This is a genomic window from Amycolatopsis sp. lyj-108 (assembly GCF_046549005.1).
Lineage (GTDB): Bacteria > Actinomycetota > Actinomycetes > Mycobacteriales > Pseudonocardiaceae > Amycolatopsis.
The window spans coordinates 57,190-114,860 of the sequence record NZ_JAJPWQ010000018.1 but is presented as its reverse complement, the minus strand read 5'-3'; the positions used below and the strand labels follow the sequence as shown (position 1 = coordinate 114,860).

Genomic DNA, 57,671 nt, shown 5'->3' with positions numbered 1-57,671 from the left:
CAGTTCCAGCGCTTCGGCCCGATGCCGCCGGGACTGGCCGAGGCCGCCCGCGACGGCCGAAGCACGCGCCTTGCCCATGATCAGCTCCAGCCGCTTCTCCGCGTCGGAGGCGCCGGACCGATCGAACGCGGTGAGCGCGGCGTCCCAAAGTCTCGCCGCTTCCGCCTGCGCGAAACGGCTTTCGGCCCGCTCGGCGGCGGCCCGCGCGTAGTGTGCGGCGCGGTCCGCGTGCTCCTCGGACAGCACGAAATGGTGCGCCAAGGCATCGACGTCGTCAGGGCGCAGACCTTCCAGCGCCTCGGCGATCTCGCCGTGCTCGCGGGCACGCCGCGAACGAGAGAGATCGTGGTAGAGCGTGTCCCGCACGAGCGCGTGCGCGAACCGGAATCGACGCGGCGCCGGCTCGGTCAGGAATCCTTGCCGGACAGCGCTTTCGACCGCGTCGAGCGTGGCTTCCCCGGCCAGTGTCTCGAGTACGTCCAGGTCGACGTCCGTACCGATCACCGCGGCCCGGCGCACCACGGTCCTCGCCGCGTCCGGTAGCGCTTCCAGCCGGTGCCGGACGACGTCGCGGACCCCCGGCGGCACCGCGTCCAGCGCGGCCGGGCCCTCGTCGGCCAGCAGACGGGCGAGTTCACGGACGAAGAACGCGTTCCCGCCGCTGCGCCGGTGGATCACCGCGGCGGTCCGCGAGTCGACTTCTTCTCCGGTCGTGACCCGGACCAGGTCGGCGATTTCGGTCTCGGGAAGGCCGCCGAGGTAGACGCGCACCGGCTCGTGGCGCGCGGCCCTGCCGAGGAAATCCGTCAGCCGCGCGGGCGGGTCGGTGCCTCGATGGGTCGCGACGACCAGCACCGGCTCGGCGAGCACCGCGGTCAGCAACGCGAGCGTCTCCTCGCCCGCCCAGTGCAGGTCGTCGAGGACGAGCAGCAGCGGCTTGGCGGCGGCCAGGTAGGACGCGACCGCCCGATGCCATCGCCAGCGCGCGGCGACGGGATCTTCGGACACCGGTTCCGCCTTCGGCGCGGGGCCGTATCCGGCGTCGGCTAGTGTCGCCAGGATCCGGGTCCACGCGTAGGCGGGCGGCACACCCTCGTCGTCCGGGTTGCTCCCCCAGGCCCTGGCCCAGCCGCGTGCGGCGAGCCGGGCGGAGAACGCCTCGGCGAGCGCGGTCTTCCCCACCCCGGCGTCGCCCGACACGAGCACCAGCCGCGACCGGGCCGCGGCTTCCTCGAGCCTGGTCAGCTCCGCGTCGCGGCCGACCAGCGGCCGTTCGGCGATCTTGGGCACGGACGGCGTCAGCCGCGGTGCTTGCGCCAGGATGTCGGCTTCCAGTTCCCGCAGGCCGGCGCCGGGATCGATGCCGAGTTCGTCGGCGAGCAGCTTGCGCGCGGTGCGCAACACCGTGAGCGCGTCACCCTGCCGCCCGGCGCGGTAGAGCGCCAGGGCCAGCAGCCGGGAACCGTTCTCCCGCAACGGGTATTCGCGCACTCGTGGTTCCAGCTCGGGGATCACCTCGGCGGCCCGGCCGAGCGAGAGGAGCGCTTCGGCACGCAATTCTCCTGCCAGCAGCCGGAGTTCGGTCAAGCGGGAGACCTCGCCACGCGCCCAGCCTTCGTGGGCGAACTCGGCATACGCCGTCCCGCGCCACAACGCGAGCGCCGTGTCCACTTGCGACAGTGCCGCGTCCGCCCGCCGTGCGTCGAGCAGTTCGCGGGCGGCGGCGACGGCGGCCTCGAAGTCCCAGGCGTCGACGGACTCCGCACGCAGCGCGTAACCGCGGGCGACCGTGACGAGCAGCCGAGCGGGCTCCCGGGGCGCGCGATCCGGCTCCAGCGCGCGGCGAAGGGCGCCGACGAACGTCTGGACGGCGCCGACCGCGCCCTCGGGCGGGCGCTCCCACAGGTCGTCGACCAGGCGTTCCACCGGCACGACGCGGCCGCGGGCGATCAGCAGCCTGGCCAGCACCGCCCGGTGTCGCGGCCCCTTGAGCCCGACGGCACCCCGCGCGTCCTCGGCCACGAGCGGGCCGAGCACCCCGAACCGCATCGTCACCTCCTGTTTCACCGACGGTGATCATCGTGCCCCGGCCGCTCGGTCGTCGCTGACCGGGTGCTGATTCGCGCCGGGGACGCTGGCGGTCATCACGGAACGACCAGGAAGGCATCCATGCGCATCACCGGATTCGACTACCAGCGGGTGCCCGTGGCGGACGGCGTGGCACTCGACGTCGCCGTCGCCGGGACCGGCAGCCCGATCGTGCTCCTGCACGGCTTCCCCGAGACCCACCTCATGTGGCGGCACGTGGCGGCCGATCTGGCGGCGGACCACACCGTTCTCTGCCCTGACCTGCGAGGATACGGCGAAAGCGACAAACCCGAAGACACCGGCGAGACCTACTCGAAGCGCACGATGGCGGCCGACGTCGTCGCCGTCGCGAAGGCGTTCGGCCATGACCGGTTCGCCCTCGCCGGGCACGACCGGGGCGCGCTGGTGGCCCTGCGGGCGGGGCTCGACCACCCCGGCAAGGTGAGCCACCTCGCGATCCTCGACGTGCTGCCCACGCTGGACATGTGGGACGTCCTGCACGGCGCCGGCGCCGCGGTCGGCTTCCACCTCTATCTGATGGCGCAGCCGCCGGGGCTGCCCGAACAGCTGATCGGCGCCGCGCCCGACGCGTTCTTCGGTCACTTCCTCGACGCGTGGACACAGCGCGGCGACGCGATCCCGGCCGACGTCCGGGCCGCGTACCTCACGGCCTCGCGGAACGCGGTGACCTCGATCGTCGCCGACTACCGCGCGTCGGCGGGCATCGACGTCGAGCACGACAAGGCCGATCGCACGGCGGGCAACCGGCTCGCCATGCCGCTCACCGTGCTCCAACAGGACTGGGGTGCCGCGCTCGGCTACGACGCCGTCGCGCTCTGGCGGGCGTGGGCGACGGACCTCGACCACCGGACGGTCACGTCGGGCCACTTCATGGCCGAGGAATCACCGTCGGAGGTGGTGAAGGCACTGCGAGACCTGCTCGCACGCTAGGCCTTCTCGAACGCGGCTTCGGCCGGGGTGAGCGGGTCGTGAGTGGCGATTCGGGTTAGAACACGAATCGCCACTCACGACCTCCGGCACCTCTACTTGCGCGTCGGAGACGGTCCGTCGGCCTGAGCCGAACGGCTCAACCCTCGCCCCCACCGGCGGCAATCGATAGCCGTTAAGGTTTGGCCATCACCCAAACGGGTATCGGTTGTCGGCATGCTCTACGAGGGGCCCGACATGACACCCACTGCCAAACGCGCGCACACCGTCGCCCGCGATCTCCTGTCTCTCACCAGATCGGGTGAAGCCGACCGGCTCGCCACCGCGCTGGTGTCCATCGCGTCGTCCCCCCGGCGGAAACCGGCGCTCGGCGAAGTCGTCGGACGACTGGTCGACACGTTCTCCTTGGCCACCAAGGATCGACGTCGTTCGCTGCGGATCGGTGAACCGTTCACCTTGCGCCTGCGGGATTCCGCGGGACGGACGGTGCGGCCCGACAGACTCGACCCCGCCGTGGCGGCGATCGTCCGCGCCATCGCCGCCAGTGTCCGCGACGACCGGGACACCTGTGCCGACCAGATCGACGAGGCCTGCGACAACGCCGATCTCGGCCAGCGGATCCGGGTTCTCGCGCACTGCCTGGTCTGGACGTCGGACCTGCTGAGCACCGACACCACGGCCTATCCCCCGGTGCTGTCCTGCTTCAAGGTATCGCCCCGGCACTGTCCACAGTAGACATTGCGCGGTTCGGATGACTTCCGGCCCGTCGTGTGGACAACCCCCGCACGGAACGGCAAGCTGGACCATCGCGCACGAAGTCCCAGTCCCCGATGACGGGCGCACCTTCGCGGCCACTTCCCCTGAACCAGGAGTGCAGACTTGGACGAGGTAGCGCCCTCGACGGTACCCGCGGACTCCCGCGCCGCCGCCACGGCGGGCCGATTGCCCAATCCGGACAGCAGATTGGTCCGGGCGGCCGTCGCCGGTGATCCGGACGCGGTCCGGGAACTGCTCCGTTTCCTGTCCCCGCACGTGTTCCGCTATTGCGCGGGCAAGGTCGGGAGCGCCGGAACGGGGGCCTGCGACGCACAGGACTGCGCGCAGGAGGTGTTGCAGGCGGTGCTGATCGCCTTGCCCCGCTACCGGTATCGCCCGGACCGGTTCCTCGCGTTCGTGCTCGGGATCGCCGGGCACAAGGTCGCCGACCTCCATCGGCGCCGATCCCGCGAACCGGTCGCCTCGGTCTCGGAGATCGCCGACGGGCTGACGTACTGGGTCCGCCGCGATCCGGACGAGATCGAACGGCTGGAGCATCGGTTGCAAGCCGGGACCCTGCTGGCGAGATTGCCGATGCCGCACCGGGAGGTGGTCGCCCTCCGGTTCGTGTTCGGCCTTTCGGCCGAGGAGACGGCCGAACGGCTCGGCCTTCCGAGCGCCGGAGCGGTCCGCGCGGCCCAGTTCCGCGCGCTCGCCCGATTGAGGGTGCTGCTCACCGAGCGGAACGCCCGCTACGCGAGCGATGTCCCGATCATCGGACAAATCCCCGCACCGGAGCTCGTCCCGGTATAGAACAGTCCACTTCGGACACTCGATTCCTTGTACGCCGCTTGTACGAGCGTCTTGCATCCTGTCCCCCTATCAGGGGAACCACTGGAGGACAGAGATGAAGATCCGATCGAGGATCGCCAGAGGTGCCGTCGGCACGATCGCGCTGGCCGGGGCGATCATGCTCGGCGGCGCGGGCGAGGCGCTGGCGGCGACGGGCACGGTGAACACCGACTCCGGGGTGGCGGTGACCGTGCGGTCGAGCCCGAGCACCGGCGCGAGTTCGGTCGGCACCGTCGCGAGCGGCACCGCCGTCACGATCGACTGCCAGATCAACGGCTCGACGGTGACCGGCAAGTACGGCACCACCGACATCTGGGACTACGTGCCGTCCAAGGGCGGCTACATCAGCGACGCCTACGTCTACACCGGCTCCGACGGCCGGGTCGCGCCGGACTGCGCCGGCAGCACCCTCTCCTGCTCCACCGCGGGCACCGGCAACCCGAGGACCTGTGCCGAAGCCGTCGCTTGGGCGAAGGCGCACGTGCACACCAACAACGATCCCAACTACTACCGCTGGTGCGACCGGATCAACTCGTGGGCCTACGGCTGGACCGCGAGCGGCTCGGAAACGGCCTACGTGCACTGGACCCAGATCCCGGGTTCGTACAAGCACCCCGGTGACACCCAGGTTCCCGCGGGCGGGCTCGCCTTCTTCAGCAACGGCGGCACCGGGCACACGATGATCTCCATCGGTGGCGGCAAGTTCCTGTCGAACGACATCCACGGCCCCGGCAGCTTCACCGAAACCACGATCTCGGAGATCAAGAACGCCTGGAACTACACCTATCTCGGCTGGTCGCAGCCTTGGTTCAAGATCAACCACTGATCGCGCGAGTGGCCTCGAAACGCTGCCGGACGAAGGGGTCCTCGTCCGGCAGCGTCTCTTCCGCACGCCAGGAGAAACTCGCGGCGGTCAGCTCGGAGAAGATCCACCGGCGCCGGACGCCGTCGGTGTCGGCCTCGATCTCGAAGCCGTCCTCCGTCCGCTTGCCGAGGAACGGGATCACCCAGCCGTTGCCGGGACCGAGCCAGGTCGACCGGAACGCGTCGATCTTCTCGTCGTAGAAGCGCAGGCTCATCCCCCACTCCCCGTCCACGCCGCCGACCCTGCTCGCCCGCGCCGGACTGATCCACACGTCGGCCAGCGCGCGGCCGTCGAGCGCCCAGCCGAAGTGCCATTCGCCGTCGACGGTCCGCACACTGCCGTCCTCCGCGTAGTTGTGCACGACCAGGTCCCAGCTGCCGATCAGCGGCTCGAACACGCCGAGCCGTCCGGCGAGTTCGGGACGCGGTCCCGAGGCGGTGAAGACGGCGGCGATCCGTTCGGTGACGTCCATGCGGCCAGAATGACCATTTGACAGTATGCTGTCAAATATGACCGATCTCGTCCGCGACTACCGGCTGCTGATCGCCGACGTCTACGAACTCGCGGGGCTGAGCCGCCGCGTCAGCGAGCGGGAGGCGACCGGGCTGGGCACGACGGTGGCCCGCTGGCATGTGCTGAGCACGGTGTCCGAAGAACCCCTCGCCGTCCCCGCCATCGCGCGACGGCTCGGCCAGGTCCGCCAAGCCGTGCAGCGGGTCGTGGACGACCTCGCCGAGGCCGGTCATCTGAGCGTGGAGCCGAATCCTTCGCATCGCCGCTCGTCCCTGTACGCCATCACGCCCGAGGGCGCACGGCTGCTGCAGCGGCTGTGGGACGCGAGCGAATCCCGGCGCGACGTGCTCCGCGACAGCGGCGTCACCACCGAGGAGCTGCGGCAGGCCCGTGACACACTGCGCAGGTTGTCAACCGCGCTCAGCTCCTGAATCCGCCCTTTCGTCGCATCGTGATAAAAAGCGGCCACTCGATCGGGTTAGAGTTGACGGATGGGCAACGAAGCTCTCGCTACTCCCGCACCCCGGGAGCAGCGCGCGCTCATGCAGGCGATGCTCACCCGGCTGCCCGAGTTCAGTGACCGCCTCGCCCGGCTGCTCAGCGACGAGGACGAGTTCTACCACCAGGTGGACAACACCGCGCCGGAAGAGTTGCGCAAGGTCTGCCGGGCGAATCTCGAGCGGGCGCTGACCGCGCTCGTCGAGGGGCGCGGGCTGCCGCTCGACGCGGCCCGCAAGACCGGGCTGGCGCAGGCCAGGCAGGGTATCCCGCTGCCGTCCGTGCTCCGCGCGTTCCGGATCGGCGGGATCTTCGTCTACGAACGCCTGGTGGAACTGGCGGGCCCCGGCTTCATCAACCCGGCCCGCACGGTGGAGATCAACGCAGGCGTGTGGAAGACCATCGACCTCTACTCCGACGCGCTGACCACCGCGTACAACGAGGTCGCAGGCGAACTCTCGCACGAGAAGCTCGTCCTGCTCGACGGCCTGCTGCAGGGCCGCTTCGCCACCCAGGCGGAACTCGAGAACGCCGCCAAGGAACTCGACCTGCCGGCGGCGGGCACGTTCGTCGCCGTCGTGACCGAGCCCGTCGAGCCGAAGGAACGGCCCGGCGTCGAGGCGCTGCTGCGGGCGCGACGCTGGAAGTCGGCTTGGCGACCCGGCGCCGAAATCGGACTGGTCGTGATCGACCGCGTCGAGGACGTCCGGCGGCTCCGCGACGTCCTGGGCACCCTGCCGCTGGCGGTGGGGATGAGCAAGCCGTTCAACGGCTTCCTCGAAGTGCCGGACGCGGTGCACCGGGCCAGGATCGCCCGCCGGTCGCTGGCCACCGGCGCCGCCGGTGTCGCCGTCTTCGGCGACTCGCCGGTCACCACCCTGGTCGCGAGCGCGCCGGAGATGTCGCGGGACGTCTTACGCTCCGTGCTGGCCGGGCTCCTGGTGCTGCCCAAACCCGAACGGCAGGTCCTGCTCGACACGCTGGTCGCGTGGTTCGCCGGGCACGGCTCGGCCAAGGAGGCCGCGGACCGGCTGATCGTCCACCCGAACACGGTCCGGTACCGGCTCCGGCGGGTGCAGGAACTGACCAGGCGCGACCTGTCCGACCCTGTCGACGTCGGGGAGCTCTACGTCGCACTGGAGGCGGTCCGCCTGGCGGACGACACTTAGCTCCTTCTCTCCGGCGCCATGTCGGCGTCGATGATCCTCGCGAGGTCCAGCAGCGTGTGCCCGAGACCGGGCCGCGCGGTGAGCCGCACCGCGAGCGTGCGGCCGCGCGCGGTCGTGGCGACCGGCAGGGTCACTTCGGGATTCGCGGATCTCGTCCACTGTGGACGGCGTCCGGCCGCGGACAGGACGATGTCGGGATGCGGGGACCGCCGCCCTGGCCGCCACCGTGATCTCCTGGCGTCGAGGTCGCGGATCACGTTGCCGTGCAACGAAAGCAACGTCGCAACGTCCGCGACGGCGTCACGGAGCTCGACATCGGTGATCGAATCCGAGTACGCGCCGATGTCCAGCACGCGGGAATCGTTCGGGTCCTGCGGCACAAAGTTCCTTTCCACGCACCGGAAGTCGTCCGATGGTGGTCCCGCTCACGTTGTTCCCGGGAACAAACATGTTTGGCTGCCTGGGCCGAATGGCGGCGCCGGTACCGCCTTCCGGCCGCACGGGGTGCCTGTGACCGCCGGTCACACCTTTGACGCTGACCTGCGGGCGGGCCAGTATCTGGCGACTGATTACCGATGGGTAATGTGGATTTTCCATGGTTCCACCAGGAGGACCGTTGCGACGTGCGTTGAGCCTGATCTTCTTGGCCCTAGGGGTGTTCTCCATCGCCGGCGCGGTGTTGCTGCCGACCTACGTGAAACCCGAACTCGCCAAGGTGCCACTGAACCAGGAATCGACGTCGGTCCTCGAAGGCACCGCGTCCAAGGTGCTCGCCGTGAAGACCGAAGGCGGCAAGACCGTCACGGAGATCCGCGACAACGCCAAGCTGAAGGCGACCGCCCGCGTGGCGGCGAACTTCGCGCCGCCGGAGATGCGTGAGGGTACGGACGTCGCCGTCTGGCTGCTGGCCGTCTCGGTCGTCGACACCAGCGACCAGACCGTGGTCAGCGCGAGCAAGCGGCAGGTCTGCTTCGACCGCCGCACCGCGGAGGGCTACATGCCGCCGGGTGGTGACCAGGAGGCGAAGTGCTCGGCCAACAGCAGCTTCGTCACCAAGCTCAAGGACAAGCCCGAGAAGGAGGGCGAGAAGCCCGAGGAGATCCAGGAGTACAAGCCGCAGCCCGGCCTGAACTTCAAGTTCCCCTTCGACACCGAGCAGAAGGACTACCAGGTCTACGACGACAACACCGGCCGCGCCGTCCAGGCCCGGTTCAAGGGTGTCGAGGACATCAAGGGCGTCGAGGTCTACAAGTTCGTCCAGGAGATCCCCACCACGAAGATCTCGACGAAGAAGGTGCCGGGCTCGCTCATCGGCGCCACCGGTGACTCCGTCGAGGCGGGTCAGTTCTACGCGGGCACCATCACCAGCTGGATCGAGCCGGTGACCGGGATCCAGGTCAAGCAGGAACAGCGCTCACACCAGGAACTGCGGTCGGCCGCGAACCCCACGCCCACCGTGGTCTTCGACGGGACGCTGACCTTCACCGACGCGACCGTCGACGCGATGGTCAAGCAGGTCGGCGAGAACAAGGGCAAGCTGGACTTCATCGGGAGCACCGGGCCGATCGTGCTCGGGGTCGCCGGCGCGGCCTTCCTCGCGCTCGGAGTCTTCCTGCTGGTGAAGCGGCGCCCGACGCCTTCGCGCCACTAACGCTTACGCAGCACCATCACCAGATTCCACGACGCGACCTCCCGTACCCCGGGGACACGCGCGATCCATTGGGCCCAGGAGGGGTGGTAACGCGGGTACACCTCCTGGAGATCGGCGAGCGGCGTGGCCTTCCCCCACCGGACGGCCGCGCCTGCCGAAAACGCGAACAGACTCTCGCCGAATTTGTTCTTCGGTTCCTTCCCGGTCTTTTCGAGATAACGCCGCCGGGCGTAGTGTCCACCGAGGAAATGCCACGGCGCCGTCTCGTGTCCGCCCCACGGTGAATACCAGGGTGTGAACGAGGCGAAAATCGTCCCTCCCGGTTTGGTCACCCGGCACATCTCGGCCAGCATGACCTCCGGTTCGGAAACGTGTTCGAGGACGTTCGACGAATAGCAGACGTCCACGGATCCGGTGCGCACCGGCAGTTTCGTCCCGCTGCCGCGGACCATGCTCTCCCCGGCCTCGCCCCGTGCCGTCAGCTCGCCGACGTCGGGATCTATGCCCAGGTAGGTGGCTCCGGCAGCGCGGAACGCGTCCGAGAAATAGCCCGGCCCGCCGCCGACGTCGACGATGGTTCGGCCGTTCAACGGAGTGTGCTGTGCCAATTGCCGGACCGAGTCCTCGGCGAGCACCGAGTAGAAACCGTCCGGATCCGTCTGTTCGGTGAGAAAAGCCCGGAACAACGTCACAGATCTGCGCAAGGTGGCGTGATGAGGCATCGCTGAACGGGTCACCGACCGATTACCGACCATCGAACCATCGCTTTCCGAGAATGATTCATCTACCGTGTACGCACCGGTAACCTAGCATTGTCGCTAACAGGTTGGGAGAACCACGATGGAACGGCCACGTGTGCTGCTCGTCAACTGGCGCGACACCGGCCATCCGGAGGGCGGCGGCTCCGAGCGGTACGTCGAGCGGATGGCCGAGGGACTCGCCAAAGCCGGATACCGGGTCGAAATCCAGTGCGCGGCGTACCCGGGCGCGAACGCGGGCGAATGGCGCGACGGCGTCCGCTATCGTCGCCGTGGCAACAAGTTCGGCGTGTACCCTCACGCGCTCCGGGCGATCCGGAACGCGCACGCCGACCTCGTCGTCGACGTTCAGAACGGGATGCCGTTCTTCGCCAGGCTCGTCGCGGGCTGCCCGGTTCTCGTGCTGGTGCACCACGTCCACAAGGAACAGTGGATCAGCGCGCTCGGCGAGACACTGGGCCGGATCGGCTGGTGGATCGAATCCCGGCTCGCGCCGTGGCTGTTCCGGCACTGCCGCTACGTCACGGTTTCCGAGATCACCAAGGGCGAACTCGCCGGCCTCGGCGTCGAAGGCTCACGTATCACCGTGGTACCCAACGGTTTGGACACTCCCCCACGCGTCAAGGCCGTCCGCGCGCCCGAACCGACGCTGGTCGCCGTCAGCAGGCTGGTGCCGCACAAGCGGATCGAGCACGCGATCGACGTCGTCGCGGAACTGAGCAGGCGCTGGCCGACGCTGCGGCTCGAGATCGTCGGCCAGGGCCCATGGGAAGAGGTTCTGCGCAAACACGCGCGCGACCGCGGTGTCGAAGACCGCGTGCGGCTGCACGGCTGGGTGGACGAGAACGAGAAACACGAGATCCTGGAACGGTCCTGGCTGCACCTGTGCCCTTCGGTCAAGGAGGGCTGGGGAATCGTCATCATGGAGGCCGCCGCGCACGGCGTGCCGTCGGTGGCCTACCGGGCGGCCGGCGGGGTGGCCGAATCCATCGTGGAGGGCAAGACCGGTCTGCTGGCCGACGACTTCGCCGATTTCACCGCGCGGGTGGACGGGCTGCTCGCCGATCAGGCGCGCCGGAACGAAATGGGCCGGGCGGGCGTCACCTGGGCCGGCCTGTTCGACTGGGAGCACAGCGTGCACCGGTTCGAATCACTCGTGCGGGACGTGGCCGGGGTCGCCATCCCCCATCCCAGGGTCCTGACGCCGCAGAGTTTCGACGATCCCGTCGGCCAGCCCGGCCGCGGCAGCGTCGTCGAAGTCCTTGCGGCGTGCGCGCACGGTGACGGTGCTCGTCTCGCCGACGGTCGCCGCGCCGAACGCCACGCCTGAGCGGCCGCTGGCGGCGGGATAGAACGCGATCGAGGTGACGGCGTCCGCCGCCGAAACGACGCCGAGGTTGGAAACCAGATAGGTCGAGCCGAGCCTGCCCGCCAGCAGCCGGGTGCCCAGCCGGGCGATTCTGCTGCTGCGGGCGGGGAAATCGGGTTCCGGCGGCTGGGTGGCCAGCAGCGCGCCCACTTCGGCGACCGAGGGCTCGCGGCCGAGCCGCAACCGGAAGAACGCGCTGTCATGCTCGGGTTCCGGGGCGGCGCCGCCCCGCCAGGAGGCACCCACCGCGGCCACCACCCGGGCGGCCTCCTCGCCGTGCCGGGCGTTCCACGTCTCGGTCAGGTTCGCGGCGGCCGCCGCGAAGGCCGCGGACCCCAGGCGCGCGCGAGGGAGAATACGGGCACTGAACACGTCTCCTGAGCCACTTTCGGCTCGTTCCGGGGTGATCCTGGCCGGTGGCGCGAAAAGCGCTTCAGCGAGCCGCTGGAAGGCCGACGTGAGAAAGGATCGATCCGCCGTACGCGCGCCGATTCCCTTGGCGGCGGACGAGATCGGGATGTCGAGGGCCAGCCCGAGGACGGCGAGCAGGCCGAGACCGTCGAGCGCGCCGTGGTGCGCGGCGATCAGCACGACGGGTTCGTCGACGCCGACGGCGACGCGAAGCAACGGCGCGCCGCGTTCGTACGACGCCTCCGCGAAGCGATCACGGATCGCCGGAAGTTCTTCACCGGCAACGGCTTCGACGCCGGGGGCGGCCCCGAGCCATGGCCGTTCCCCGACGGCGACCGCCAGCCGCATCCGCGCCTTTTCCGGCGTCAGTACCGAAGACAGCCGCGCTTCCAGGAGAATGCTCCAGGAAACGGTGGGGTCGCCGTAGAGCCCGACGACCCGGCCGGCGTGGTCGGAAGCGAGCTGGGACACCGGCTCAGCGGTTGCCGTAAATGATGTGCTCCGGGCTCGAATTCGGGTTGAACTGCTCCTTGATCTTCGCCTGCACCTGGGGTGCGGCGTCCGGATCCGCGGTGTTCGTCAGCGCGTAACTCCCGCCCGCGGCCGTTGCCAGCCCGATGATGACGGCGGCGGCCGCGCCGATGAGGGTGCCCAAGACCTACTCCTTCCGCGGCAGGGAATTCCTGCGTCGGCTCAATGTACGCACCGGTAACTTGAGGCACAACAGTGCGGCGGCGATCGAGAGCAGTGCTACTCCGTTTGCCAGCACAACGGGGATCGGTGATCGCGTCTCGGTCACGGCGGGCTCACCGGGAGTACGGTAAAGCGTGAGCCAGTCACCGGACCACACCCGTTCCGCGCCGGTCAGCAACCGCGGGTCGACCCGTCCCGGCGTCCCGTGTTCGGCCAGGATCCAGCCGATCCCGGCCGCGGACAGGTCCTCGGGCGACTTCGCGGCGCGGACACGGTCCATTCTGGAATCCTCGCCGGAGATCTCCTCGCCGCCGACCCGCAACGTGTCGTCGACGAGAACGGTTTCGGGCAGCGCGCGCGGCGCCGGGTCCAGCTGGGTCCGGTGGTCGTTCCAGGCGAAACTCCGGAACGTGGACAGTGGCAGCGCGACGACGTCACCGGGCCGGTCGTCTTCCGCCAGCACCCGGTGGACGGCGTTCCAGTCCTCCGGGTAGGGCACCGCTTCGATCCTCCCCCAGCCGCCCCAGGCGAGATCGGGCATGGTGAGCAAGGGAAAGAGCGCGGCCGCCATGATGAGCGCCCCGCGCGCCGCACCGGTCCTCAGGCGTGTCGCGGCGGCTTCGGCCGTGAGCGCGAACCCGAGTGCGGCCGGAAGCGCCCACCACGCCACCCATTTCTGCGCGTCCCGCAGAAGTCCCGCGCCGGGAACGTGGCCCATCGCCCAGGACAACACGGCTTCGCCGAACGGCAGTGTCGCCAGTGCGGCGAGCACGACACCGAGGACTCCCAGCAGCACCAACGCTCTCGCGGGCGGCGTCCCCCACCTTCGTGCCAGCGGACGGATCCCTGCCAGCGCCACGGCGACCGTGACGAGGATCAGTACCGGGGCCATGGGCGCGCCCCGGCTGCCGGGGACGACGTCGCCGTTCCAGATGCCGCCGAGCCCGAGCACGCTCAGGATCGCCGGACCCCAGCTTTCGGCGCGGGCACTGAACGCGGCCACCCCGGCGGGGTCGGACAGCGTGCCGCCGTCGTGCAGGAGTGTCGGCACGAGCCAGGGCAGGTTGAGCACAACGGCGAGACCGAGGGTGTGGCCGAGTTTCCGAGGCCCGGCCAGGACGATCGCGGTGAGCGCGGCCAGTACGCCGCCTGGTGGGGTGAGCACCGCGAGGGCGCAGGCGAGCACCAGCCGCGTGAGCGCCCTCGGTTCGTCCCGGCGCAGGGAAAGCGCGGCGCGCGCGATCCACGGGAGGCAGGCGTAGGTGAGCAGGAGCGGCCAATGCCCGATGAACAACCGCTCCGCGAAATAGGCCGTCCACGCATAGGCGGTGGCGGCGACGATCCGCGTACCGAGCTGCTCCGTCGGCACCAGCCGTGCTGCGCCATATGCCGCCAGGAAGAGCGAAAGCACCAGGACGATTTTCTGCGCCACATCGCCGGGAACGACCGCTGTCGCGAGCGCGATCACGGCGTCGGCGGGGACGGAACGAGGCAGAGCGGAACCGACGCCGAGCGCGTCCGGAACCAGCGACTGACGCTGGGCGAACACCATGTCGTAGCTCAGGACGAAACCGCGTCCGAGCACCGGCAGGAACACCAGCGACGCGAGCCCCGCCGACACCGCGGCCAGGACGAGACGTTCACGCCGTGCGTCCAACTGCCCTTTCCTTTCCGCGTCGATCGCGGTTATGGTCGCTCGATTACTCGCCGGTAATAGGAGCGCCGTTGAGCTTAGACGTCGAGGTCGACCAGGCCAGAACCGACAAGCGTGTCGCGGCGATCCTCGTTTCGCTCGCGCTGGCGGCCAACAACGCCGGTGCCTACGCGCTGAGCATCATCGCCGCCCGGCTGCTCGCGCCGAGCGCGTTCGGTGAACTGAGTTCACTGCTGGCGGTACTGGTGATCGGCGTCGTACCCGCGATGGGCCTGCAAACCGTGGTCGCCCTGCGCGTCGCTCGCAAGCCTCAGGACTCGGGAACGCTACTGGCGCTGGGCCTCACGACGAGCGCCATCGTCGCGGCCATCGGCCTGCTGCTGGCGCCGGTACTGGTCTTCGTGCTGCACCTGGATTCCGTCGTGCCGGCGCTGCTGCTCGCCGTCACACTCGGCCCGCTGACGCTGCTCGGCCTCTTCCACGGTCTGCTGCAGGGCAGCGGCCGGTTCGCGCGCCTGGCCGGGCTCATGTCACTCGAAGGCGCGGGCAAGGTCGGAGGCTCGCTGCTCGGACTGCTGATCGGCGGTGACGCCACCGGCGCGCTGGCCGGCACCGCGATCGGCTCATACCTGGTGATCATCTGCGGCTGGCTCCTCTGTGGACGGCAACGACCACGGAAGGCGGGCTGGCACGCCGGCGAGGTCCTGCACGCGGCGCAGGCGATGCTGGCGCTCGTCCTGCTGGTGAACCTCGACCTGGTACTGGCCCGCCACACCCTCCCCGCGAACGAGGCGGGCGAGTACGCGCTCGGCGCGATCGTCACGAAAATCGCCTACTGGCTCCCCCAAGCCGTCGGCGTCCTGGTGCTCCCCCGCTTCGCGAACGGCGACGACCGGCGCCGCATCCTGCCCGCCGCCCTTGCCGTCTGCGCCGCCCTCGACGCCGTCGTGCTCCTCGTCTCGGTGGTCGCCGGCCCACGCTTGCTCTCCTTCATCGGCGGCTCCGGCTACGCCGCCAGCACCATGCCGGTCTGGCCGTTCGCCCTCGCCGGCTCGATGCTCGCGCTGGTCCAGATCCTGCTGTTCTCCCGCCTCGCCGCCGGCGACCGGCGGGTGACCGTGCTGATGTGGACGACGGTGGTGGTGGAGACCGTGCTCGTGACCGCTTGGCTGCACTCTTCGGCGGTTCAGGTGGTCACTGTCGCGGCTTGCTGTGCCGGGGGGTTGGCACTTTCCGGGGCTGTTCTGGAGTGGCGGTCACGTCGCTGACTTGAGGGGCACTGTGTGGATTTCTGGTCGCGGACGCCGTTGGGCGCTTTCGAACGCCGCTCTGAGTTCGGCGAGGACCACGTCGGGTTCGGACCGCAGCCGGGACGGCAACGTCTGGAGAACGACGATCCCGGCAGCGGCATAGCGAGCGTTTCGTGCGAGGGTCGCCCGGAAGTGGTCACCCTCCGAGTGATAGCCGAGGGAATCGATTTCCCAGGCGAACCCGACCTCGTCGCACCAACCGTCCGGCTTCGCGACGAACCGGCCGGACGCGTCGAAGACCTTCACATTCCACTGGAACTCCGGAAGCCCCGAACGCGCCCACAGGTTCCACGCATCGGCCTCGGCGACCGAATGCGCGCCGGCCCAGATCGGCGCCAGTGCCCGCAGTAGTCTCCCGTCGATTCGGGACCGTTCGTCGATCTCGAGGGCGAGCGCCCGTGGCAGGCAATGCCGTTCTTGCACCGCTTCGGCCATCATCGCCACGATCGCGTCCACGTCCGGGGTTCGGCGTGCCGCGTCGATCACCGCTCGCGGCACGGGAGCCGTGGGGACACCGGCTCTGATCCTTGGTGTGGGCAAGCGTCGCGTTCGTTCCACACGGACGAAGCCGGTACTGGCGATCGCCCGTCCGGCGGGCACCAGCACGTGCACGTCATCGGGATCCGGGAGATTCCGCAGGCCGTAACGCCTGAGCGCCGGCACACCGGTGAGGACCGAACCTTCACGGGCATGGAGCAGGCTCGCCTCGATCCGGTGTTCTTCGGTCGGCTCGCCGTTTCCGAGCAGCACGACACCCGGCAGCAGCATCCGCCAGAGACCACCGGCTTCGCACCGTCGCCAGATCGTTCTTCTGGGCACACCGAGCTCTTCGAGCCGCTTGACCCCGACAACGGCCGGGCCCTTCGTCAACAGTGGGTGCTGTGCCCACTCCCCTCTTCGCACTTGATCAGCTTGAGCCCGGGCACCGACAGAAACCGTCGATTCACGTCGTGACCGGTCCGCTCAAGCGGGGGTGTGTGGAAATAGGGACACTCGACGTCCCTATTTCCACACACCCCTCACGCTTTGTCACCTTCGGGGTCCGGTGACGGCCCCGCGAACCAAGGCACACACATCGCCACCATCGCCGCCGCCGCCAGCAGCAGCGAAGCCTGCGTCACCGGACCGTAGGCCCACTCCTGCCCGTGTCCCAGCAGCCGCCCCACCACCGCGACGAGTGTTCCCGCGGCCATCCCGCCGAAAGCGAGGTACCGCGGCGCGCGTTCGCTGAACTGGCGGGCCAGCAGGACGGCGATCAGCAGGACGATCGGCAGCATTCCGCCGAGGACGGCCAGCAGTCCGATGAGGACCACGGGGACGACGACACCGGAACCCGCCTCGACGGAAACGCGGCGCCGGCGGACCGGCCACAGCACGCCGATCAGTACGGCCAGGATCGCGATCGCGCCGATGAGCAGGCCGGAGCGGTATTTCCAGTCCGGCGTGAACTCGAGCTGCACGACACCGCCCGAGCCGGCGGGCAGGATCCACGCCTGTTGCCAGCCGTCGACGCGCGTCTTCACCAGCGGAGTCCCGTTCAGTGACGCGGTCCAGCCCGCGTTGGCGTTTTCCGGGACGGCCAAAATGGACTCTTCGCCGCCCGCCACGGTGACCGTCCGGGACGTCGCGTCCCAGGAGTCCACGGTGACGGCGCGATGCGCGGCGGGCGAAACGGCCTGCCCGGCGGGTTTGAGCCACAGGTCCTGGACCACAAAGGACTCGGACCGGTCGGTACGCAGTTCGTGTCCGCCCGCCGCGAGGTCGACGCCGCCCGTGGAATCGGGGCACGCGGACAGCGCCAGCGGCCGGTGCGCGAGATAGTCGGCGAGGGTGCCACGGACGGACGTGTCGTAGTCGAAGCCGTTCAGGTGGACGTTCGGGCCCGATCCGCAGGGCACCGTGAATTCCGAGTCCGGAGCGGGAAGTTCGGCACCGGTCAGGGACAGACTCCCGATGCCCAGCGAGTTCCGGGTCCGCTGGTCGTCGTCGAGACCGGCGAACGCGATCTTCAGCTGCGACGTCTCCAGCGGCGGGAACGTCGCCGCGCCGGAGGCGTCGAGTTCCACGGAACGGCTCGACGTCGGCGTCGTCAGCTCCAGCCGCGCGGGCGCGCGTGGATCGGCGGCGACGCGGATACCCGAGATGGTCTGGGGTTTCGCCCACTCCAGGGTCAACGTCGGCCGCAGGTCGGTGATGTCGGGCAGCCACGTAGTCGCCGGATTCCCGTCCACCGCGGCGAACGCGCTCGCCGACGGATCCCCGCCCAGTTGCGATGTCGCGGACACTCGCACGCCCGGCAAGGCCACCGGAACCCGGCCGTCACCGGCGGGCAGCACGGTGCCGCCGAATTCGTAGGCGTTCTGCGACGTCGTGGAGAACAGCCGCCGGATCCCGTCCGGTTCTTCACCGTCGCGGGCCGCGTTGGCGTCACAGCGGACGTGCTCGCCGTCCGGCACACACGCGTACCTCGGCTGCTGACCCCGCGTGAACGCGAATCCCGGCGCCGCACCGGCGGACAGGTCCGCGGGGACTTCGAGCGCGCGTTGCGGATCGACGCCGGGGATCTTCAGCTCCGAGATCCCGACATTGCCGTCCTGCCTGCCGACCACGAGCGACAGCAACGTGATCCGCACCTTGCGCGTCACCCCCGGCGGCGCCGGATAGGAGTGCGCCCCCTCGCCCCGGACGACCTGGTGATCGACGGAACCGTTGTCCGTCGTGATCCGGATCCGGGTGGCCGGCCAGCCGACGCGGATGTCGTCGACCATCGCGAGATCGACCGTGTTCACCAGCCTCGGGGTGTCCAGTTCGACTTCGAGCCATTGGCCGATCGGGCCGGTGAAACTCGACGAATGCCAAGCGGTGCGGGGATCCCCGTCCAACGCGGCGAACGGCTGATGGCTCGGATCCGATCCGCCGAACGCGTCCGCGAACGACGCCGCCGTCGAGGCGTTCACCGAGCGGATCCCCCGGTACGCGGCCACGGTCTGGTGCTGCTCGCCGGGGAACGGCAGGACGTCGAGCGCGGCTCGTTGCTGACGCGGCGATTCCCCAGCGGTCAGCGTCTGGCTCAGGTTGTCCCGCACCCCGCCGACGTTGCGTTCGGCGCGGCGCAGCCCGTCGGTGACCAGCCTCGGCCCGGTCGGCGAGCCGCCGTCCCCGGTCAGCACCGTCGGCGTACCGGGATCGAGCTGCCCGGAGTTCATCAACGGCAACAGGTTCTCCGGACCACCGCTCACCGTCGGGACGTCCTTCGCGGACGTCGCGGTGACAAGTGGAACCGGCCGTTTCACCTCGAAGATCTCCAGCGGTCCGAACTGGGCCGACTTCTCGATCCCCGGCGATCCCGCCAGCCCGGCGCGCAACGTCGTGAAATCGGGCGCGCCGACCTTGGCACGATCGATGTCGCCTCGCAGCACCAGGAACCGGTAGCCCGACCGCGCGAGCAGCGCGGCGAGCCCGGGATCCCCTCTGCCGTCGGCCAAGGCCGCGTCGATCGAGTCCATCAGGCGGGTGTTGCCCTCCGAGCCCAGCGGGACCTGGTTGCGCACGGCCCACGGGCTGTCCGCGATGGCCTGCGCCGGTTCGTCCACGGTGCGGCCCCAGTCGTATTCGCCGAAGCCGGTCGCGGGCAGCAGCAACGTGCGCGCCGTCGCGTCGGTCTTGGCGACATGGCCCATCGCGTCGTACCAATATCCCGGCACCTCGTCCCAGCCCGGCCCCGGCCGCAACATCAGCAACCACACCGGCGCGGCCATCGCCACGACCAGCACGGCGCCCAGCGCGGGCCGCAGATGGCGGCGTAGTGCCAGCGCGGCACTCGTGATGCCGTGGACGAAGGCCAGCATCAACGGCAGCCGCAGCACCGGCTCGAATTTGTGCACGTTCCGCAGTGGCGCGAGCGGGCCGTCGAGCAGCTGCCGGACGGGTTCCGCCAGCGGGCTGTCGAGCGTCCCGACATAGCCGACGGTCAGCAGTGTCAGCCCGGTCAAGACGCCGAGCACCAGGAACCGCCGCTCGGGCAAGCCGCGCCGCGCGAGGCCGAACAGTCCGACCGCGGCCACGAGTCCGGTCGCCGCCATCAGCACGGGATTGTCGATCAGGGCCCAGCCCGACGGCCACCACGGCGTGCCCTGCACGACATAGGCGACCCACTGGTTCGTGCCGCGCAGCACCTCGAACAACGACATCGGCGCCGTGGTGTTCGTCGCGGACTCGATGTAGTCGAGGAACGGCAGGCTGTACTGGCCGAGCAGAACCAGCGGCAGGATCCACCACAGCATCACGCCGGCGACGAAGACGAACCACCAGATGACGAGTTCGACGTGCGTACTCCGCCATTTCCTGGTCAGCAGCCACAACCCGGGCAGCACGAGCGCCATCACGACCATCGCGCCGTTGATCCCGCCCATGCACAGCACGGCGAGCGCCGACAACCCGGCGGCGCGACGTGGCGAGCCGACGCGGTCGGCGAGGATCAGCGGCAGCAGCACCCACGGCAGCAGGACGGCGGGCAACATCTCCGAGGACAGCGAACCGATTTCGGTGATCATCCTCGGTGCGAGGGCGTAACCGACTGCTCCGATCAGCCGAGTCCGTTCGTTCCCTATTTTGAGCGCGCGGGCCACCAGCAGCGCACCACCGAACGCCACCGAGAGCAGGATCGCGCACCACAGCCGCTGCGCGATCCACACCGGTATCCCGACGGCTTGGCACAGTGCGAAGAACGGCCCCATCGGGAACAGGTAGCCGTACGCCTGGTTCTGCAACTCCCCCGCCGTCGCCTGGGGATTCCACAGGTGCAGCGCCCTGCCGAGGAAGGCGAGCGGATCCACCGCGAGGTCGAGTTTCGTGTCGAAGGTCGTCCTGCCGGGACGCTGCACAAAGGACAGCACGGTGAGCGCCAGCACGATCCACGTGCTGGGCCGTTTCACAAGCGCCCCGGGGGTTACCATCCGGTAGATACTAGGCGGAAACGTGGCTACTATGCGCCTATGACAGACGGTTTCGAAGAAGCGTGGTCGCTCGCCGAACCCGTCAAGGGCTGGATGACGCGGGAGCAGGGCCTTGCCTTGTGGACCGCGGCGTGCCGCCTGGACAAGGGCGACCTCATCGTCGAAATCGGCAGCCACCAGGGTCGATCGACGATCGTGCTCGCCAGTGCCGCCCGCACGGTCGGCGCGCGGGTGGTCGCCGTCGACCCGTTCGTCGACGGCCGCCTGTTCGGCGGATCGCCTACACGCCAACGATTCGAGGCCAACCTGAGAAAGGCGGGCGTCGAAGACGTCGTGGAACTCGTGGCGGAGTACAGCACGAAGCTCCGGCCGCGCTGGGACCGTCCGATCCAGTTGCTCTACATCGACGGCAAACACGACTACTGGACCTACACCGACGACCTTCGCTGGTCGGAGAACCTGGCCGCCGGTGGGGAAATCCTGGTCCACGACTGCTTTTCGTCGATCGGCGTCACCTTGGGCACGATCGCGAAAGTCCTCTTCGGACGGCGTTACACCTATCTCGACCGCGCGACGTCGATGGCCCGGTTCCGCCTCGCCCCGCCGTCGGCGAAGGACAGGCTGCGGGTGATCGCCCAGTTGCCGTGGTTCATCCGCAACGTCGGGATCAAGATCCTGCTGCGGCTGCGGTTGGCGCCCGTGGCGAGGATCTTCGGCCACGACAGCCCGTACGACCCTTACTGAGTGAGCGGCCTGCCGACGTCGACCTTCGCGAGACAGACGGGAGCACCCTTCGCGGACAACTGAAAGCCGATCTTGTCGAACAGGCCCTCGATCGGCAGGTACATCGTGTGCAGGCCGGGCTGGAACCAGACCGGCACACGCACCCCGTCGCGGTCGACGAAACCTTCACCGCCGTCCGAGGTGAAATAGTCGATCCGCAGCAGGTGGCGGCCGAGAACGGGCGTGTCCAACGGAACCCGGACCAGTTGCTCGCCGACGGTGTAGCCGCAGCCCGCCACCGGGCCGGGCAGGCCACGGGAAACCGGCTCCACGCCGACGATCGTCCTCGCGGTGCCGGTATCGTCCAAAAGGGACATCCGGCTCGTCGGCTGGTCGAACAAGGCACCGGGGATCAGGCCAACCACCCGGGAGGTGCGGGCGTTCTCGCCGAACCAGCCGTGCAGGATGTCGTTCGGCACCATCGTGTCGTACAGGACGAGATCGGGATCCCGTTCGATCGAGGCCCTCGCGTTGGCGAGGAATTCCCGGGAGTGTTCGAACCGCAGTCCGGGCGCCAGCCGGGAGAACCCCACGGCGGAACTCGCGATCAGGGCGAGGCACAACGCCAGGGCCAGCGGCCGTTTCGCCGTGGACGGCTCGGGATCCGCAGGACGGTCGAACGGTTTCGGTTCCAGGAAGGCGAAAGCGAGACACAGCACGACGACGAGCGCGAGATCGGCGACGTAGCGCGGATCGCTGCCCAGTTCCGGCCCGACCTCGGTGAGCCGGGTGGCCGCCGAAAGCCCGATGTCCGCGACGAACACCAGGCCCAGCAGGATCCACGCCTTCCTGGCCCGGACTCCACCCACGCGCACCCCGGCGAACAGCACCCCGACGGCCACGAGCAGCAGCACAATCCTTACCATCACGGGAGAAGCGGCGAACGTCGCACCAGGCCCCGGGCCAGACCAGGGTCCGCCCGCCATCCCCGGCACCAGAGTGTCGCCGAGCATCCGTCCCGTCATGTCCGCGACCGTGCCGACGGTGACCGGACCGCCGCCCTGCCCGACCTGACTCGTGGTCAGCGCAAGGAAAACGGCGGCGTAACCCGCGAGGACGACGCCGAAAACCCCCATGAGCACGACGTGACGCCGCAGGGAAATCCCGAGCAGCACGGTGATCCCGGCGACCAGTACCGGGATGAACACCGCCTTTTCGTAGAAGGCCAGCCCGAAGACGGTCCAGCCCACGGTGGCGATCGCCCAGCGCCCGCCGTCGGCGAGGTAGCGCACGTGCGCGTGCAGCGCGGCGGTGGTGGCCAGCAGCACGGGCGCGATCTGGATCGCGTACGCCCACCACAACGTCGGGACGAGCAGCAAGGTCGACGTCGTGAACATCGTGAACGGGACGAGAATCCCCCACCGGCGGCCGAAACAGCGCACCAGTACCGCCCACAGCAGTACCGAGGCCGCCGCCTGCATCAGCAGGACCGGTGCCATCAGCACGGCGAAGTTCAGCGGCGCCCACGCGGTCAGCACATCGGCGAGCAGGAATCCGCCCGGCGCGAGGTGGCCGTGGTAGTCCTGGAAGAAGTAGCCGAAGTCGAACGGGCCCGACTTCGCGGCGTGGTAGGTGATGACGAAGTCGTCTTGCGCGAGGCTGCCACGCAGCGCGGCCCACGCGTGCAGTACGAACGGGACCACGCCCGCGACGAACGCGGCGAGCGTGACCGGCGAAGGTCTCTTCCCCCGGACGAGCAAGTCCTGCCTCAATTCTTGCAGATCGGCGGCTGGCACATGATCTTGCTCAGCGCCTGGTAGAAGACGTCCGAGATCTTCCGCGGATCGGGGGTGGTGAACGAATCGCCGCCGGTGGCGGTGGAAACCTGGCGTAGTTCGGACGCGTCGATGTCCGGCCCGATACCGATTCCGATGACCGGCAACGGTTTCCGCGGGTCCTGGAGTTTGCCCAGTTCTTCCAGCAACCGCGGCAGCCCGATCGTCTCGCTGTCTTCGTTGCGCCCGTCGGTGAGGACGACGACCAGGTTGATCCGGCCGGGTTTCCAGTTCTGCCTGGCGTTCTGGTACGCGGCGAGGATCGAATCGTAGAGCCCCGTCGCCCCACCGGCTTTCGGCCGCACGGCCTGCAACTGCCCGACACCGCCCGAACTCTTCTGTTCGGCGATCGTCTTCATCGGCAGCAGGACGCGATGGTCCTTGTCACCGTCCAATTTGGTCGAGAACAGCCACAAGCCCAGTTCCGTGGTGGGTTTGAACAGGCCGAGTCCCTGCGTCGCGGCCTGCAACGTGAGGTCCATCCGGCTCTTCCCGGTACCCGGCACGGCGGCGGCCATCGAACCGGAGACGTCGAGCAGCACCTGGACGCGGGCGCTCAGGTTCGTCCCCGCCCAAGCCTGCAGTACGGCGTACAGTTCGGTCGCGGGCGGGGCACCCGCCGGATGCGGCGCCGGATCGGTCCGGCTGTCCCGCGCCCGCGGCACGGCGAACTGTCCGGTGGGCGCACGGAATCCCGCGTCGGCGAAGATGCCGCCGGCGAGCGGATCGAGCAACAGCCGCAAAAAACGTTCCGCCGCGCTCCTCGACGCTTCGGACGCCTTGGGCAGCACGACATACGGGTAGTCGAACCCCTGCACCGGGACATCCGGATACGCCGCCACCAGATTCCGCGCGAGCACGGATTGTTCGGTGGCGGGGAAGGCGGCCGGGGCCTGGCCGGGGGCGGGGTTCAGTTTCCGCATGACGGCGGTGAAGGCCGCGGCCGGATCGGGCTCCTTCTCGGTCAGCTTCCGCAGGGCTAGCAAGGTGCCGACACCCAGCGGATCGCGTGCCGGATCGGGGAAACCGACCGGTGAGCCGTCGAGGATTTCTTGCCAGGAAGGAGCTTTCCCCGGCCAGCCGAACCGCCGCGCGGTTTCGTCGGGAAGTCCCAGTACCACCGGGGAGTTCGCCACCGACTGACCGGATTCCGGCAGGTTCCACGCGCCGGCGTCCCTGGCCTGCGACAACATCGTGCTCGACTCGGGGATCCAGACGTCGGGCCCGCCGGAGGTGGTGGTCCCGAGCAGGTCGGCGGTCGCGGCCGACTCGCTCGCGGTCACGTTGACACTGAAGCATTCTTCCTGCGGCACGGTCTGCGCGAGCCGCGTGAGCACGGGCGCCACGTCGGGGGCGGCGGTGATCTCGACCGGCGTCAACGCGTCACAACCGTTGCCGGCCAACCGGGCTCGCAGGTAATCCACGCCCCACCAGGCACCGAGCGCGATCACCAGCAAGAGGCTCAAGACGACGACGGGCGCGGTGAAACGCCCGCCACGCCTCGGACCTACCTGCATGTGCATGCCTCCGAGGTGCGGGGTGAGGACCTGGGATGTTGCCCAATCCGCCCGCGAACGTCAACCCTCGGGTAACTTAGCGCCTCCCGCTGCGGCAAACGGCCTAACCGAAGTACCGTCCCGCCCCGATGTGGGCACCGGCGGACTGCCACCATCCGGCGTCGCCCGCCGAATCGATCCCGTCCGCGATCACCGTCGCGCCCGCCAGGGCCGCGGTCTCGATGAGGTTCCGCAGCGACCGTTCCGCCAGTGGTTCCGTCCGCCGCTCCGCCAGCCGGGGAGCGATCCGGACCGTCTTCACGGGCACGTCCACGAGACAGACGATGTCACCGGCCGCTCCGAAGTCCTGCAGTTCCGCGTCCACCCCGATCTCGGCGAGGAGGTGCAGGTTGTCGACGGTCTCCCCGAGTTCGGCGAGCACGGCACCGGCGGGGAAGCCCAGCCGCAGCCGTGACGGCCCGAGACCGGTCGTGGCGAGCACACTCCGCACCGATCCGACGAGATCGGGATCCGCGGCCTGGTTCGGCGTCAGGCTCACCACCATCGGGAGCCTGTCGTCCGACTCCTCGCAGGCCGTGCGGATGAGCCATTCGCCGAGCGGCAGGATGAGACCGGTGTCGTTGGCGAAGCGGACGCAGGTGTCGTGACCGATCCGGCCGTGGCGCGGATGGTTCCAGACGAGTCTCGCCTCGATCCCCGCGGGCCTGCTGTCCGCCAGCCAGGTCAGCGGCCGGAAGTGCACTTCGACCTCGCCGGTCTCCCAGGCGCCCGCCATGGAGACGGCCAGGCCGAACTCGTGCCGCTCCCTGGTGTCGAGGACGGAGTCGGACAGCGCCCATTGCCGGTAGCCGTTGGCCTGCGCGCGGCGCAGTGTCATGTCGGAGACGCGGAGCAGTTCGTGCGGCGCGATGTCCCTCGGCGGCCGGTGCACCACACCGACACAGGCCGAAACCGCGACCCCGCTGCCGCCTTCGAGGTACACCGGTTCGGACAGCTCCTGGTTGATCATGCCGATCACGGTGGCGACGTCCGGGCTGGTCGCAGTGTTCTGGATGAGGATGCCGAACTCGTCACCGCCGATCCTGGCGATGAGCGCGTCCTCGCCGCCGACGACGGCGCGCAGCTTCGCGGCGACGTTCTTCAGCAGGTCGTCGCTCTGTTTCTGGCCGAGCCCGCCGGCGATCAGGGAGAATCCGTCGAGGTCGAGGTGATAGACCGTGATACCGAACGACGGGTCGGCGTGCCGCAGCGCCCGTTCCAGCCGGGTGCCGAAGCACTGCCTGTTCGGCAGGCCGGTCAGCGGATCGTGCAGGGCCTGACGGCTCAGCTGCCGCTGCAGCAACGAAACGTCGGTGTCGCCGTCGACGAGGGTGATCAACTGCTGGGCTTCGCCAGCCGGGTCGCGGATCACCGCGCCGGTGAAGGCTGCCCACGTCGGTTCTTCCTCGTCGGCCACGAGTCTTCGCGACAGCTCGAGCCGCTGGCTCTCGCCTTCGAGCAGCTTCCGGTACCCCTCGCGCAAGCCCTCGGCGTCTTCCGGATGGACCAGGTCGTAGAGGTTGAGCCCGGCCAGATCCGCGACGGGCCGGTTCAGCATTTCGGCCAACGCCGGGTTCACCCGCTGAATGCGGCCGTCCACCCTGGTGACGGCGACCCCGGTGGCCGAACCGGTGAACAGCTGCTCGAAACGCGCCTGCGTGAGCACCAGTTCACGCCGGGTCTCGCGTTCGATCGTGACCAGCGTACGGCTCAGATCCTCTTGCTGTGTCTGGATGCTCTCGCGCAACGCCTCGCCGTAACCCGACGCGAGCGCGCCGAGCACCTGCAGCACCCGTTCGGGGAGTGACTTCACGCTCCGCAGCTCCGGCTCATGCAAAAGCCCCTTGCCGAGTACGTCCATCGTGCGACGGAGGCTGTCCGGCCCGACGCATCTGAGCGCGACGAGTCGCGCGCCGGCTTCGCCGGCCTGCGCGGGCTCGGCGTCTTCACTCAGGACCGCCGCGAAGATCTCGTCGAGGAGAGCGGCGAAATGCTCTTCGATCTGGGCGTGGGTATACGGAAGATACGCCGTTCCGGTGACCAGGTAGGCCCACTTGCGGGCCAGCGTGGCGCGGGTCGGCGCGGTGTTCTTCCGCTTCGGCGATGCGGAGGATGAAGTTCTCTTCTGGGCGTCCGGCGATACCGGGAACTCATCGCCGTCCGGAAGTGGGGAAGTCACGTCCGCCGGTCCTGGGGTCGTTTTCGTATTCCGTCGTGAAGAACCATCCTCCACGATTCTCTGGCCGTACTCACGTTCAACGGTCCACCTGATCGGGTGGTCACCCTACGGTACTGCAATACCGACCTTTTCCCTCAGCCAAACGCGGGTGGCGTCCCGATACTGGGACGCGTTGCGGTGCAATGCCAGCGAATGTCCGGCACCGGACAGAACATACGTGGAAAGTTCGGCCTCCGGCCGATAGAACGGCGCTTCCGCCGGACGCAACGTCCGCGCGTTCGAGCAGTCCCGGAGCGCGAACAGGCCGCAGAACAGGATGTCCTTCTCCCCGACCGCCTGGAAAACCGGCACTTCGATCGCTTTCGTCGCGGGCAGAACGATGCCGAACACCGCGACGGTTCCCATTCCCGGGACCGCGACCTGATCCTTGGTCACCTCGTCGGCCTCGATGACCCGCGGGTCGGTATTTTCCGTCGCGTGGAACAGCCCGGCACGTGCTCCCGGCTTGGTCGTGAAATAGAGCGGATCACTGCCGACCGAACCGAGCTTGCCGCCCGCGACCTTCTCGAACGGCGTGCCGCCGTACACCAGCGGCTGAACCGCCTTGGGCGCCGGACCTTCGGGCAGGCAGAACCGGCCGTGCGCAGTGGCGGGTTCGCCGAGCGGACCGGTGACCGGCAGATCCGGGCCGGAACAGCGGATGCCGACGGCCGCGGCAGGCGCGGCGACCAGGAAACCGCCGAGGAGCGCGCAGCAGGCGGCCACCACCGCGGCCAGTTTGAGCGGCATTCTCACAGAACCCTCTCCGGAATCGGATCGCTCGGAAGGAGCATGAACCCTACACCCGGTGATCGGACGCACACCGTCAGGCCGAGGTTCGCGGCAGCGCGATCATCGGTAACCGGTTCACCCCTGGTACCGGTTCCAAGTGTCACCACGCGCCGATCGCCGCCGCCACCAAGGCGATCTCCGTGGGCGCGAACTGGTGACCGGGGCTCAGCCGCGCACCGGCGCCGGGGTGGGCCGGAAGCCGTGGGGTCCAGCCTCGTGAGTGGCGATTCGGGTTCTGGCGAGCCTTCTCCCAGGTACCTACTACGTGACCTGCGGCGCTTCTTGCGTGGTGCCAGGTTTGAAGTACATGAAGGTCGAGTTTCCTCGGCTGAGCTCAGCCCGACATGACGTGAAGGGCCCCTTCCCTACCCCCAGAGTAGGCAAGGAGTCCCTCACGGACCGGCAATCCGACCCCCCGCCCGCCGTAGGTCCCTAAACACGGTTCGCTCTAACCCGAATCGCCACTCACGACCCCCCTCAGGGCAGCACGTCGGTCACGGTGTCCTTGATGACCTGCCACTTGCCGTGCTCGCGTACCAGCGTCAGGCTGATCGTGTAGTGCCGGTTGACGTTCTGCGACGGCACCTTGTAGTAGGCGTCGAGGATCGCGAAGCCCATCTTGCAGTCCTCGACGACGGTGTGGGTCACCGTCCACGGCATGCTGTACTCGTACGGGACCTTGAACTGCTCGTTGACCACCGGGTCGACGTTGGCGTCGTAGCCGATGAACAACTGTCCCCGGCGCCCGACGGTGACCATGTTCTGGTGGATGATCGCCCGGTAGCGGGCCTCGTCGCGTTTGTTGAAGCTGTCCATGTCCTCCCAGACCGCGCGGTCGAACGCGCGCTGGCAGGACTGCCGTTCCGCCTCCGCCCGCTGGTCGCTCGCCGCCGCCGCGGCGGGCACACCGATTCCCGCCGCGGCCACGATCAGCCCGGCCAATGCCGCGTAATACCGCTTGCGCATGGGGTTCTCCTCATCATGTCCCGTACTTCGTCCACCAGCAGGTTCTCCGGACGGCGCATCACAGCTGCATCACTTCCGCACCGGCGCGGGCGGATGGCCGGTTAGCCTCGCGGGAGGGGGTGCGATGGAGTTCCGGATCTTGGGGCCGGTGCAGTGCCGGAACGGCGCGCGGGCACTGAAGCTGGCGGGCTCGCGACAGGAGCGGATCCTGGCCGCGCTGCTGCTCGGTGCCGATCGCGTGGTCTCCGTTTCGCGGCTGGTGGACGTCGTCTGGGACGAGGATCCGCCCGCCACGGCCGTCCGCCAGATCCGCAACCTCACCACGGCGTTGAAGCGCACGCTCGTCGCCGAGGGCGCCGCCGAAGACGTCCTGACCGCCGAAGGGCCCGGCTTCGTCCTGCGCCCGCGCGTCTTCGACCTGCGCACGTTCGAGGAGCACGTCTCGCGGGGCGGGTTCCGCGAAGCGCTCGCGTGCTGGCGTGGACCGGCACTGTCCGGTGTGGACAGTATGGCTTTGCGCGGCGAGGCCGACGAACTCGACGAACGTCGTCTGTCCGTTGTGGAGCGTTGCCTCGACGAGGAGATCTCCGCCGGGGAAGACTCGGTCGCGGAGCTGACCGCGCTGGTCGCCGAACACCCGCTCCGGGAACCGTTCGCCGGACTGCTCATGCGCGCGCTGCACCAGCAGGGCAGGCAGGCCGACGCGCTGAACGTCTACCGGCAGGCGCGGACGCGGCTGGTGGAGGAACTCGGCCTCGACCCCGGTCCGAAGCTGCGCGAACTCTACGAGCGGATCCTCCGCGACGAGCCGGAATACGGCAAGACACGCTGCTTCCTCCCTTACGACGTCCCGGATTTCACCGGCAGGGAGGCCGAACTCCGCCGCCTGTTCGACGCCGTCCGGCTCGGCCGCCCGGTGGCCGTCGACGGGATGGCCGGGGTCGGCAAGACCTCGCTCGCCGTCCACGCCGCGCACAGACTGGCCGCCGATTTCCCCGACGGGCAACTGTTCGTGGATCTGCACGGCCACTCCCCCGCCCGCGAACCGCTCCCGCCCGAGGCCGCGCTGGAAGCCCTGCTCGGGCAGCTGGACGTCCCGGCGAGCCGGCTGCCCGGCGGCGTGGACCGGCGTGCGGAGCTGTGGCGCACCAGAACGGCGGGCCGGTCCCTGCTCGTGGTGCTCGACAACGCCGCGAGCGCCGAACAGCTGCGGCCGCTCCTGCCCGGTTCGGCCACGGTCGGCCTCTTGGTCACCGGCAGACGCCGCCTGTCCGCCGTCGACGGCGCCGCGTCGATCAGTCTCGAAGTGCTGCCGGAGGAACAGGCGGGCGCCCTGTTCGCGGCGGCGTCCGGACGGCCGGACTCGGGGGTGGCCAAGTTGTGCGGGAATCTGCCGCTGGCGATCCGGATCGCGGCCGCGCGTCTGCAGAATCGTCCACAGTGGACCGTGGAGACACTGGCCGAACGGTTGGGTTCCGAGCACGACCGGCTTGCCGAGCTGACCGTCGCGGGACGCGACGTGGCCGCGGCCTTCGCATTGTCCTATCGGGAACTCGATGCCGCGCAACAACGCCTGTTCCGATTGCTGGGGCGGAATCCCGGTGCCGACATCGGCGTGCCCGCGGCGGCCGCACTGGCCGGTGTCGGCGAACACGAGGCCGAGCGTCTGCTGGAAGACCTCCTCGACGCCCACCTGCTCAGGCAGCCCGCATTGGGCCGCTACGCGTTCCATGACTTGATCGCCGAGCATGCCCGCAACGTCGCGCGTGACGAGGAATCGGGTCCGGCGATGGGCAGGCTGCTCGATCACTACCGCGACGGCGGCGGCTTCGGCTGGTACCGGATGGAACGGGCGAACCTGGTCGCGGTGACCCGGCACGCCTTCGACGCCGGTCTCGACGAGTACGCCTGGCGGATCGCCGAGGACACCACGGAACACCTGCGGGAGAGCGGGCACCTCGACGAACTGCTCGCCGTGGCGCGAACCGGGCTCTCCGCCGCCCGCCGGATCGGTGACCTGCAGGCGATCCAGCTGAGCCTGGCGAGCCTCACCCTGGCGTTCTGGGAGAACGGGCGGCTCACCGAAGGCATGGGTTGCGCCATGGAACGGCTGGACGTCGTCCGCGCCTCCGGCGACCGCGCGGCCGAGGCGCTCGCCCTGTCCAGGGCCGGTGCTCTGCACAGCATGCTCGGCCGCTACGCCGAAGCGATCCGGTTCTATGGCGACGGCCTGGCCGTCGCGGACGCCGGCACCGACGCCGCCGCCACGCTCTGGACCAATCTCAGCAACACCCACGAGGTCCTCGGCGACCTGGACGACGCGCTGACCTCGGCCCGGCGGTCGGTGGCACTGCGCGAAGACGCCCGCGGCACGATCCTGAGCTCGGCCCAGCTCGGTCTGGTGCTGGCTCGGCTCGGCCGCTTCGAGGAGGCGTTCGAGGTCGTCGAGCGCTCGATCGACGCGTCGCGGGACCTCGGCTACCTGTTCGGCGAGGCGTGGAGCCGGATCGACCACGCCGACGCCCTGCTGCTCGCCCACCGGCCCGCCGACGCGCGCGAGCAGGCCGAACGGGCGTGCGCGATCCTCACCCGGCTCAACCATCCGTTGCTGCTGGCCATGGCGGCCAACAGTCTGGGCACGGCCTGCCTCGCGCTCGGCGAGACGTCGGCGGGGCTCCGGCACCATCGCCTCGCACTCGAAACGGCGAGGCGGATCGGCTACCGGCTGCAGGAGGCCCGCGCACTGGCCGGGCTCGGCCAGACCCGGGCCGCACGAGACCACTACGCCGCGATGGGCCTGCCCGCCGAGCCGCTGAAGGTCGTCACCTGAGGAACTCGGTGAGCAGACCGCGCAGGGAGTCCGGCCGGTGGAGGACGCCGTGGTCCTGTCCCTCCACAGTGGAGTGCCGGGCGCCGGGGACCGTGCCGGTGACCGCGCGGGCGCCGGCCCGCAGCCAAGCGTCGCTCTCCCCGCCGTCCATCACCAGCGTGGGCACCGAGATCTTCGCCAGCCTGTCTGCGGGCAGCACGTTGCCGGGACCGCACAGGGCGAGGTCGTAGGGCAGCGTGTGGGCGAGTCCGGTGAACCACGCCCAGAACGGGTCGTCCCGCATACCCTTGACGACCTCCGCCGGCGTGGCCGTCCCCTCGACCAGGAAGAGTTCCGCCGCGCCGTCGCGGTCGCCGTCGGCGATCAAGGCCCGGACGCGGTCGAAGAGGTCGACAGGGGGCTTCGGACGGCTGTCGTCGACGACGTACGGCGGCTCGTACACGGCGAGACTCGTCATGGCGACGCCTCTCGCGGCCGCCTCCAGCCCGAGCACGGCTCCCGACGAGTGCCCGAAGACCGCCGCCGAACCACCCACGTGCTCGATCAGCGCGGCGAGATCTTCGACCTCACGCTCCACCGAATAGACCGCGCCCGCGCCGCTGTCACCCCGCCCTCGCCGGTCGTAGGCGATCACGGTGAAGTCCGCGGCCAGCGTCGCGGCGAGGCCGGCGACGGTCGTGCGGTCGTTGAACGCGCCGCCCGCCAGGATCACCGGCGTGCCCGCTCCGGTGCGATCGAAGGCGATCAGGGTGCCGTCGGCCGAGGTCACGGTCTCGAACGAGGTGGTCATCAGGTCCTCCACAGGGTCGCTTGACTCTAGCTTCGTCCCTGAGTCGGAGCCGACGACCACCGCTCGACATCACTTCGCGAGATTCCCGAAGAATTCCCGGAGCTCGGTCACCACGTCGTCCGGGACGGCCATCGCGACCATATGGCTGGGGCTCTCATGATCCGCCCATCGCACGACGTCGTTCTTGCGCGAGGCCACCTTGCGCAGCGCGGACGGCCCGCCGTGGGAGACGCCGGTCGGCACCGCCGTCTGGTCGATCGGCATCGCGGCCGCGCCCTCGTAGTACGGCCACAGCGAAGTGCCGCCGGTCCCGGTCAGCCAGTACAGCGTCGCGTTGGTGAGCACCAGGTCGCGGTCGATCGGCTCCGCGGGCGCCGCGCCCCCGGGCCAGCCGTCGAACTCCTTGAACCGCTCGACCAGGTACGCCAGCTGCGCGACCGGTGAATCGAGGAAGCCGAAGCTCAGCGTCTGCGGCCTGTTCGTCAGGTACGGCGCATACTCGCTGCTGCCCGCGAAGCGCTCCATCAGGCCCGCGAGGTCGGCCTGGTCCTGTTCGGTGAGCCCTTCGAAGTCCGCCGGATCGCCCATCGGCACCCCGAGTCCGGAGGTGATGTGCGAGCCGATGACGTGTTCGGACGCGTGCACCGCGAGGCAGGGCGTCACCAGCGCGCCCGCGTCGTTCCCATGTGCGCCATAGCGTTCGTAGCCGAGACGGCTCATCAGTTCGGCCCACGTCCGCGCCACCCGCGCGATGTCCCACGGACGCTCGTCGGCCGGTTCCGGGAACGGCGAGAAGCCGAAGCCCGGCAGGGACGGCGCGACGACGTGGAAGGCGCGTGAAGGATCGAGACCGTGGGCTCGCGGGTCGGTGAGCGGCCCCAGGACGTGCAGGAACTCGGCGATCGAATTCGGCCAGCTGTGCGTCATGATCAGCGGGATCGCGTCCGGTTCCGGCGAGCGGACGTGCAGGAAGTGCACCCGCTGGCCGTCGATCTCGGTGGTGTACTGCGGAAACTCGTTGAGCTGCTTCTCCAACGCGCGCCAGTCGTAGCCGTCTCGCCAGTACTCGGCCAGGTCCTTGAGGTAGGAGACGGGGACGCCTCGGCTCCACTCGGCACCGGGCAGCGCCGACGGCCAGCGGGTGCGGGCCAGCCGGTCGGTCAGGTCGTCCAGCTCGGACTGCGGGATGTCGATGCGGAACTGCTCGATGTCGGTCATGAGATGACCGTAGGGACCATTCAGGCCAGAACGTGACCTAAATGGCCCCGCAATTGGTCACCTAAACGCGAACCACCTGCGTGGCACCGAACGTGTCCTTCACCGGCACCTCGAAGGTCTTGCGCCGGACCGTCACCCGCAGGACGTCCTGCCGCTGTGTCGGATCCGAAACGGCCAGCTGCCAGCCGTCACGGGTCCGGCCGAGCGCCACCGACGCCGGACCGGACACCGACACCTCGTCGACCGAGCCTGCGGCGAAGAAGTTCGCCAGCAGGGTCGCGTCCCACAGCCGGACCGCCTGCACGGTCGCGGTGTTGGACCGCACGCGCCACGCCCAGGCCGAGGCGATCGTCTCCAGCACCGACGCGGCGGGCAGGACGGCGTAGGCATAGCTCGCGTTCGAGGGCTTGGCCCCGTGTTCGATCACGAGCTTCTGATAGCGCCGGGTGTATGGCACCGTGGTGCCCTTGGTGTTGGCCCCCTTGTCGATGTCGCGCCAGGTCCCCGTCCGGTCCTCGCGCAGCGCGGTCACGTCCGCGGCGTCGAGCAGGACGTACCCGCCGACCTTCTCGAGGTGCAGCCAGCGCTTGCGCCGCAAGGATTCCGAGCCGCCGACGAGACGGCCGTCGGCCAGGAGGGCACCGGAGCCGTTCTCGCCGAGGTTCCGGTTCTCGATCGTGGTGCGGACCAGGTCGCCGGACGTGTCGGTGATCCCGGCGCCGAGGCACAGCACACCCGACGGTGTGAAGAACCACGACTTTCTCGCGGTCAGCGTGCCGTCTTGCGAGACGAAATCGAGGGCGTGCGCGCCGTGCCGCGCGTCCCATCGGACGCCACCGCAGTGATCCTTGCTCGTCAACGGGACCGACTCCAGTTTGGGGGGCGGCCCGCTCTTGGTGGTGGTGCCCGGCAGTGACAGCGGATCGACGGTCGGCCAGTAGGCGTCGGTGAAATGCCCCTTGGCCTTGGGCAGGAACAGATACAGCGAACCGTCGCCGGTGTACCAGCCGTGCAGGTTCATGGAGTTGATCGACTCGTAGCGCGAGATCCGCGTCGAGGCGACACCGAGGGAGGCCGACCAGCCTTCGGTGATGTGCACCATCCGGTCCTGCTGGCCGAACACGCGATGCGTCGCGACCGTCCGCGTCGGCCGGATCCCGGTCGCCAGCAGTTCCTGCGCGAACTCGATGCCGGGGATGCCGACGAGGTCCGGGCCCGGCGCGAACCGTTCGGGGTCGGGGATCTTGAGATACGGCGCGAAAGTGTCCTCGGTGATCCACTTCGCGGCGAGGCCACCGAGTTCTTCCTTGCGCTTCCCGTTCGCCGACCGCGCCAGCAGGACGACCGCGCCGGTGAGCTGATGTCCGATGTCGTGCGCGGATTCCCCTTGACGGGAAAGGAACCGGCCGCGGACGGACTCCATCAGCGCGCCCGCGTAGACGAACGGCGCGAACGTGTCGGAGACCAGCGCGTACGCCGCGTCGCGTACGTCGGCGGGTAGTGCGAACTCCGTGCCCTTGGTGACGTGGATGGCGGACGCGACGGCGGTGAGCAGGACGATCCCGTAATGCCCGGGATACGGCACCGAATCGTGCTGGAGGAACGAGCCGTCGGTGTGGAAACCGTCGCCCGCCGCGCGGTGGAGTCTGGCGATGACGCTCGCCGCTCCCCCGCCTTCCACGTCGGTGAACGCGCCGACGCCCCGTTTGATCCGTTCGACGTCGCCGAGCATCGCGCCGGAGACGATGGAGATCGTGGACTTGTCCGCGCGGTTGGCGCCGGTCTCGACGACACTCGGGTTGTTCGTGCGGAGGTTCGGATTACCGGAGAACTTCAGCACCGGCTTCAGGTACTTGGCGAGTTCGTCCTGGGTCAGTTCGTCGGCGACCGTCGCGAGAATATGCAGCAGGTAGAGCGGGATACCGATCTCGTAGGTGTACCAGTTGCCGATCTCGGCGGTCTTCTCGCTGTACTGATCGCTGGTGTACAGCAGTTCCAGCGCCGCCTTGATCCGGGCGAGGACGGCCGGATCACCCGCCAGCGCGCCGCCCGGGGTGCCCCAGTTGACCGCGACCGCCCGCAGCCTGGCGTACATCGACGTCGTGAACTCGCTGCCAGGGCCGAGCGGGAGGTCCTTCCACAGTGGACCGCCGCCGACCGTCATGCTGTCGTGGTAGGCCTTCGCGACCCTGTCCAGGTTCGCCAGCGCGGCGGTGCGTTCCGCCGACGACCGGTCGATACCGGTTTGCAGCTCGCGGTAGCCGGTGACGATGGAGGACGTACCCGATGGGACCGAGGACGCGGGCCGCGCTGACGCGGGACTCGCGAGAGCGGTCGTGAGCGCCACCGAAGCGGCCGCTGCCGCGCCTCCCCTCAAAGCCGTTCTCCTGTCGAAGTGACCGAATCCGGACATGACGGTGCCTCCCAAGGGGTCGAAAAGACGGCGACTAGGGGCGGCGGCGTGTGGTGCGGTCTCGTGAGTGGCAAGGACGGTTATTGAACCGTCCTTACCACTCACGAGGTTTCTAGCGTTTCCCGTCGGTCCTGCGGGGCAGGTCCCACGGGTTGTTCTCCTGCAACGGTTCCGGCAGCAGCGCGTCGGGGAAGCCCTGCCAGGCGATCGGTCGCAGGAAGCGTTCGATCGCGGCGGTGCCGACCGAGGTACTGGTCGGCGCGGTGGTCGCCGGGTAGGGGCCACCGTGTTCCTGTGCCCAGGTGACCGTCACCCCGGTCGGCCAGTCGTTCCACAGCAGCCTGCCGGCGACCCTGGTCAGCGACGGGAGGACCGGGCGGATCCAGTCCACATCGGACTCTTCGCCCTGGATGGTCGCGGTGAGCCCCGGTTCCATCACCCCGAGCAGGCTGATCAGTTCCGCTTGATCGGCGTAGGTGACGATCAGCGACGCCGGGCCGAAGCACTCCTCGCGGACGGTGTCGGCGTCGGACAGGAAGGCCTTGGCGGTCGTGGCGAGCAGCGTCGCGCCGTGCGAGATCCCTTCCGCACCACCGGACTCCGACAGCACCTCGACACCGTCGACCTCACGCAGCTTCGCCAGCCCGTCGGCGAAACCGGCCGCGATGCGCTCGTTGAGCATCGGCTGCGCCGGGATCGTCGAAACGGCTTCGCGCAGCACGTCGTCGAGACCGTGCCCCTCTGGCAGGAACAGCAGCCCCGGCTTCGTGCAGAACTGCCCGGCACCGAGGCTGAACGAGCCCGCGTAGCCCTTGGCGATGGCCTCGCCGCGCGCCTCGATCGCCGCCTGGGTGACGACGACGGGGTTCACGCTGCCGAGTTCGCCGTAGAACGGGATCGGCGACGGCCGTGAGGTCGCGATGTCGAACAGCGCGCGCCCGCCCGGGACCGATCCGGTGAACGACGCGGCCTGGATCCGCGGATCCTTCAACGCCGTGACGCCGTTCTGCTGGCCGTGGATGACCGCGAAGATCCCTTCCGGCGCACCGGACTCGACCAGCGCGTCACGCAGGATCTCGCCGGTGCGCGCGGACAGCTCCGGGTGACCGGAATGCGCCTTGAGCACGACCGGGCAACCGGCGGCCAGCGCCGACGCGGTGTCACCGCCCGCGACACTGAACGCGAACGGGAAGTTGCTGGCGGCGAACACCAGCACCGGACCGATCGGGGTGAGCAACCGGCGGATGTCCGGCCGCGGCCCCATCGGCCAGGCGGCGTCCGCGTGGTCGACGGTGGCGCCGAGGAACGAGCCGTCGGCCAGCACCTCGCCGAACAGGCGCAGCTGGAACGTCGTGCGCTTCAGCTCTCCCTGCAGACGCGGTGAAGCCGGGAGGTGCGTCTCCCGGTTGGCCAGCGCGATCAGTTCGTCGGCGGCCGCGTCGAGAGCATCCGCGGCCGCGTTCAGCCATCCGGCGCGCTGGGCTGGGGTCGCGGCCGCCGCCGTGCCTGCCGCATCGGCGGCGGCCGCGAGGATCTGGTCGAGCGTGGCGGGATCCGTTGCCTGGCTCATGATTCTTGCTTCTCCTAGTTTTCGTGTGCGGCGCTGACGGCGGCCATCAGATCCGCCCAGCGCCCCGGGCCGGCGAGGCCGAGGTGGTACAGGTGCAGTTCGGTGGCGCCCGCCTTGCCGAGTTCGCGGGTGTAGGCCTCGATGTCGGGCACCGGGCTCGCCGCCACCGCGGTGATGTAGCTGCCGACGGCGACCTTCGATGGCAGTTTCGCCCGTGCCGTCGCGACCGCGCCCACGCTGGGGCGACCGGGTGCCCAGTTCTGCAGCACCACCGCGTCGACGTCGTCCGGGACCGACGGTGTCAGCCCCGGCAGCGCGCCGGTGACCCACGGGTCCATCGCGCCGTGCAGCACGATCCGGGGCCCGGACGGGATCTTCGCGAGCACCTCGCGCCGGAGCGCGTCGGTCGCCTTCTGCCGCGTGTCGAGCAGGACCTGCCGCAGCGTGGGCAGGATCTTGTCCTCTCCGGTGCGGAGGTCGCCGCTGTCGATCAGCCGCCGGACCTCGGCCCGCAGCTTGCCCAGCGCCTTCGCCGGGTCCTGACCGGCCGCGGCCCAGGTGTCGAGACAGTCGTCGCAGCAGCAGACCGACAGCAGCCGTGCCACCGCGGGCGACCAGACGCCGTCGGTCTTCTCGTGCTGGTGCTGGTGCACGGCGCCGAGTGGACCACACGCTTCGAGGACGACCGTGGCGAAATCGAGCCCGGCGAGGCTCTCCGCGACCACGTTCGCGGCGTACTCGCGGACGGCGGCCTGGCCGGGGCACAGCGCCCACGGGTACCGCTCGCCGAAGCAGTTGCGCACGGTGAAATCCGGGAACTCCGTGCCCAGCTGTGAATTGTGGGTCAGCACGATCCACGCCGCGGCCGGGACACCCGCCTCGTTCAGCGTCCGGACGGCGTCGCCCGCGCTGTCGCGGCTTTCGACCCAGTCCGGCTCGGCGGGCCTCAGCTCACCCCAGGCCTCCTCACGCACCGGCCGGTACAGCGCCGCGTGGCGTGCGACGACCGAGGTGCGTTCGGGTGACCAGGGCGTCGCCGCGCGGGCGCTGTGGTACGACACGGCGACGGCGACCTCGTCGACGCCCAGTTCCCGTACGCGCTCGACGAACCCGGGATCGTCGACGACGTCCCAGGGGTAGGCGTATCCGGTGACCTTCACCCTGTCACCACCGTGCCGTGTTCGGCTCGAAGTTTCCGACGAACTTCCGCATATAGGTCACGTCATCCCGTTTGGTCTGTCCACTGCGGACATAGTCTTCATGGGCCCGTGCCAGCGCGTCGGGGTCGAGTTCGACCCCGAGCCCGGGCTTGTCGGGCACCGCGACCGCACCGTCGACGAACTCCAGCGCACCCGGGGCGATGACGTCGGCCGTCTTCCACGGCCAGTGGGTGTCGCAGGCGTAGGTCAGGTGCGGCGTCGCCGCGGCCACGTGCACCATAGCGGCCAGACTGATCCCGAGATGACTGTTCGAGTGCATGGAAAGCCCCACGTCGAAGCATTCCGCCGTGGTGGACAGCGCCTGGGTGTCCCGAAGGCCACCCCAGTAATGATGGTCCGAAAGTATTACGCCGACCGCTCGCTGCCGGAACGCGGGCTCGATGTCCGCGAAGCGCACGACGCACATGTTCGTGGCCAGTGGCATGTTCGCCTTCTCGGCGACGCGCGCCATGCCCTCGATGCCCGGCGTCGGGTCTTCGAGGTACTCCAGGACTCCGTCGAGTTCTTCGGCGACCCGGATGCCCGTTTCGACGGTCCACGCCGCGTTCGGGTCGATGCGCAGCGGGTGATCGGGGAACGCCTCGGCGAGCGCGCGGATCCCGGCCATCTCCTGGTCGGGGTCGAACGCGCCGCCCTTGAGCTTGATGGACCCGAACCCGTACTCCTCCACCATCCGGCGCGCCTCGCCGACGAGCGCCTCCGGCGTGGTCACCTCGCCCCACGAGTCCTCCTCGGCGCCGAGGTGGGCGCCGAACTTGTAGAACAGGTAGGCGGAGAAGTCGACGGCGTCGCGGGCCTTGCCGCCGAGCAGATCCACCACCGGCCTGCCGAGGTAGTGCCCCTGCGCGTCGAGCGCGGCGACCTCGAACAGCGAGTACACGCTGGCGACCGTCTTGCTGACGGAGAAACCACCGGTGAGCCCGTGCGCGTCGGCGAAGACGACCTCGCCCAGCGTCGTGGCGACCTTCCGGCGGAGGCCGGGGAGGTCGAACACGTCCTGTCCCTTGAGTTCCGGCAGCACCTTGCGGACCTGTTCGAGGAACGCGAGGTCACCGTAGGACTCGCCGAGGCCGACCACACCGTCCTCGCAGATCAGCTGGACGACACCGCGCAGCGCGAAGGGTTCGTGCACGCCCATGGCGTTGAGCAGCGGCGGGTCGGCGAAGGCGACCGGGGTCAGGACGACGTCGAGAACCTTCATCTTCAGGCACCGGCCTCGACGGACTTGAGGACGGCGAACCCGTCGTCGACGATCTTCTCCAGCCGGGCGATCTGGTCCGCGGTCGGCTCGACCAGCGGCGGCCGGACGGAGCCGACCTTGTCCCCGCGCAGCCGTGCGGCGGCCTTGACCAGCGACACGGCGAAGCCCTGCCCCTCGTCCCGCAGCGCCACCAGCGGAAGATAGAACCCGGCGAGCAGCGCCTCCATGACCGCGTCGTCGTTCTCCGCGAGCGCGCGGTGGAAGCGGGCCGCGATCTCGGGGGCGAAACAGTGCACGGCCGAGGAGTACCGCGCCACGCCGACCGCGGCGTAGGCGCGCGCGGAGACCTCCGCCGTGGGGAGACCGTTGAAGAACAGGAAATCCCTGGCGCGGTCGCTGTCGACCGAGCGGATCGTGGTGATGATCCGGCTCATGAGTTCGACGTCGCCGAAGCCGTCCTTGATGCCGACCACCGACGGGATGCCGAGGAGGTCAACGGCCGAACCGGGGGTGAACACACCGGTGGAACGGTGGTACACGATCACCGGGATCGAGGACTCCCCGACGGCGAACCGGACGTGGTCGACCAGCCCGGCAGGCGGACCGGTGACCAGGTAGGGCGGCAGGAGGAGGACGCCGTCCGCGCCGCCCGCCTCCGCCGCCGCGATCCCGGCACGGGCCGTCGCCGCACCACCGCCCGCCCCGACCCACACCGGCACACGCCCGGCGACGACCTCGCGAGCCTTACGCAGGATCGCCGCGTGCTCGTCCGGGGACAGCGAGCTGAATTCGCCCGTACCGCAGGCGACGAACAGCGCGCCGGCTCCGGCGGCCACGTGGCTCTCGACGGTTTCCGCGAACGCGTCGAGGTTGAGTTCCAGCCCCTCGGTGAAGGGGGTCAAGGGGAACGCCAGTAGGCCGTCGAGCTCGATCTTGGGCTGTGCCATGGATTTCTCTTTCGTTCTTTGTGGATGGTCCCGGGTTCGGGCCCGGTCAGGCGGGCACGGTGGTGCCGTCCTGAGACTTGCGGGGTAGGACGTCGTCGTCGCGGTCGATCGTGTCGATGATCTCGTCGGTCGAGGCCTTGCGCTCGGGCATGAGGTAGCCGAGCCCGATGAACAGCGCCAGTGAGACCAGGATCGGCGTCGACACGGTGACCGCGAGGGTGGCCTTGTAGCCGTAGTAGGCGATCGCGTAGGCGATGAGACCGCCCGCCCACGAGATCAGCGCCGCGCGGGAGCCGGAGCGGCGGAACCACGGGAGCATGCCGAGCAGCAGCGGCACCGAGATCGGGCCCATCAGGGCGGCGACCCAGAGCACCACGATACCGAGCACACCACCGAGTTTGGGGGCCTGCGTGGCGACCGCCATGGTCAGCACGATGAAGATCGCGGTCGTGATGCGGGCGGCCAGCAGACCCTGCGCTTCGGTCCACCGCCGGGTCTTCTTGATCAGCACCGGCAGCATGTCGCGGGTGATGACCGCGGAGATCGCGTTCGCGTCGGACGACACCATCGCCATCGTGTGGGAGAAGATGCCCGCCAGCACCAGCCCGATCAGGCCCGGCGGCAGGAACGTCGTCGTCATGATCGCGTAGGCGTTGTCCGGGTTCTGGATGTTCGGGATCAGCAGCGGTGCCGCGAACATCGGGAACATCATGAACAGGGGCCACACCAGGTACAGGATCGAGGAGAGCCGTGCGCCCCGTCGTGCCGCGTGCGTATCCGGCGCGGCCATGTAGCGCTGCGCCAGGTTCCACATACCGCCGTTGTACTCCAGGGTTTTCACCAGCACGTACACGAGCAACACGACGGTGGTGAACTTCGACGTGGTCGGGTTGAGGTGGCTCGGCGGGAGATCGCCCCACATCGTCCACAGACCGGAGACGCCGCCGAGTTTGCCCAGCACCACCCAGAGCATGGCGATGGCCGCGATGGCCTGGATCACGAACTGGCCGAAGTCGGTGAGCGCGTCGGCCCACAGACCGCCGACGGTGCAGTAGGCCAGCGTGACCGACCCGGTGATGATGATGCCCCAGGTGTAGTCCACTCCGGCGAAGACGTTGAGGATCGTGGCGATCGCGAACCACTTCGCCGCGATGTCGAAGATCTTCAGCAGGCTGCCGCTCCAGGCCAGCGCCTGCTGGGTGGGCACGTTGAAGCGTTTCGCCAGGTATTCGAGCGGCGAGGCCACACCGAGCTTCGAGCGCAGCCGGTTCCAGCGTGCGGCGAACAGCCAGCTGCCGATACCGACGCCGATGCCGATGCTGGCCATGCCCCAGAAGTAGACGGTGATCCCGCTCGTATAGGCCACGCCCGCGTAGGCGACGAACAGCACCGCGCTGTACCCGGACATGTGATGCGAGATCCCGGTCAGCCACCAGGGCATCCGGCCCCCGGCGGTGAAGAAGTCCTTCACATCGTGGATCCGTTTGTGCGACCACCAGCCGATCACGACCATCAACGCGAAATACGCGGACACCATGATCCAGTCCAGCAAATGCACCGCTGACTCCTTTCCGCGTTCACGAAGGCCCAGCCCGACCTGTTCACATCCATGAACGGAGTCTGTTATAGTGATTATGTTCATCCATAAGAACGCTGTTCGGGACGCTAATATGGCCGGAGTCACAAGTCAACGGCCGGATGGAGGAGCGCGGATGCCACAGCAGGAAGCCGCTGTCACCGTGGCGAACGGTGCGGCCGCCGCGCCCGAACCCGCCGGGGTCAAATCGGCGAGGCGGGCGATCGATCTCATCGAGACCTTCGCCGCGAACGACGTCTGGCTCTCGCTGTCGGATCTCCACGCGCGCACCGGTTTCCCCAGGTCGAGCCTGCACGGGCTGCTCCGCACCCTGCTCGAAGCCGGCTGGCTGGAAGTGGACACCAACACCGCCCGCTACCGCCTCGGCGTCCGCGCGCTGATCTGCGGAACGGCGTACCTGGACCGGGACCCGGTCGTCCCGTACGCGACCGAGGCACTGGAACGGATCCGGGAGAAGACCGGCTTCACGGCGCACTTCGCGCGGCGCGAGGGCACTGATGTCGTCTACCTGGAGACGCGCGAGTCCCGACACTCGACGCACCTCGTCTCCCGTGTCGGCCGCACCCTGCCCACCCACGCGACCGCGCTGGGGAAGGCATTGCTGGCCGAACTGACGCACGACGAGATCGACGCGCTCCTGACCGGGGAGCTGTCGGCGCTGACCCCGAACACCATCACCACGGCCGAAGCGCTGCACGCCGAATGCGCGAAGACCCGCGAACGCGGCTATGCGGCGGAAATCGAGGAAGGCAGCCTCGGCGTCCGATGCGTCGCGGCCGTGATCCCGTACCGCATCCCCGGCACCGACGCGATCAGTTGCTCCATGCCGGTCACCGAAGTCACCGACGCCGACGCCCAGCGCGTCGGCGAACTCCTCGCCGAAATCACCGCGGAACTCGGCCAGCAACTGCGCCGAGCCGGCATCCGCTGACCGACCCGTACTTCTTCCACTGACAAGGGGAACCCATGGCAGACCAGCGCGTCCTGATCACCGGCTCGGCGGGCATCGTCGGCACCCTGATGCGGTCGCGGCTGCGCCGTTCCGGGCGGATCCTGCGGCTGCTCGACCTGGCTCCGCAGCCCGAAGCCGAAGGGGGCGAGAGCGTCGAACTGATCACCGCCTCGGTCACCGACCCGGAGGCGATGGCGAAGGCGTGCGAAGGCGTCGACGCGTTGATCCACCTCGGCGGGCACAGCCGCGAAAACTCGTGGGAAGCCACGCTCGACGTCAACATCAACGGGACCCACACCGTCCTCGAAGCCGCGCGCGCGGCCGGCGTTCCGCGCGTGATCCTGGCTTCCAGCAACCACTCCGTCGGCTTCCGCCGCAACGACGAGGCAGGCGAAGACGGCCTTCCCGCCGACTCCACGCCCCGGCCCGACACCTATTACGGCGTCAGCAAAGCGACCATCGAAGCGCTCGGCAGCCTGTACCACTCGCGGTTCGGCATGGACGTGATCGTCATCCGGATCGGCTCGTGTTTCGAAAGCCCGCTCGTCCTCGGCCCGCGCGGCCTGACCACCTGGCTCTCCCCCGACGACGGCGCCCGCCTGTTCGAGGCCTGCTTGAGCTACCCCTCCCCCGGCTACCGGCTGATCTGGGGCGTCTCGGACAACACGCGCCGGGTCTACTCACTCGCCGAAGCCGAAGCGCTGGGCTACAAATCGCTCGACAACGCGGAGACCTACGCGGATCAACTGGCGGACAAGCCCGCGCCGACCGGCGTCGCGGCGGAGTACGTCGGCGGGCCGTTCTGCACCGCGCCGCTGGGGGCGCACAACCCGCTCTGAGGGCGTCGGTATGGCCGGTCTCGTCTGCGCCCACCGGCTCCGTGAGCACGGCGTCGAAGTCCTTTCTCCTCGAAGCCTGCCCTCGGCGGCCAATTCATCGGACCGGGCGAGGACCGGATCCACGCGCTGGCCGCGGAGCTCGGTGTGGCCACCATCCCGACATACACGGGGGCGGTCACGGGCAGACTTTGCGATCCTGGATCGACGGCACTGCAAGGACTCGAGGCGGCCGCCGGTTTCTCGCCCTTACCTGCCAAGCCATCTGGGCCTGTGAACTGTCGCTGCCGCATGCCCTGTTCTCTTGAGGGGTAGGTCAAAGGTGTCGTGGCGCGGGGCCGGTGTCCGCTTCTGCGTAGGCGTTCTCCGGGTAGTGAGGGCCTCTTTGCCTACTCTGAAGGTAGCTTTCGCTACCGTCAGATGTGATCCCTGGTGACAGTGGGACGGCTGTGACCTCGACGGCCGGTCGTGAAGTACATGAAGGCCCCCTTCCTTGCGCCTAGGTACAGGAAGGGGGCCTTCATGTACTTCGGGCAAGGCGTGACTCGCGTGTCTGGATGCCGCACTCGGGAGTGTCGCGTCACCCAGCCCACCGTCTCGCCCCAGGCACGACACGTTTGCCTTACCCCTCAATATGTGAAGTCTGGCGGAGGCCTGTCGACGTCGACCGACGTCGAAGGCGGCACGCAGCAAGACCGGTTGGGCGGGAACGGAAACCTCGGCGCGCTGGTACGGCTACATCGACGGCGCGGTCCGATCGGGCGAAGCCGCGGCGGACGCGATCGGTCCAGGCCGTCCGGTGTCAGGGGACGGCCGGAATGGACTTGCAGGTGGGAGGGACGCAGGTGCCGAACGAAGTGGAGAACCAGTAGAACGTCCAGAGCACGAACGGCCCGGCGAACAACAGCACGACGGGAGCCAGCGCCAAGAACGCGATGAGCAAAACGGCGTCGAGGCCGAACTCGAGGGCCTCGGTGCCCAATGAGGATTTCCTGGTCATGAAGACGATGCCGCCCACCAGCACGACAAGGCCGACGAAGATCCAAACCAGTACGGGTGCGAGGACGACGGATATCCAGGCCAGGATGTTGAACCACGTATCGAAGTCGCCGGGTTCGCCGAGGCTGAACCCACGTAATCCCGCGCCGCAGCAGGCCAGCAGGCCGAACACCGCGGCGGCGATCGCTGCCAGGATCAGGGCGAACCAACGCAGGTAAGCCCACTCGGTCTCTGGAGTGAGTGGTGTCTGAGCCATGGGACACCTCGCAATAGATACTCCGTATCAGAGTATGTCTATACTCCGATACGGAGTTTCCGGCAAGGCGGAAGAGGCTGATTTGACCGGGCGGACGAAGAAGCTCACCACGGTGTCCTACGGCGTCCTGGGCCTGCTCGGACTGCGACCGCACACGCCATACGAACTGGCACAGCAGTTCAAACGCAGCGGCACGTTCTGGGCCTCGGCCGAAAGCGTGGTCTACAACGAACCCAAGGCGCTGGTGGCCCACGGCCTGGCCACGGCGGCCGCCGAGACCAACGGCGGGCGGCGCCGCACCCGCTATTCGATCACCCCAGCCGGGCGCCGGGAACTGCGCCGCTGGCTGTCCGACGCCGCCGCCGAGCCGCAGTTCCAGTTCGACGCGATGATGAAGGTCCTGTTCTCCGATCTCGGCGACAAGGACGACCTACTCGGCGCGATCGAGGCGACCCGTGCCTGGGCCGATCGAACCCAGGCCGGCGCGGCCATGATCACGCACGACTACGCGACCGGCGATGAGCCGTACCCCGACCGGGCGCATATCGTCGGTCTGACCCAGGCGTACCGCGTGGGGCTGGCACAGATGACCCGGCAGTGGGCGGACTGGGCCGAACAACAGGTCCGGGACTGGCCCGACACCCACAGCGGCCCCACTCCCGCCGAACTGCTGACCCGGCTGGGCGAAGGCCGAACACCCTGGTAGCGCGGCGGACCTGCGAACTTGTCGGCGTCGAGCACTCGGGCGGCAGATACTTCTGGTGCCATGACGGACTCATCGTCCGTGAGCCAGGTGTCGACGATGAAGGACAAGCATGATCAACGGGTCGTGAGCTGGCGAGTGTGGAGGTTTCGGGACACTGAACGTCCCGAATCCTCCACACTCACGCGGCCGTCCCGAACAGCACAGTCGAGACGCTCATCGGCAGGTCGACAAATGCAGGTCCCTCAAGGAGGCCTTAACGGACCTTCCGGCGACCGCGTTCAGCCCACCGCGATCGACTGGAACGTCACCGGGATCCGCGGCGGCCCCGTTCCGTCACCAGGGCCCTTCGCGTCGTCCACCCCAGCGCGCGCGACCTTGTCCAGCGTCTGCAGACCTGGGTCCGAGATGCTCCCGAACACCGTGTACTCCGGCGGCAGTGTCGCCTCGCCGTAGACCATGAAGAACTGGCTGCCGCCCGAGTTCGGCGTCTGCCTCTTGGCCATGGCGAGGATGCCGCGGCCGTACCTGACCTCAGGGAAGGCCTCGTCCGGGACGTTGTAGCCCGGTCCGCCCATCCCGGAGCCTTCCGGGTCGCCGCACTGGAGCATCTGCAGGCCGGAGGTACCGAGCCGGTGGCACGAGCTGCCGTCGTAATAACCCTGCTGTGCCAGCGAAAGGAAGCTCGCCACGGTGCACGGCGCGAGCCCGCGATCGAGCGTCAGCCCGATGTCGCCCGCGGTCGTCTTGACCGTCACGGCCATCGTGCCGGTCGCGGGGGTCGGGCCCGCCGCGGGCGGGTTCGCCTTCTTCGGCACCGAACCGGTGGAGTCCGCCGGGTAGGCGCAGTTCGCCGGATCCGCCAGCGGCGTCGTGCGTTTCGGCAGCTCCATGCGGCTTGCCGGGACCCCCACCGGGCTCTCTGTCGTCGTGTCCTGCGCGTTCGACGGCGGAGCCGAAGACGGCGCCGCGACCGCGGTCTCGCTCTTCGAGTCCGAGAGGAAGAAGCCCGGCGTCACGAATCCGGTGATCGCCACGACGGCGACCACCACGACGAGTCCCAGCACCCCCAGCCCGACCCAGAGCGCCGTCTTGTTCGACGAGGGCGGCGGCTGTTGCCCAGCCCCGTACCAACCCTGCTGCTGCGGATGGGGCTGCTGATACTGCGGCTGGGGATACTGCTGCCCCTGCGGAGCCCCGGGGTCGGGCGTCTGGCCTTCGGGCTCGCCCGGCTGCGGTGGCTGGGACATCTGTGCTCCTGTCGTCCGGAGGAAGTACAGGAACACTCTCGCGCATGGCCGCTCACCGCGTCACGGCATCCCCCATGGCGTGCTGTTCCCGTTCGCCGGAACGGGCCGGATCTCGAAGTCCGGCCGGTCGCCTGCGCGGTGCACGACGGCCTCCTCCCCACGCCGCAGGTCGATCCGGACGTCCCCGTTCGGCAGCCGCCGCCAGCGTTTCGGCCTCCCCCATCGGTCCCGGACGGTCAGGTCCCCGCCAAGGTCCGTCCGGAGCACACACGATGCCCCGGCCTCACTGGTGATCTTGACCCACCGCGTCTTGCCGCCTTGCCGTGAGGCACTGATCAGGAACGCGCCTTCCGTGCGGAAGTCGCGCAGCGCGGCGTCCGCCCATTTCGCGGGCACGGCCGGGAACAGCCGGATGACCCCGCCCCAGCTCTGCACGAGCATGTCGTGCAGCGACTGCGCCGCCGACAGCGGCGTCTCGATGACCGGACCGGATTCCTTGTACATCGTGTTCGGCTGGATGTAGCGGCGCTGCAGTTCACCGAGGTAGAACTCCGCCTTCTCACCGCGCAACATCTGCGCCGACATCGACGCGGCGCCGGTGAACGTGTAGCCCTGCAACGCGCCCTCGAAGCCCACCCAGTGGTCTAGTGAGGTTTCGATGATCCGCCGGTGCTCCGGCCGCTCCCAGGTGATCTCGTACAGCGGGTAGATCTGCAGCAGATGCGAGTAGTGCCGATGCGACTTCGCGAACGGCACCCCGGCGCCGATCATGTAGCCGTTGGCGTCGGCCGGATACGGGACCAGCGTGGCCAGGACTTCCCGCCACCTTCGCGCGAGCGGGTCGTCGATCCGCAGTTCCGCCGCCGAGTCCAGCAACGTCCGGCAGCCCCAGCGGATCAGCGCGAGGTCGTAGGTGCAGTCGGGCGCGTTGACGCCGTACTCCGGGGAGAACGTCGCGGGCAGGTGCAGCTTCCCGTCCGGCCCGGGTGCCAGGAAGTGGAGGTAGTAGTTGATCGCCTTGCGCAGCAGCGGGAACAGGGTGTCCCGCAGGAGGCGCCGGTCCATCGTGTGCCGATAGGACAGCCAGACGTTGTGCAGTGCCCAGGTGAGATTGCCGACCTCCGGCGTCGGCGTCTCCCTGCCGGGAACGCCGACGGGGAACCCGGCGTTCGTCCCGGCGGCGCCGTTGAGCAGGGTCATGTCGGTCGTACGCGGGATGCCCGCCGAATCGTGCTGGTACGGCTCGGCGACCTGACTCGTCAGGTTCGCCCGGTACTTGCCGAGCGCGTGGCTGACGGCGTCCAGTTCGAGGTGGTTGGATCCGTGGATGAGCCAGTACTCCAGTTGGACGTTGAGGTTCCACCACGTCGCGGGCCACGGGGTCGGTTCGAGCCACGGTCCGCAGGTCGCCATGACCGGCGCTTCCCGGCGCGCGGCGGAGGCGATCTTGTACAGCTGGATCCAGTAGAAGGCCTGGAGCCGGGTGTCCGGAATGGACAGGAAACCGTGCCGGTAGTAGTCGTGCCACCAGCGACGGTGTTCCGCCGTCAACGCGGAGAACGGCTCGGCCCGGCGGACCGTCTTCAGTGCCTCTCGCGCGGCCGTCTTTTTCGGATACGACCACGCCACGGACGTGTACAGCGTGCGTTTCGATCCCCGGGCGGCCTCGCGCCACGCCGTCACATGTTCGCCGCCCGCCAGCAGACTCTGCACCGAAAGGTGGGCGTCACCACTCGTTTCCAAACTCGCGGGCGGGTTGGCGACGTATCCGGCGGGCGGCGGCTTCCCGAACTTCGGATCCGTTCTCGGGCTCACCGCTTCGGCCGGGTGGAAGGTCCACGCGAAGCCGCGCTCACCCTCGGTCGGCTCGATCTCGACGGCCAGCAGCGACTGTCCGGTGTGGACGATCGCTCGCAGCGAGAGGCTGCCCGCGGCCGTGGTGATCGTGCCCCTGAGTTCGGCGTTCCAGAGGTCCATCCGCCAGTCGATCCCGGTGATGGCGCCGACCGGTTCGAGGGTGAAGTAGCCGATCGGCAGCCGCGCGAGCCCGAACAGGGAGCCGAATTCCGGCCGGTGATCCTGCACTTCGCTGTGCTGGACGTTGAACCGGACGGCGTTGCGGCCCGGTTCGGCGTAGATGCCCGAACCGAGGAAACCGTTGCCCAGGAACGGGCCCTCGTACCAGGTCTTCGGCATTCGACGCCAAATCAGGTCGGCCGTACCGAGGAAGCCTGGCCAGTCGAGCCCGCCGAGCGCGAAGTCGTTCTCCACCGCCGACGCGGACGGCGCGAACCCGGCCGCCGCCACGCCCGCCAGTGCCCCGCCGAGCATCGTCCTGCGAGTGATGTCCATCCTCAGACCTCCTGGTCGAGTCCCCAAGCCGGAGTTTCGCGGTCGCCGGGCACGTCGCGGGGCTCCAATGCCGGGCGCGTGCCGCGCCGGGTGACGACGGCCGTCCCGCCGCGGGCGAGCGCGATCGAGATCGTGCCCGGCCCCGCGGCCCGCCAAGGGAGCCGCCGCCCGCGAGCGTCACGGACCTCGATGTCTCCCGGGATCCCGTGCTGGAGTGTGAGTGGCTCGCCCGCTTCGCTGTGGACGCGGAGCCATTCGGTCGCGCCGTTCCGCCGGGAGGCGTCCACGAGGAAGGCGCCCTCGGCGCGCAGGCTTTCGAACGACGCCTCCGGCCACGCCGACGAAACCGACGGGAAGACCTTGAGGACGCCGTGATCGCCTTGCAGCAGCATGTCCACAACGGACTGCGCGGCGGTGATGGGGCTCTCGATCGCGAGGTTCGCGCCTTCGCGGTACATCGTGTTCGGCGTCAGCTGAGTGTTGGCCACGACGGTCCCGTCCAGGAAGATCTTCAGGTAGCGCAAGGCTTCCTCTGGCGCGTCCATCACGGAACTCATCGACGACGCGGCCGCGAAGCTGTAGCCGTGCCATTTCTCCTGTGCACCGGCCCAATGCGCGAAGGTGCGGCGCATGATGTCCCGGTCACCGGGACGGTCCCAGAGCTTCTCCCGCAGCGGATAGAGCCAGAGCAGATGCGAGAAGTGCCGGTGTGAATCGGCGAGCGGGACACCGTCGCCGATCAGCACGCCTTGGGCTGGATCCTGGTGGTACGGCACCAGCTTTTCGCCGATCTCCCGCCACGCCGGCACCCGCGGGTCGTCGATCCGCAGCTTGGCCGCCGATTCGACGAGGGTGCGCGCCGCCCAGCGGATCAGCGACAGGTCGTACGTGCAGTCGGCCGCGTCCGCGTACTCGGGTGACCTGGTCATCGGCAGGTGCAGGGCGCCGTCCTGGCCGGCGGCGAGGAAGTGGCGGTAGTAGTTGAGAGCCTTGGCGAGCGTCGGGTACAGGACTTCACGCAGGATGCGGACGTCCATGCTGTGCCGATACGCCAGCCAGACGTTGTGCAGACCCCAGATCAGGTTGCCGGTCTGGTCGTTCTTCGTGGCCGGGCCGGGAATCCCGACCGCACGCGTGCCGCCGGGCCTCAGCCGCCAGTCCCCCGGATGCGAAAGCGCGTACGTCTCGCCGTCCCGGTACGCGGGCGGCACCGAGAGTTCGAGGTTCGCGTGATCGCGGCGGAAGGTCGCGGTGACGGCGTCGAGTTCGGGATGGTTGCTGCTGTTGACGATCGGGTACGTGACCTGGACGTTGAGGTTCCACCACACCGCCGTCCAGCTGTTGCCGACCTCCGGGAACCACGGTCCCCATTCGGCGACGACAGGGCCGTTCGCTCGGGTGGCGCAAGCGGTCTTGTACAGCTGGATCCAGTAGAACCGCTGCACGCGTTTGTCCGGCACGGACACGAAACTGCGCCGGTAGAAGGCGTTCCACCAGCGCCGATGGTCCGCGACGAGCGCGTCCGGGTTCACCGCCGACGCCCGGTGGACCCGCCTGATCGCCTCGGCGGTGTGGGTCGGCTCGGGGAACCCGTACGCGATCGTCGCCGCCAGGAGCCGCCGCGTGCCGACGGTCCGCTCACGCCACGCTGTCGTGTACCCGCCGCCCGCGTGGAGTGGCTGCTCGCAGTACCGGACCGCGCCCGCTGTGGCGAGCTTCGGATCGGGATTGGCCGTGTACTCGGGCGGTTTGCGGATCGTCCTCGTCGTCGCTGACTTCAGCGGCGTGAACCCCCAGTCCGCGGCCGCCTCCCCGGTGAGCGAGACGAGGAGGAGGTCCTGGTCGTTGTGGACCAGCGCGGAGAACCGCACCGAACCCCTGGTGGTCGTGATCGTGCCGCCGAGTTCGGCGTTGTACAGGTCGAGATGCCAGTCCACCGCCGTGATCGCGCCCTCGAAGGTGAGCGTGAGGTAGCCGATCGGCAGCCGCGAGTACCCGATGCCCGCTTCCCACTGTCCGCGCTGGTCCTGGACCTGGGAGTGGCTGAGCATCACCTTGAGGACGTTCGGCTGCGCCCCCGCGTAGAACTGCACGCCGAGGAAGCCGTTGGCGAGGAACGGACCCTCCTGCCAGTTCTGCGGCATGCGCTTCCAGATCATGCGCGCGTCGTCGACGATCCGGCGATGGACGTCCGGCCCGGCGAGGGCGGGAGGCGCCCCTTGGGCCCAGAGCCCACCGAGCGCCGCAGCCCCCGCCGCGACCCTCAGCATCGATCGCCTGGACAGCTCGGCCATGGGTCGCCTCCAGATTCATACTACGTTTACCGCAGATCAGGTCCTGGCGACCGGCATGTTTCCAGAAATAGTCGAGGTTTGGCCATCCCTTTCACTCACGTAGCCGTACAGACATCCGATGTCTCGCCGGACAATTCACCCGTTGTTGAGCAAGCGCGCCTTCAGTGTCCGGACGACCGCGTCGGACACGCCACGCTGCCGGGCCCAGCCGGCGAATCCGCCGAAGTCGTCCTCGACGCTGTCCAGCAAGGCGTTGATCGTGCTCTCCGTGCACCGGAACAGTTCCTCCGGCAAACCGAGCGGGCGGAACCGCTCGATCACGCGGGGAAGGCTGTACGCGCTGCGCAGGTAGTCCTGGACGATCAGCTCCCGCGGCGCCCCGGCGAGCCCGAGCGCGAGCGCCGTGACGACGCCGGTCCTGTCCTTGCCCGACGCGCAGTGCACCACGACGGGACGGGCCAGCAGGACCGCCAGGATCTCCATGGCGATCGAGAGGTTCTCGTCGTGCCGGAGATGATCGACGTAGATCTCCTCCAGCGCGCTCGACCGTCCGCTTTGGACGGTCTTCAACGGCACGTTCACATAGCGGACACCGGGTAACTCCGCCCGGCCCTCGCTGACCGTCTCGGCACTGGAGCGGAGATCGAGCACCCCCTCGATACCGAACCGGCCGAGCAGGAGTTCCTTGTCGGTTCCGGTCAGCGCCTGCAAGGTGTCGCTGCGGAACAGCCTCCCCCGCCGGATCGGCCCGCCGCCGGTGTCGCGGAAGTTGAACGCGCCGGTGAGCGCGGACGCCACCGCGGTCACCGGGAATCCTCCGCCGTCTCGCCGAAGGTGATGGTCCCGGCGGAACCGTCGACGGTGATCACCTGACCGGTGACGATCCGCGTCGTCGCGCCCGGAACGCCGACCACGGCCGGGATCCCGTGCTCCCTGGCCACGGTGGTGCCGTGGGAGATCATCCCGCCCGTTTCGGTCACCAGCGCGGCGGCCGTCAGGAACAGCGGCGTCCACCCGGGATCCGTCGTCGCGGCGACGAGGATCTCGCCCGGTTCGATCCGGGCCCCGTCCGGATCGTGGATCACCCGCGCCCGGCCGGTCGCCACCCCGGCCGCCGCCGCCAGCCCGGTGAGGTCACCACCGTCCGAAGTGGATTCGAGGGCGGGTGCGGTGCCGTCGGAAAGCACGACCGACGGCACCCGTGGCCGCCGGGATTCCCGCCCCCAGATCTCCCTGCGCCGCGCCACGGTCGCGCGGAAGTCCCTGCTGTCCAAGGCTTCGCGGACTTCGGCGAGGTCGAGGAACATCACGTCGCCGGCCCGTTCCAGCCGCTCCGCCCGCACGATCTCCTCGCCGACGAGGAGCAGTTGCGTCCGGAGGGCGGCGAAACCGCGCATGAGGCAGAACTTGGGGAACTCACGCAGGCCACGCAACCGTCGAGACCGCCGGAGCAGGAACCGCGCGAGCAGCGCCCGGTGCAGCTTGGTCACCGGAAGCCGCCGGGTGAGCTCGACGATCCGCGCTTCGGCCGCCGCGGCCGCCTGCCCGAAGCGGGTTTCCGGGTCCTGCTCCTCCCCTTCCGCGCGAAGCAGGTTCGAGAGCATCGCGAAAACCGGCTCGGGGTCATCGGTCCAGCGAGGCACGCCGAAGTCGATCTCCGAGGTCGCGCGGCAGCCGTATTCGGCCAGGAACGCGGCGACGCCGTGCTGGATCGCCTCCGGCAGGGTCCCGGCGAGGTGTTTGGCGGCCAGTTCGTCGGGCGCGGTCTCCAGCAACAGCCGGAAGGCCTCGTCGTCACGCCGGATCGCGGCCGCCGCCCGCCACAACGCCAGATCCATCTCGGTGGTCGGATTGTGCGGGATACCCCGGAAAACGGTCGCCACCTCGGCGTCGCTCACGTGACCGCGCAGCAACTGACCGGCCAGCTGCCCGCCTGTCCCGCCCGCGGTGTTGGCGTCGCGAGGGAGGTTCGCCTCGATCCGGCAGACGTCACGCCGGATGGATTCCACAAAGGACAGTCGTTCTTCCGCCGTCGCCTCGGCGGGCCCGGTGAAGGCGGCGATCCGCCGTTCGGCGTCGCGGACGACCTTGGCGCGGGCCTGATCCGGCCACAGCCAGGCGGGGATCATCCGTTCCCAGCGGCGACGCCGTTTCTTCGGCGGGACGTCCTCCTCCGAACCGGACGCCACCGAGGGGAACCGGCGATCACGGCCGAGCTGCTCGACGAGCCGACCCGAAGGCGCGGCGAGACTGTCCACGAACGCGGCCATCTTCGGCCGCTTCGCCGGGCTCCGCACGCCGTCGGTGATGTCCCAGTACAGCCACCCGTCCACGTCGGTGATCTCGTCCGAGAAGCCGAGCGCGCTCATGTACGCCGCCATCCCGCGCTGGCGTTCGCGGATCATGGACGCGCCCATCGGTGTGAAGGGCCGGCTGATCCCCTGGTAGACGTTGACCGACCAGTACGCGCGCGGTTCGTCGCTCTCCGGGACAGGGAACAGCGTGGTGATGTGCCGCGACTGGGTCAGCCACAGCTCGCCCTCGCCGTTGAACGCCCACTCGACGTCCTGTGGGGCGCCGAAATGCTTCTCCAGATGTCTGCCGACGGCCGCGAGTTCACCCAGCCGTGACGGCGTCAGGCAACCGTCGTCCGGGCCTTCGAGGGATTCGCCGTCGACGGTCAGCCGGTAGTGATCCGGGGTCACCGCGCCGGAAACCACCGCTTCACCCAAGCCGGGAGCGGCGTCGACGATGATCTCGGAACGTTTGCCCGACACCGGATTCGCCGTGTACAGCACGCCGGCGCATTCGGCGTCGACCAGCCGTTGCACGATCACCGCGATGGCGGGTCCGCGATCGGTGCCGTGTGCCGCCCGGTACCTGGTCGCCCGCTCCGACCAGAGCGAGGCCCAGCATCGTCGCACCGCCGCGAGCACCTCGCCGGAGCCCTGGATGTCGAGGAAGGTGTCGTACTGCCCGGCGAAACTGGCGTCCGGCAGATCCTCGGCCGTCGACGAAGACCGCACCGCGACCGCCGCCGGCTCGCCTCGCGAAAGCCGTTCGTACGCCTCGACGATCCCGGTTTCGAGCCGGGCCGGGATCGGCACGGTCAGGACGTGGGCCCGCAACCGGTCCGCCAGTTCGGCCAGCCGTCCCTCGTCGTCGGACGGCACCCTGGTCAGCTCGCCGAGCAACCGCGGCCCCTCGCCGTCGGAGAGCACCTGCCGGTACGCGGCGGTCGTTACGCAGAAACCCTCCGGCACGGGAAAACCCGCCGAAGTCATTTCCGCGAGGTTCGCCGCCTTGCCACCGACGAGGTCGCGCGTGCGTCCTCCCGCTTCGGCGAGCTCGAGAATCACTTTCATTACCTCCCAGGGGGTGTTGCTTAGCCTAAGCTTGCATCCTCAACCTGGGTTGAGTTCAAATGATGTCATGGAATCCGCATCGATCAGAGAAGTCGCCGACCGGTTCGACCTTCCGGTTTCGACCCTGCACTACTGGGAACGCCGCGGACTGATCAAGCCGCACCGGCGATCCGGCTGGCGTTACTACGACACCGACCAGCTCTACCGGATCGCCCTGATCCGGCTGTGGCGGGACACCGGCCAGCTCAGCCTCGACGAGATCGCGACCGTGCTCGCCGGGCGCACCGCCACGCACGACTGGCGGGACACCGTCTCGGCCCGTATCGAAGCTTTGGAGTCCCAGCTCGAAAAGCTCGCCACCGCGCGGACCTATCTGCACCATCTGCTTCGCTGCCCCGAAAACACGCTGGAACGCTGTCCGGAGTTCCGGTCCACAGTGGAGCTGCCGGGCGCTTGACCTCAAGCCGGGTTGAGGGGGCAGGCTTCCGGAGTATGACCGCCCGTGGCCTGATCGACACCACCGAGATGTACCTCAAAGCAGCCTACGAGCTGGAAGAGGACGGTGTCGTCCCGTTGCGCGCCCGGATCGCGGACCGGCTCGAGCAGAGCCCGCCGACGGTCAGCCAGACCGTGGCCCGCCTCCAGCGTGACGGCCTCCTCCTGGTCGCCGAGGACCGGCGGCTGGAGCTTTCCCCGGAGGGGCGGCGGATCGCGGTGCGGGTGATGTGCAAGCACCGCCTCGCGGAAACACTCCTCTATCGGGTGATCGGGCTGGACTGGGTCCGGCTGCACGACGAGGCCTGCCGCTGGGAACACGTGATGTCCGACGCCGCCGCGCGCCGGATCTTCGAACTCTGCGGCGGCCCGCGGTTCAGCCCGTACGGCGGGCCGATTCCCGGCTTGGCCTTTCTCGGCCTGTCCGGCCTTCCCCCGGTGCCGGCACCGCCGGGAATGCGGCCGGCCACCCACGCCGGACGGCAAGAGGTCCGGCTGCACCGGATCAGTGAACGGATCCAGGACGATTCCGCGTTCCTCGGAACGCTTCTGGCCACGGGCCTCACCCCTGGAGCGCGCATGACGCTCACCCCGGCCGACGGGCGGCGGTTCGAAGCGCGGACGGCCACGGCGACCGTGATCCTCGAACGAAACCAGGCGTCGAGGATGATCGTCTGCGATCCCGCAGCGCCGAATTCCGCGGTTCCGCCACGCATCCGCTGCGTAGCCGGTCGCTGACTTTGTCCTTTCGCGCCTTGCATATCGTTTTTCGAACAGGCGCGCGCGTTCCGCCGGGGCAAGGCAGTAAGATGTCATATGATCTGCCGATCTGATGTCCACATCCGGGGGCCGAAGGAGGGAGACCGCCATGCCACTTCGAGCGGCCAGTACAGCGAGACTCTCGTCCACTGTGGTCGACCAGTTCGAGGAACTGATCGAGACCGGCGAATGGCCGGTCGGCTCCCGTATCCCGCCGGAACAGGAGCTGGTCGAGCAACTCGGGGTCGGGCGCAGCACGGTCCGCGAAGCCGTCCGCGCCCTTGAGCACGCCGGGCTGCTGGAGCCGCGCCGCGGCGACGGCACCTACGTCAGAGCACGGCACGGGCTGTCCGCGGCCCTGCTGCGGCGAACCCGCGCGGCGAACGTTCTCGAAGTACTCGAAGTCCGCAACAGCATCGAGCGCCAGGCCGCCAGGACGGCGGCGGAACGCCGGGACACCGAAGACATCGCCCGGATCACCGCCGCACTCGCCGCCCAGCACGAGGCACGTGACGCCGGGGACGAGGACGCTTTCCTCGCCGCGGACAACGAATTCCACGCGGCGATCATCGCCGCCACGCACAACGCGGTCCTGATCGAACTGTGGGAGGGCCTCAGCTACGCGCTGAGCAGTGGGGTGGCGACGGTGATGGCCGAGCTGCGCCGCGAACACATCGACTTCCCGGATCACGACACCCTCGCCGAGGCCATCACCGACGGCGACGCCGACCGCGCCGAACGAGCCGTCGCGGTGATCATCGACGCCGCCGTCGCGGTGCTGACCAAGGCACAGAACAAAACTGCTTCCCGCAAAAGGAAAAGCACGCCGAAGCGCCGTTGAGCGAACCGGGCCGGTCAACCGAGACGGATGGCCGGCCGGTACAGATCGAACCAGTGGAAGAGATCCAGCACGCGGTCCAGACCGTGCCGCGTCTGGCCGGACAGCGTCGCCGCGTCGGCCTGGACGGCGTCGTACACCCAATCCCGGTTCACCAGCTGGAAGACCGGCGAATCGAGGTCCGCGAGCACCTGTTTCGCCTGTGA

45 protein-coding genes and 1 pseudogene (2 of these 46 only partly in view) are annotated in these 57,671 nt (G+C 69.1%); 18 read left to right on the top strand and 28 right to left on the bottom strand.

The annotated features are described in order from the left end of the window. Positions 1-2,049, bottom strand: the 5' portion of a protein-coding gene (locus ACLJO0_RS42535; protein WP_410585584.1) for a BTAD domain-containing putative transcriptional regulator. The gene continues 1,038 nt to the left of window position 1, outside the view; the window shows 2,049 of its 3,087 coding nt (coding positions 1-2,049); it begins with the start codon at positions 2,047-2,049; its stop codon lies off the left edge, out of view. A gap of 120 nt (positions 2,050-2,169) precedes the next feature. Between ACLJO0_RS42535 and ACLJO0_RS42530 the strand changes: the two genes are divergently transcribed. From ACLJO0_RS42530 to ACLJO0_RS42515, 4 genes are all read left to right on the top strand, one after another. Further along, the gene (locus ACLJO0_RS42530; RefSeq protein ID WP_410585567.1) at positions 2,170-3,039 is read left to right on the top strand and encodes an alpha/beta fold hydrolase; all 870 of its coding nucleotides are present in this window, start codon (positions 2,170-2,172) and stop codon (positions 3,037-3,039) included. 234 nt (positions 3,040-3,273) lie between these two features. Then, positions 3,274-3,771, top strand: a complete 498-nt coding sequence (locus ACLJO0_RS42525) for a hypothetical protein (RefSeq protein WP_410585566.1) — start codon at positions 3,274-3,276, stop codon at positions 3,769-3,771. A 144-nt stretch (positions 3,772-3,915) separates the two neighbouring features. Then, entirely contained in the window at positions 3,916-4,605 is a 690-nt protein-coding gene (locus ACLJO0_RS42520; RefSeq protein WP_410585565.1) for a sigma-70 family RNA polymerase sigma factor, read from the top strand. A gap of 94 nt (positions 4,606-4,699) precedes the next feature. Further along, positions 4,700-5,470: a hypothetical protein gene (locus ACLJO0_RS42515; RefSeq protein WP_410585564.1), complete on the top strand. Its 771-nt coding sequence runs from the start codon at positions 4,700-4,702 to the stop codon at positions 5,468-5,470. Here the strand turns inward: ACLJO0_RS42515 and ACLJO0_RS42510 are convergent. Then, positions 5,460-5,981 carry a hypothetical protein gene (locus tag ACLJO0_RS42510; protein ID WP_410585563.1) on the bottom strand — a complete coding sequence of 174 codons (522 nt, stop codon included), beginning with the start codon at positions 5,979-5,981 and terminating at the stop codon, positions 5,460-5,462. The genes ACLJO0_RS42515 and ACLJO0_RS42510 overlap by 11 nt on opposite strands. A gap of 37 nt (positions 5,982-6,018) precedes the next feature. Here ACLJO0_RS42510 and ACLJO0_RS42505 point away from each other — a divergent pair, with 37 nt between their 5' ends. Continuing rightward, positions 6,019-6,453 carry a MarR family winged helix-turn-helix transcriptional regulator gene (locus ACLJO0_RS42505; protein WP_410585562.1) on the top strand — a complete coding sequence of 145 codons (435 nt, stop codon included), beginning with the start codon at positions 6,019-6,021 and terminating at the stop codon, positions 6,451-6,453. Positions 6,454-6,513: 60 nt separating this feature from the next. Continuing rightward, complete coding sequence (locus tag ACLJO0_RS42500; RefSeq protein WP_410585561.1) at positions 6,514-7,689, top strand: PucR family transcriptional regulator; 1,176 nt, start codon at positions 6,514-6,516, stop codon at positions 7,687-7,689. Here ACLJO0_RS42500 and ACLJO0_RS42495 read toward each other — a convergent pair. Continuing rightward, entirely contained in the window at positions 7,686-8,069 is a 384-nt protein-coding gene (locus ACLJO0_RS42495; protein WP_125797278.1) for a hypothetical protein, read from the bottom strand. The two genes, ACLJO0_RS42500 and ACLJO0_RS42495, sit on opposite strands and share 4 nt — an antisense overlap. 236 nt (positions 8,070-8,305) lie before the next feature. Here ACLJO0_RS42495 and ACLJO0_RS42490 point away from each other — a divergent pair, with 236 nt between their 5' ends. Beyond that, positions 8,306-9,340: a DUF3068 domain-containing protein gene (locus tag ACLJO0_RS42490; RefSeq protein ID WP_158632671.1), complete on the top strand. Its 1,035-nt coding sequence runs from the start codon at positions 8,306-8,308 to the stop codon at positions 9,338-9,340. Here the strand turns inward: ACLJO0_RS42490 and ACLJO0_RS42485 are convergent. Further along, positions 9,337-10,032, bottom strand: coding sequence for a methyltransferase domain-containing protein (locus tag ACLJO0_RS42485; RefSeq protein WP_410585583.1), 696 nt, complete (start codon positions 10,030-10,032; stop codon positions 9,337-9,339). The genes ACLJO0_RS42490 and ACLJO0_RS42485 overlap by 4 nt on opposite strands. A gap of 163 nt (positions 10,033-10,195) precedes the next feature. On the opposite strand from ACLJO0_RS42485, the gene ACLJO0_RS42480 reads away from it, so the two are divergent. Next, positions 10,196-11,428: a glycosyltransferase family 4 protein gene (locus ACLJO0_RS42480; protein ID WP_410585582.1), complete on the top strand. Its 1,233-nt coding sequence runs from the start codon at positions 10,196-10,198 to the stop codon at positions 11,426-11,428. Positions 11,429-12,353: 925 nt separating this feature from the next. Here ACLJO0_RS42480 and ACLJO0_RS42475 read toward each other — a convergent pair. Both ACLJO0_RS42475 and ACLJO0_RS42470 read right to left on the bottom strand, forming a co-directional pair. After that, entirely contained in the window at positions 12,354-12,533 is a 180-nt protein-coding gene (locus ACLJO0_RS42475; protein WP_125786340.1) for a hypothetical protein, read from the bottom strand. Between the two features lie 3 nt (positions 12,534-12,536). Continuing rightward, a complete protein-coding gene (locus ACLJO0_RS42470) occupies positions 12,537-14,228 on the bottom strand; it encodes a hypothetical protein (protein ID WP_410585560.1) in 1,692 nt (563 codons plus the stop codon). 68 nt (positions 14,229-14,296) lie between these two features. Here ACLJO0_RS42470 and ACLJO0_RS42465 point away from each other — a divergent pair, with 68 nt between their 5' ends. Continuing rightward, positions 14,297-15,493 carry a lipopolysaccharide biosynthesis protein gene (locus ACLJO0_RS42465; protein ID WP_410585559.1) on the top strand — a complete coding sequence of 399 codons (1,197 nt, stop codon included), beginning with the start codon at positions 14,297-14,299 and terminating at the stop codon, positions 15,491-15,493. Here ACLJO0_RS42465 and ACLJO0_RS42460 read toward each other — a convergent pair. After that, positions 15,482-16,354, bottom strand: coding sequence for a hypothetical protein (locus tag ACLJO0_RS42460; RefSeq protein ID WP_410585558.1), 873 nt, complete (start codon positions 16,352-16,354; stop codon positions 15,482-15,484). The genes ACLJO0_RS42465 and ACLJO0_RS42460 overlap by 12 nt on opposite strands. Before the next feature lie 200 nt (positions 16,355-16,554). Then, positions 16,555-20,490 (bottom strand): alpha-(1->3)-arabinofuranosyltransferase, encoded by a 3,936-nt coding sequence (locus ACLJO0_RS42455; RefSeq protein WP_410585557.1) that lies wholly within the window; start codon positions 20,488-20,490, stop codon positions 16,555-16,557. A 39-nt stretch (positions 20,491-20,529) separates the two neighbouring features. Here ACLJO0_RS42455 and ACLJO0_RS42450 point away from each other — a divergent pair, with 39 nt between their 5' ends. Beyond that, positions 20,530-21,234, top strand: a complete 705-nt coding sequence (locus ACLJO0_RS42450; RefSeq protein WP_410585556.1) for a class I SAM-dependent methyltransferase — start codon at positions 20,530-20,532, stop codon at positions 21,232-21,234. Here ACLJO0_RS42450 and ACLJO0_RS42445 read toward each other — a convergent pair. The 5 genes from ACLJO0_RS42445 to ACLJO0_RS42425 all read right to left on the bottom strand — a co-directional run bounded on the left by ACLJO0_RS42445 (position 21,228) and on the right by ACLJO0_RS42425 (position 28,580). Continuing rightward, positions 21,228-22,973, bottom strand: a complete 1,746-nt coding sequence (locus ACLJO0_RS42445; protein ID WP_410585581.1) for a hypothetical protein — start codon at positions 22,971-22,973, stop codon at positions 21,228-21,230. The genes ACLJO0_RS42450 and ACLJO0_RS42445 overlap by 7 nt on opposite strands. A gap of 8 nt (positions 22,974-22,981) precedes the next feature. Then, on the bottom strand, positions 22,982-24,565 hold the full coding sequence (locus ACLJO0_RS42440; protein WP_410585580.1) for a substrate-binding and VWA domain-containing protein: 1,584 nt from the start codon (positions 24,563-24,565) through the stop codon (positions 22,982-22,984). A gap of 103 nt (positions 24,566-24,668) precedes the next feature. Then, positions 24,669-26,783 (bottom strand): EAL domain-containing protein, encoded by a 2,115-nt coding sequence (locus ACLJO0_RS42435; RefSeq protein WP_410585555.1) that lies wholly within the window; start codon positions 26,781-26,783, stop codon positions 24,669-24,671. A gap of 105 nt (positions 26,784-26,888) precedes the next feature. After that, positions 26,889-27,572: a hypothetical protein gene (locus ACLJO0_RS42430; RefSeq protein ID WP_410585554.1), complete on the bottom strand. Its 684-nt coding sequence runs from the start codon at positions 27,570-27,572 to the stop codon at positions 26,889-26,891. Positions 27,573-28,091: 519 nt separating this feature from the next. Beyond that, positions 28,092-28,580: a hypothetical protein gene (locus ACLJO0_RS42425; protein ID WP_396567232.1), complete on the bottom strand. Its 489-nt coding sequence runs from the start codon at positions 28,578-28,580 to the stop codon at positions 28,092-28,094. Positions 28,581-28,704: 124 nt separating this feature from the next. Between ACLJO0_RS42425 and ACLJO0_RS42420 the strand changes: the two genes are divergently transcribed. After that, positions 28,705-31,410, top strand: a complete 2,706-nt coding sequence (locus tag ACLJO0_RS42420) for a BTAD domain-containing putative transcriptional regulator (protein WP_410585553.1) — start codon at positions 28,705-28,707, stop codon at positions 31,408-31,410. On the opposite strand, the gene ACLJO0_RS42415 is transcribed toward ACLJO0_RS42420, so the two are convergent. The 8 genes from ACLJO0_RS42415 to ACLJO0_RS42380 form a co-directional block, all read right to left on the bottom strand. Then, the gene (locus ACLJO0_RS42415; RefSeq protein ID WP_410585552.1) at positions 31,403-32,200 is read right to left on the bottom strand and encodes an alpha/beta fold hydrolase; all 798 of its coding nucleotides are present in this window, start codon (positions 32,198-32,200) and stop codon (positions 31,403-31,405) included. The two genes, ACLJO0_RS42420 and ACLJO0_RS42415, sit on opposite strands and share 8 nt — an antisense overlap. Before the next feature lie 69 nt (positions 32,201-32,269). After that, positions 32,270-33,418 carry an epoxide hydrolase family protein gene (locus ACLJO0_RS42410; protein WP_410585551.1) on the bottom strand — a complete coding sequence of 383 codons (1,149 nt, stop codon included), beginning with the start codon at positions 33,416-33,418 and terminating at the stop codon, positions 32,270-32,272. A 61-nt stretch (positions 33,419-33,479) separates the two neighbouring features. Continuing rightward, positions 33,480-35,831, bottom strand: a complete 2,352-nt coding sequence (locus ACLJO0_RS42405) for a polysaccharide lyase 8 family protein (protein WP_410585550.1) — start codon at positions 35,829-35,831, stop codon at positions 33,480-33,482. A gap of 112 nt (positions 35,832-35,943) precedes the next feature. Then, positions 35,944-37,401: an aldehyde dehydrogenase (NADP(+)) gene (locus ACLJO0_RS42400; RefSeq protein ID WP_410585549.1), complete on the bottom strand. Its 1,458-nt coding sequence runs from the start codon at positions 37,399-37,401 to the stop codon at positions 35,944-35,946. Between the two features lie 14 nt (positions 37,402-37,415). Beyond that, entirely contained in the window at positions 37,416-38,561 is a 1,146-nt protein-coding gene (locus tag ACLJO0_RS42395) for a hypothetical protein (RefSeq protein WP_410585548.1), read from the bottom strand. Positions 38,562-38,565: 4 nt separating this feature from the next. Continuing rightward, positions 38,566-39,822: a glucarate dehydratase family protein gene (locus ACLJO0_RS42390; RefSeq protein WP_410585547.1), complete on the bottom strand. Its 1,257-nt coding sequence runs from the start codon at positions 39,820-39,822 to the stop codon at positions 38,566-38,568. A gap of 2 nt (positions 39,823-39,824) precedes the next feature. Continuing rightward, on the bottom strand, positions 39,825-40,769 hold the full coding sequence (locus tag ACLJO0_RS42385; RefSeq protein ID WP_410585546.1) for a 5-dehydro-4-deoxyglucarate dehydratase: 945 nt from the start codon (positions 40,767-40,769) through the stop codon (positions 39,825-39,827). 46 nt (positions 40,770-40,815) lie between these two features. Continuing rightward, the gene (locus ACLJO0_RS42380) at positions 40,816-42,327 is read right to left on the bottom strand and encodes a sodium:solute symporter family protein (RefSeq protein ID WP_410585545.1); all 1,512 of its coding nucleotides are present in this window, start codon (positions 42,325-42,327) and stop codon (positions 40,816-40,818) included. Positions 42,328-42,481: 154 nt separating this feature from the next. On the opposite strand from ACLJO0_RS42380, the gene ACLJO0_RS42375 reads away from it, so the two are divergent. The 3 genes and pseudogenes from ACLJO0_RS42375 to ACLJO0_RS42365 all read left to right on the top strand — a co-directional run. Further along, positions 42,482-43,297 (top strand): IclR family transcriptional regulator, encoded by an 816-nt coding sequence (locus ACLJO0_RS42375; protein ID WP_125786323.1) that lies wholly within the window; start codon positions 42,482-42,484, stop codon positions 43,295-43,297. 35 nt (positions 43,298-43,332) lie between these two features. Then, positions 43,333-44,157: an NAD-dependent epimerase/dehydratase family protein gene (locus ACLJO0_RS42370; RefSeq protein WP_410585544.1), complete on the top strand. Its 825-nt coding sequence runs from the start codon at positions 43,333-43,335 to the stop codon at positions 44,155-44,157. Between the two features lie 640 nt (positions 44,158-44,797). Next, positions 44,798-44,926 (top strand): annotated as a pseudogene (locus ACLJO0_RS42365) (hypothetical protein); the annotation flags it as partial. A gap of 30 nt (positions 44,927-44,956) precedes the next feature. Here ACLJO0_RS42365 and ACLJO0_RS42360 read toward each other — a convergent pair. Continuing rightward, positions 44,957-45,409, bottom strand: a complete 453-nt coding sequence (locus ACLJO0_RS42360; RefSeq protein ID WP_410585543.1) for a hypothetical protein — start codon at positions 45,407-45,409, stop codon at positions 44,957-44,959. An 82-nt stretch (positions 45,410-45,491) separates the two neighbouring features. Between ACLJO0_RS42360 and ACLJO0_RS42355 the strand changes: the two genes are divergently transcribed. Then, on the top strand, positions 45,492-46,115 hold the full coding sequence (locus ACLJO0_RS42355; protein ID WP_410585542.1) for a PadR family transcriptional regulator: 624 nt from the start codon (positions 45,492-45,494) through the stop codon (positions 46,113-46,115). Positions 46,116-46,393: 278 nt separating this feature from the next. Here ACLJO0_RS42355 and ACLJO0_RS42350 read toward each other — a convergent pair whose 3' ends face one another. The 5 genes from ACLJO0_RS42350 to ACLJO0_RS42330 form a co-directional block, all read right to left on the bottom strand. After that, a complete protein-coding gene (locus tag ACLJO0_RS42350) occupies positions 46,394-47,362 on the bottom strand; it encodes a peptidylprolyl isomerase (protein WP_410585541.1) in 969 nt (322 codons plus the stop codon). Positions 47,363-47,422: 60 nt separating this feature from the next. Then, positions 47,423-49,714: a glycosyl hydrolase family 95 catalytic domain-containing protein gene (locus tag ACLJO0_RS42345; RefSeq protein WP_410585540.1), complete on the bottom strand. Its 2,292-nt coding sequence runs from the start codon at positions 49,712-49,714 to the stop codon at positions 47,423-47,425. Between the two features lie 2 nt (positions 49,715-49,716). Further along, on the bottom strand, positions 49,717-52,008 hold the full coding sequence (locus ACLJO0_RS42340) for a glycosyl hydrolase family 95 catalytic domain-containing protein (protein WP_410585539.1): 2,292 nt from the start codon (positions 52,006-52,008) through the stop codon (positions 49,717-49,719). A gap of 135 nt (positions 52,009-52,143) precedes the next feature. Further along, positions 52,144-52,815, bottom strand: coding sequence for a tyrosine-protein phosphatase (locus tag ACLJO0_RS42335; RefSeq protein ID WP_410585538.1), 672 nt, complete (start codon positions 52,813-52,815; stop codon positions 52,144-52,146). Next, entirely contained in the window at positions 52,812-55,367 is a 2,556-nt protein-coding gene (locus ACLJO0_RS42330; protein ID WP_410585537.1) for a PEP/pyruvate-binding domain-containing protein, read from the bottom strand. Before ACLJO0_RS42330 ends, ACLJO0_RS42335 begins: the two co-directional genes overlap by 4 nt. Before the next feature lie 73 nt (positions 55,368-55,440). Here ACLJO0_RS42330 and ACLJO0_RS42325 point away from each other — a divergent pair, with 73 nt between their 5' ends. The 3 genes from ACLJO0_RS42325 (at position 55,441) to ACLJO0_RS42315 (ending at position 57,468) form a co-directional block, all read left to right on the top strand. Further along, positions 55,441-55,830 carry a MerR family transcriptional regulator gene (locus tag ACLJO0_RS42325; RefSeq protein WP_125797248.1) on the top strand — a complete coding sequence of 130 codons (390 nt, stop codon included), beginning with the start codon at positions 55,441-55,443 and terminating at the stop codon, positions 55,828-55,830. A gap of 35 nt (positions 55,831-55,865) precedes the next feature. Beyond that, positions 55,866-56,606: a metal-dependent transcriptional regulator gene (locus ACLJO0_RS42320; RefSeq protein ID WP_410585536.1), complete on the top strand. Its 741-nt coding sequence runs from the start codon at positions 55,866-55,868 to the stop codon at positions 56,604-56,606. A gap of 130 nt (positions 56,607-56,736) precedes the next feature. Continuing rightward, complete coding sequence (locus ACLJO0_RS42315; RefSeq protein ID WP_410585535.1) at positions 56,737-57,468, top strand: FadR/GntR family transcriptional regulator; 732 nt, start codon at positions 56,737-56,739, stop codon at positions 57,466-57,468. 14 nt (positions 57,469-57,482) lie between these two features. On the opposite strand, the gene asnB is transcribed toward ACLJO0_RS42315, so the two are convergent. Further along, on the bottom strand, positions 57,483-57,671 hold the 3' portion of the coding sequence (gene asnB, locus ACLJO0_RS42310; protein WP_410585534.1) for an asparagine synthase (glutamine-hydrolyzing). 1,653 nt of this gene lie beyond the right edge of the window; 189 of the gene's 1,842 nt are visible here — the last part of the coding sequence; its start codon lies off the right edge, out of view; it ends in the stop codon at positions 57,483-57,485.

What these genes read in the sequence shown, in the direction of transcription:
- ACLJO0_RS42530 (WP_410585567.1), top strand. Translation starts at nt 2,170, where the DNA reads ATGCGCATCACCGGATTCGACTACCAGCGGGTGCCCGTGGCGGACGGC.
- ACLJO0_RS42525 (WP_410585566.1), top strand. Translation starts at nt 3,274, where the DNA reads ATGACACCCACTGCCAAACGCGCGCACACCGTCGCCCGCGATCTCCTG.
- ACLJO0_RS42515 (WP_410585564.1), top strand. Translation starts at nt 4,700, where the DNA reads ATGAAGATCCGATCGAGGATCGCCAGAGGTGCCGTCGGCACGATCGCG.
- ACLJO0_RS42510 (WP_410585563.1), bottom strand. Translation starts at nt 5,981, where the DNA reads ATGGACGTCACCGAACGGATCGCCGCCGTCTTCACCGCCTCGGGACCG.
- ACLJO0_RS42505 (WP_410585562.1), top strand. Translation starts at nt 6,019, where the DNA reads ATGACCGATCTCGTCCGCGACTACCGGCTGCTGATCGCCGACGTCTAC.
- ACLJO0_RS42500 (WP_410585561.1), top strand. Translation starts at nt 6,514, where the DNA reads ATGGGCAACGAAGCTCTCGCTACTCCCGCACCCCGGGAGCAGCGCGCG.
- ACLJO0_RS42455 (WP_410585557.1), bottom strand. Translation starts at nt 20,490, where the DNA reads ATGGTAACCCCCGGGGCGCTTGTGAAACGGCCCAGCACGTGGATCGTG.
- ACLJO0_RS42450 (WP_410585556.1), top strand. Translation starts at nt 20,530, where the DNA reads ATGACAGACGGTTTCGAAGAAGCGTGGTCGCTCGCCGAACCCGTCAAG.
- ACLJO0_RS42440 (WP_410585580.1), bottom strand. Translation starts at nt 24,565, where the DNA reads ATGCAGGTAGGTCCGAGGCGTGGCGGGCGTTTCACCGCGCCCGTCGTC.
- ACLJO0_RS42430 (WP_410585554.1), bottom strand. Translation starts at nt 27,572, where the DNA reads ATGCCGCTCAAACTGGCCGCGGTGGTGGCCGCCTGCTGCGCGCTCCTC.
- ACLJO0_RS42425 (WP_396567232.1), bottom strand. Translation starts at nt 28,580, where the DNA reads ATGCGCAAGCGGTATTACGCGGCATTGGCCGGGCTGATCGTGGCCGCG.
- ACLJO0_RS42420 (WP_410585553.1), top strand. Translation starts at nt 28,705, where the DNA reads ATGGAGTTCCGGATCTTGGGGCCGGTGCAGTGCCGGAACGGCGCGCGG.
- ACLJO0_RS42415 (WP_410585552.1), bottom strand. Translation starts at nt 32,200, where the DNA reads ATGACCACCTCGTTCGAGACCGTGACCTCGGCCGACGGCACCCTGATC.
- ACLJO0_RS42410 (WP_410585551.1), bottom strand. Translation starts at nt 33,418, where the DNA reads ATGACCGACATCGAGCAGTTCCGCATCGACATCCCGCAGTCCGAGCTG.
- ACLJO0_RS42405 (WP_410585550.1), bottom strand. Translation starts at nt 35,831, where the DNA reads ATGTCCGGATTCGGTCACTTCGACAGGAGAACGGCTTTGAGGGGAGGC.
- ACLJO0_RS42400 (WP_410585549.1), bottom strand. Translation starts at nt 37,401, where the DNA reads ATGAGCCAGGCAACGGATCCCGCCACGCTCGACCAGATCCTCGCGGCC.
- ACLJO0_RS42390 (WP_410585547.1), bottom strand. Translation starts at nt 39,822, where the DNA reads ATGAAGGTTCTCGACGTCGTCCTGACCCCGGTCGCCTTCGCCGACCCG.
- ACLJO0_RS42385 (WP_410585546.1), bottom strand. Translation starts at nt 40,769, where the DNA reads ATGGCACAGCCCAAGATCGAGCTCGACGGCCTACTGGCGTTCCCCTTG.
- ACLJO0_RS42375 (WP_125786323.1), top strand. Translation starts at nt 42,482, where the DNA reads ATGCCACAGCAGGAAGCCGCTGTCACCGTGGCGAACGGTGCGGCCGCC.
- ACLJO0_RS42370 (WP_410585544.1), top strand. Translation starts at nt 43,333, where the DNA reads ATGGCAGACCAGCGCGTCCTGATCACCGGCTCGGCGGGCATCGTCGGC.
- ACLJO0_RS42360 (WP_410585543.1), bottom strand. Translation starts at nt 45,409, where the DNA reads ATGGCTCAGACACCACTCACTCCAGAGACCGAGTGGGCTTACCTGCGT.
- ACLJO0_RS42350 (WP_410585541.1), bottom strand. Translation starts at nt 47,362, where the DNA reads ATGTCCCAGCCACCGCAGCCGGGCGAGCCCGAAGGCCAGACGCCCGAC.
- ACLJO0_RS42345 (WP_410585540.1), bottom strand. Translation starts at nt 49,714, where the DNA reads ATGGACATCACTCGCAGGACGATGCTCGGCGGGGCACTGGCGGGCGTG.
- ACLJO0_RS42340 (WP_410585539.1), bottom strand. Translation starts at nt 52,008, where the DNA reads ATGGCCGAGCTGTCCAGGCGATCGATGCTGAGGGTCGCGGCGGGGGCT.
- ACLJO0_RS42325 (WP_125797248.1), top strand. Translation starts at nt 55,441, where the DNA reads ATGGAATCCGCATCGATCAGAGAAGTCGCCGACCGGTTCGACCTTCCG.
- ACLJO0_RS42320 (WP_410585536.1), top strand. Translation starts at nt 55,866, where the DNA reads ATGACCGCCCGTGGCCTGATCGACACCACCGAGATGTACCTCAAAGCA.
- ACLJO0_RS42315 (WP_410585535.1), top strand. Translation starts at nt 56,737, where the DNA reads ATGCCACTTCGAGCGGCCAGTACAGCGAGACTCTCGTCCACTGTGGTC.